Source organism: Hoyosella levis (genome assembly GCF_026008515.1).
Classification (GTDB): domain Bacteria; phylum Actinomycetota; class Actinomycetes; order Mycobacteriales; family Mycobacteriaceae; genus Lolliginicoccus; species Lolliginicoccus levis.
Genome location: NZ_BQYM01000005.1, coordinates 115,343 through 173,013 on the forward strand (window position 1 = coordinate 115,343; position 57,671 = coordinate 173,013).

General features: G+C 68.5%; 36 protein-coding genes (2 of these 36 running past the window's edge). 26 read left to right on the forward strand and 10 right to left on the reverse strand.

Annotated elements, in window-relative coordinates; all coding sequences use genetic code 11:
* From clpB to QC765_RS07240, 11 genes are all read left to right on the forward strand, one after another.
* Window positions 1–1,351, forward strand: the 3' portion of a protein-coding gene (gene clpB / locus QC765_RS07190; protein WP_278313754.1) for an ATP-dependent chaperone ClpB. 1,208 nt of this gene lie to the left of the window's left edge; the window shows 1,351 of its 2,559 coding nt (coding positions 1,209–2,559); its start codon lies beyond the left edge, outside the window; the stop codon is at window positions 1,349–1,351.
* 144 nt (window positions 1,352–1,495) lie between these two features.
* Window positions 1,496–2,164: a TtfA family protein gene (locus tag QC765_RS07195; protein ID WP_278313755.1), complete on the forward strand. Its 669-nt coding sequence runs from the start codon at window positions 1,496–1,498 to the stop codon at window positions 2,162–2,164.
* 128 nt (window positions 2,165–2,292) lie between these two features.
* Complete coding sequence (gene pyrE / locus QC765_RS07200) at window positions 2,293–2,856, forward strand: orotate phosphoribosyltransferase (protein WP_278313756.1); 564 nt, start codon at window positions 2,293–2,295, stop codon at window positions 2,854–2,856.
* Window positions 2,857–3,274: 418 nt separating this feature from the next.
* Window positions 3,275–25,312 (forward strand): non-ribosomal peptide synthase/polyketide synthase, encoded by a 22,038-nt coding sequence (locus tag QC765_RS07205; protein ID WP_278313757.1) that lies wholly within the window; start codon window positions 3,275–3,277, stop codon window positions 25,310–25,312.
* A gap of 112 nt (window positions 25,313–25,424) precedes the next feature.
* Window positions 25,425–26,255, forward strand: coding sequence for a crotonase/enoyl-CoA hydratase family protein (locus tag QC765_RS07210; RefSeq protein WP_278313758.1), 831 nt, complete (start codon window positions 25,425–25,427; stop codon window positions 26,253–26,255).
* Between the two features lie 5 nt (window positions 26,256–26,260).
* On the forward strand, window positions 26,261–26,785 hold the full coding sequence (locus QC765_RS07215; RefSeq protein ID WP_278313759.1) for a MarR family winged helix-turn-helix transcriptional regulator: 525 nt from the start codon (window positions 26,261–26,263) through the stop codon (window positions 26,783–26,785).
* 59 nt (window positions 26,786–26,844) lie between these two features.
* Complete coding sequence (locus tag QC765_RS07220; RefSeq protein ID WP_278313760.1) at window positions 26,845–27,420, forward strand: hypothetical protein; 576 nt, start codon at window positions 26,845–26,847, stop codon at window positions 27,418–27,420.
* A gap of 189 nt (window positions 27,421–27,609) precedes the next feature.
* Window positions 27,610–28,191 carry a copper chaperone PCu(A)C gene (locus QC765_RS07225; RefSeq protein WP_278313761.1) on the forward strand — a complete coding sequence of 194 codons (582 nt, stop codon included), beginning with the start codon at window positions 27,610–27,612 and terminating at the stop codon, window positions 28,189–28,191.
* Window positions 28,181–29,401: a Dyp-type peroxidase gene (locus QC765_RS07230; protein WP_278313762.1), complete on the forward strand. Its 1,221-nt coding sequence runs from the start codon at window positions 28,181–28,183 to the stop codon at window positions 29,399–29,401. Before QC765_RS07225 ends, QC765_RS07230 begins: the two co-directional genes overlap by 11 nt.
* 55 nt (window positions 29,402–29,456) lie before the next feature.
* Window positions 29,457–30,197: a DsbA family protein gene (locus tag QC765_RS07235; protein ID WP_278313763.1), complete on the forward strand. Its 741-nt coding sequence runs from the start codon at window positions 29,457–29,459 to the stop codon at window positions 30,195–30,197.
* Window positions 30,181–30,777, forward strand: coding sequence for a vitamin K epoxide reductase family protein (locus QC765_RS07240; RefSeq protein WP_278313764.1), 597 nt, complete (start codon window positions 30,181–30,183; stop codon window positions 30,775–30,777). The genes QC765_RS07235 and QC765_RS07240 overlap by 17 nt, the downstream gene beginning before the upstream one ends.
* 141 nt (window positions 30,778–30,918) lie before the next feature.
* On the opposite strand, the gene QC765_RS07245 is transcribed toward QC765_RS07240, so the two are convergent.
* Window positions 30,919–32,214, reverse strand: a complete 1,296-nt coding sequence (locus QC765_RS07245; protein ID WP_278313765.1) for a YibE/F family protein — start codon at window positions 32,212–32,214, stop codon at window positions 30,919–30,921.
* A 46-nt stretch (window positions 32,215–32,260) separates the two neighbouring features.
* Here QC765_RS07245 and QC765_RS07250 point away from each other — a divergent pair, with 46 nt between their 5' ends.
* Both QC765_RS07250 and QC765_RS07255 read left to right on the forward strand, forming a co-directional pair.
* Complete coding sequence (locus QC765_RS07250) at window positions 32,261–34,645, forward strand: glycerol-3-phosphate 1-O-acyltransferase (RefSeq protein WP_373876702.1); 2,385 nt, start codon at window positions 32,261–32,263, stop codon at window positions 34,643–34,645.
* 1 nt (window position 34,646) lies between these two features.
* On the forward strand, window positions 34,647–36,059 hold the full coding sequence (locus QC765_RS07255) for an HAD-IB family hydrolase (RefSeq protein WP_278313767.1): 1,413 nt from the start codon (window positions 34,647–34,649) through the stop codon (window positions 36,057–36,059).
* Between the two features lie 32 nt (window positions 36,060–36,091).
* On the opposite strand, the gene QC765_RS07260 is transcribed toward QC765_RS07255, so the two are convergent.
* Window positions 36,092–36,571: an alpha-isopropylmalate synthase regulatory domain-containing protein gene (locus tag QC765_RS07260; protein ID WP_278313768.1), complete on the reverse strand. Its 480-nt coding sequence runs from the start codon at window positions 36,569–36,571 to the stop codon at window positions 36,092–36,094.
* Between the two features lie 252 nt (window positions 36,572–36,823).
* Here QC765_RS07260 and QC765_RS07265 point away from each other — a divergent pair, with 252 nt between their 5' ends.
* From QC765_RS07265 to fbaA, 3 genes are all read left to right on the forward strand, one after another.
* Window positions 36,824–37,498: a TrmH family RNA methyltransferase gene (locus tag QC765_RS07265; protein ID WP_278313849.1), complete on the forward strand. Its 675-nt coding sequence runs from the start codon at window positions 36,824–36,826 to the stop codon at window positions 37,496–37,498.
* A 43-nt stretch (window positions 37,499–37,541) separates the two neighbouring features.
* A complete protein-coding gene (locus tag QC765_RS07270) occupies window positions 37,542–38,639 on the forward strand; it encodes a glycoside hydrolase family 76 protein (protein WP_278313769.1) in 1,098 nt (365 codons plus the stop codon).
* Window positions 38,640–38,753: 114 nt separating this feature from the next.
* Window positions 38,754–39,788: a class II fructose-bisphosphate aldolase gene (fbaA, locus tag QC765_RS07275; protein WP_278313770.1), complete on the forward strand. Its 1,035-nt coding sequence runs from the start codon at window positions 38,754–38,756 to the stop codon at window positions 39,786–39,788.
* A gap of 163 nt (window positions 39,789–39,951) precedes the next feature.
* On the opposite strand, the gene QC765_RS07280 is transcribed toward fbaA, so the two are convergent.
* Window positions 39,952–40,779, reverse strand: a complete 828-nt coding sequence (locus QC765_RS07280) for an SDR family oxidoreductase (RefSeq protein WP_278313771.1) — start codon at window positions 40,777–40,779, stop codon at window positions 39,952–39,954.
* Window positions 40,776–41,243, reverse strand: coding sequence for a PaaI family thioesterase (locus tag QC765_RS07285; RefSeq protein WP_278313772.1), 468 nt, complete (start codon window positions 41,241–41,243; stop codon window positions 40,776–40,778). Before QC765_RS07285 ends, QC765_RS07280 begins: the two co-directional genes overlap by 4 nt.
* Window positions 41,244–41,338: 95 nt before the next feature.
* On the opposite strand from QC765_RS07285, the gene QC765_RS07290 reads away from it, so the two are divergent.
* Complete coding sequence (locus tag QC765_RS07290; protein WP_278313773.1) at window positions 41,339–41,947, forward strand: TetR/AcrR family transcriptional regulator; 609 nt, start codon at window positions 41,339–41,341, stop codon at window positions 41,945–41,947.
* A gap of 194 nt (window positions 41,948–42,141) precedes the next feature.
* Here the strand turns inward: QC765_RS07290 and QC765_RS07295 are convergent, their stop codons facing one another.
* Entirely contained in the window at window positions 42,142–42,801 is a 660-nt protein-coding gene (locus QC765_RS07295; protein ID WP_278313775.1) for a TetR/AcrR family transcriptional regulator, read from the reverse strand.
* A gap of 95 nt (window positions 42,802–42,896) precedes the next feature.
* On the opposite strand from QC765_RS07295, the gene QC765_RS07300 reads away from it, so the two are divergent.
* The 4 genes from QC765_RS07300 (at window position 42,897) to QC765_RS07315 (ending at window position 47,559) form a co-directional block, all read left to right on the forward strand.
* The gene (locus QC765_RS07300) at window positions 42,897–44,903 is read left to right on the forward strand and encodes a CocE/NonD family hydrolase (RefSeq protein ID WP_278313776.1); all 2,007 of its coding nucleotides are present in this window, start codon (window positions 42,897–42,899) and stop codon (window positions 44,901–44,903) included.
* Window positions 44,904–44,950: 47 nt separating this feature from the next.
* Complete coding sequence (locus QC765_RS07305; RefSeq protein WP_278313777.1) at window positions 44,951–45,367, forward strand: DUF3151 domain-containing protein; 417 nt, start codon at window positions 44,951–44,953, stop codon at window positions 45,365–45,367.
* Window positions 45,300–46,532 (forward strand): FUSC family protein, encoded by a 1,233-nt coding sequence (locus QC765_RS07310; protein ID WP_278313778.1) that lies wholly within the window; start codon window positions 45,300–45,302, stop codon window positions 46,530–46,532. The genes QC765_RS07305 and QC765_RS07310 overlap by 68 nt, the downstream gene beginning before the upstream one ends.
* 109 nt (window positions 46,533–46,641) lie before the next feature.
* Window positions 46,642–47,559: a cation diffusion facilitator family transporter gene (locus tag QC765_RS07315; protein ID WP_278313779.1), complete on the forward strand. Its 918-nt coding sequence runs from the start codon at window positions 46,642–46,644 to the stop codon at window positions 47,557–47,559.
* A gap of 156 nt (window positions 47,560–47,715) precedes the next feature.
* Here QC765_RS07315 and QC765_RS07320 read toward each other — a convergent pair whose 3' ends face one another.
* A complete protein-coding gene (locus QC765_RS07320) occupies window positions 47,716–48,369 on the reverse strand; it encodes a hypothetical protein (protein ID WP_278313780.1) in 654 nt (217 codons plus the stop codon).
* A gap of 116 nt (window positions 48,370–48,485) precedes the next feature.
* Here QC765_RS07320 and QC765_RS07325 point away from each other — a divergent pair, with 116 nt between their 5' ends.
* Together QC765_RS07325 and QC765_RS07330 are read left to right on the forward strand one after the other, a co-directional pair.
* Window positions 48,486–49,775 (forward strand): adenylosuccinate synthase, encoded by a 1,290-nt coding sequence (locus QC765_RS07325; RefSeq protein WP_278313782.1) that lies wholly within the window; start codon window positions 48,486–48,488, stop codon window positions 49,773–49,775.
* Window positions 49,776–49,783: 8 nt separating this feature from the next.
* Entirely contained in the window at window positions 49,784–50,695 is a 912-nt protein-coding gene (locus QC765_RS07330) for a ribonuclease Z (RefSeq protein WP_278313783.1), read from the forward strand.
* A gap of 6 nt (window positions 50,696–50,701) precedes the next feature.
* On the opposite strand, the gene QC765_RS07335 is transcribed toward QC765_RS07330, so the two are convergent.
* Window positions 50,702–51,673 (reverse strand): COX15/CtaA family protein, encoded by a 972-nt coding sequence (locus tag QC765_RS07335; RefSeq protein ID WP_278313784.1) that lies wholly within the window; start codon window positions 51,671–51,673, stop codon window positions 50,702–50,704.
* Window positions 51,674–51,882: 209 nt separating this feature from the next.
* Here QC765_RS07335 and QC765_RS07340 point away from each other — a divergent pair, with 209 nt between their 5' ends.
* From QC765_RS07340 to QC765_RS07350, 3 genes are read left to right on the forward strand one after another with little or no spacing between them, the layout of a single operon-like run.
* Window positions 51,883–52,890 carry an AurF N-oxygenase family protein gene (locus tag QC765_RS07340; RefSeq protein WP_278313785.1) on the forward strand — a complete coding sequence of 336 codons (1,008 nt, stop codon included), beginning with the start codon at window positions 51,883–51,885 and terminating at the stop codon, window positions 52,888–52,890.
* A gap of 7 nt (window positions 52,891–52,897) precedes the next feature.
* Window positions 52,898–54,412, forward strand: a complete 1,515-nt coding sequence (locus tag QC765_RS07345; RefSeq protein WP_278313786.1) for an FAD-dependent oxidoreductase — start codon at window positions 52,898–52,900, stop codon at window positions 54,410–54,412.
* 32 nt (window positions 54,413–54,444) lie between these two features.
* A complete protein-coding gene (locus tag QC765_RS07350) occupies window positions 54,445–55,149 on the forward strand; it encodes a haloacid dehalogenase type II (RefSeq protein WP_278313787.1) in 705 nt (234 codons plus the stop codon).
* Here the strand turns inward: QC765_RS07350 and QC765_RS07355 are convergent.
* From QC765_RS07355 to QC765_RS07365, 3 genes are all read right to left on the reverse strand, one after another.
* Window positions 55,146–55,592 carry a hypothetical protein gene (locus QC765_RS07355; RefSeq protein WP_278313788.1) on the reverse strand — a complete coding sequence of 149 codons (447 nt, stop codon included), beginning with the start codon at window positions 55,590–55,592 and terminating at the stop codon, window positions 55,146–55,148. The two genes, QC765_RS07350 and QC765_RS07355, sit on opposite strands and share 4 nt — an antisense overlap.
* Before the next feature lie 8 nt (window positions 55,593–55,600).
* Window positions 55,601–56,530 carry a DUF368 domain-containing protein gene (locus QC765_RS07360; protein ID WP_278313789.1) on the reverse strand — a complete coding sequence of 310 codons (930 nt, stop codon included), beginning with the start codon at window positions 56,528–56,530 and terminating at the stop codon, window positions 55,601–55,603.
* An 82-nt stretch (window positions 56,531–56,612) separates the two neighbouring features.
* Window positions 56,613–57,671, reverse strand: the 3' portion of a protein-coding gene (locus QC765_RS07365) for a beta-propeller fold lactonase family protein (protein ID WP_278313790.1). The gene runs 216 nt beyond the window's last position; the window shows 1,059 of its 1,275 coding nt (coding positions 217–1,275); its start codon lies beyond the right edge, outside the window; the stop codon is at window positions 56,613–56,615.

The window sequence follows — 57,671 nt, forward strand, 5'->3', positions numbered from 1 at the left end:
CATGGAGATCGACTCGCGCCCGGTGGAGATCGACGAGATCGAGCGGATCGTGCGACGCCTCGAGATCGAGGAGATGGCACTGGCGAAGGAGACGGACGAGGCCAGCAAGGAACGACTCGGCAAGCTGCGCCAGGAGCTCGCCGACGGTCGCGAGAAGCTCTCCGGCCTGACCGCCCGCTGGCAGCACGAGAAGAACGCCATCGACTCGGTCCGCGAGATCAAGGAGCAGCTCGAGAACCTGCGGGGCGAGTCCGAGCGCGCCGAGCGCGACGGCGACCTCGGCAAGGCTGCGGAGCTGCGCTACGGCCGGATACCGGAGCTGGAGAAGAAGCTCGACGCCGCCGAGCAGGCTAGCCACGACAGCGGATCCACGGACTCGCACGTCATGCTCAAGGAGGAGGTCGGCCCCGATGATGTCGCCGACGTCGTCTCGGCCTGGACCGGCATTCCAGCCGGCCGCATGATGGAGGGCGAGACAGCGAAGCTGCTCCGCATGGAGGACGAGCTGAGCCGTCGCGTCGTCGGGCAGGACCAGGCCGTCCAGGCGGTCTCCGATGCGGTTCGCCGGGCCCGCGCGGGCATCGCCGACCCGAACCGGCCCACCGGATCCTTCATGTTCCTCGGCCCCACGGGCGTCGGCAAGACCGAGCTGGCCAAGGCGCTCGCGGAGTTCCTGTTCGACGACGATCGCGCGATGGTGCGCATCGACATGAGCGAGTACTCCGAGAAGCACTCCGTGGCCAGGCTGGTCGGCGCGCCCCCCGGCTACGTGGGCTACGAATCGGGAGGCCAGCTCACCGAGTCGGTCCGCCGCCGTCCCTACACCGTGATCCTGTTCGACGAGATCGAGAAGGCCCACCCGGATGTGTTCGACATCCTCCTGCAGGTCCTCGATGATGGCCGCCTGACCGATGGCCAGGGGCGCACCGTGGACTTCCGCAACGCCATCCTCATCCTCACTTCCAATCTTGGTGCGGGAGGCGGCGCGGAGCAGGTCATGGCGGCCGTCCGGTCAGCGTTCAAGCCGGAATTCCTCAACCGGCTCGACGACATCGTGGTCTTCCACGCGCTCGGGCGCGAGCAGCTCGAGTCGATCGTGCAGATCCAGCTCGGCGTGCTCCAGGAACGGTTGCGGCAGCGCCGCCTCGAGCTCGCTGTCTCGACTGGCGCGCGCGAGTGGCTAGCAGCACGTGGCTACGACCCGGCCTACGGTGCCCGGCCGCTGCGCCGGCTCATCCAGCAATCGATCGGGGACCAGCTCGCCAAGCTGGTGCTTGCCGGCGATGTTCGCGATGGCGATACCGTGCCGGTCAACGTGAGCGCGGATGGTGATGCCCTGGTGCTGGGCTGAGCGCTTGACGATGCCCGGAGGGGGCGCTGCGGGGCGACCGCGGCGCCCCCTCCAGGTTCCTGAATATCGGATTGGCAGCGAAAGCATCTCGACGTGGGTGTTTGCACGGTGCTCCCGCCCCAGGGAGCGACTAGCATCTCGTCAATGGCTGTGGTGTGGTTTCTACTTGGAATCGCGGCCCTCGTGGGGGCCGTTGTCTTGCTGCGCATCGACAGTCGTCGGCGCGCCTGGCGGAGGAAGATCCGCAGTATCTGGGGCGCCCGGCGAGGTCTCGAGTTCATGCGCAAGGTGCCGCGGATCGCGGCGCAGTGGCAGCATGGAATGATCGGTCGCCACTCCCTGGTCGATGGCGGCAACGTCGTGCGGGGAGTCCCGCGCCTCGCGGTCGAGGGCGTGGGGGAGCAAGTCCTGTTCGATCTGGAGGACTCGGCGACGATCTTCGCCGTGCGTGCGCAGCACGTCTCCGCGATCGTGTTCGAGGCCGCGCGGACGGACCCCGAAGGCCGCCCCGCGAGCGCAGCGCTCACCAGCGCCTGCCCGGGAACATCGGCGGCCGCGACCGTGGGGGAGTGGACGATCTTCTCCGACGACGTGGAAGCGGCGCGACGGACCGCCGACATGCGCCTCGTGGCATTCCTGGACATCGTGCCGGACTTCGTGGACGTGATCTGGGCCGAGGGCGAGTGGGTCCTCGCTAGCTTCCCGCAGGACACGAGCTGGGCGGAATGGGACGACGTCGAGGGGATCCTGCACCAGTTCGCGCGACTGATGCGCGTGCTTCCCCCCGCTCACCGCGAGCGTGCGTATAGCTAGCCATCCGGCTCATCCCGCTGGTGCTGCCGGGCACGGACCAATGCGGCAACGGGTCCGTGCCCGAGGGCATTTGCGGCTGCCGTGGCGGTAGGCAATAGTGGCATCGAACGCTCGAGGAAAGGATCACGATGGCTGTCGATGCGCGAGCCCGGGAGATGCTTGCCGCGCTCATCCGTGACCACGCGGTGGTCCACGGCAAGGTGACCTTGTCCTCGGGGCGCGAGGCGGACTACTACATCGATCTCCGCAGGGTGACGCTGCATCATGAGGCGGCGCCGCTGATCGGCGTGCTGCTGCGGGAGCTGACCGCGGACTGGGACTTCGCCGCGGCAGGTGGCCTCACGCTCGGCGCGGATCCGGTAGCGGCGGCCCTCATGCATGCGCCGGGGCGGCCGATCGATAGCTTCGTCGTGCGCAAGGCCGCCAAGGCGCATGGCATGCAGCGGCAGATCGAGGGCCCCGACGTGGCAGGACAGCGGGTGCTCGTGGTGGAGGACACCACCACGACGGGGAACAGCCCGCTCACGGCGGTAGCCGCGCTGCGCGAGGCCGGGGCGGAGATCGCAGGCGTCGCCACGATCGTTGACCGGGACACCGGCGCGCGGGAGGTCATCGAGGAGCAGGGGCTCGCGTACCGCTCGCTGTTCTCCCTCGAGGAGATCATCGGTGCTGGGTGGCAGGCATCACCCTAGCCGCGGGCGGGGCTGCTCCGAATACACGGCAAGGGTTGTCAGTGAAATGGCGGACAAGGCTTCCTGGGGATTTCCGAACAGGGTCCCCGGATGGCTACAGTTCGCCTGGTACCTGCTATCGGGCGAGGTGATCCGTGGGGCCGCGCGAGTGCCGCAGTGCGTCTGTCAGGGGCGTTGAGTAGCCTGGAGAGACTGCGATCCCAAGCGGTGCGCGCCACCCACGGTGGTGCTCGTTCGGTTATTGGGAAACATGCAGCACACCGCCCATATCCTTGCAACTATTGACGAGATGTGCCGAAGGCGAAGAAGAGGACTTGCAGTTGAAGGCCGCGTTGCGGATTGAACGAGTTGTACGCCGTGCGCACGGGGGAGTGCGTCACGGTGATTCCGTATTCGTAGAGTCTCTAGGGGGTTGGACGTGGCGCTGACAGGTGGTTCGAAGGACGATTGGCTGCGCTGGCTGTCCCCGCACAACGACTCTTTCGAGCCGTTCCCGCTCTCGCAGGCGCAGTACGGAATGTGGTTCGCGCAGCAGTTCGATCCCGAGGTCCCTGTTGTTATCGCCCAGTACATGGACTTCAACGGCGAGGTTGATGTCCAGTTGCTCGAGCGCAGCATTGACCAGGCCCGGTGCGAGATCGGCTCCGGCGCGCTGAAGATCATCCTCGATGAAAATGGCGATCCCCTGCAGTGCATCGACGAGGGCGATCACCGCTACATCGACTATCACGATTTCCGGGGAGAGCCGGATCCGTTCGCTGCCGCGCTTGCCTGGATGCACGACGAGTACAGCACTCCGATCGATCTCTTGAAGGGTCCGCTGGGCAATAGCGCGTTCCTGCAGGTCGAGGACCACCGGTATCTCTGGTACGGGCGCATTCATCACATCGCCCTCGATGGCTTTGCCGCAGGGCGCTGGGTCTCCCGATCAGCAGAGCTGTATACCTGCGCGGTCGAGGGCACCGAGCCTCCGGCGCCGAGGTTCGCCTCGCTGCGCTCGCTCTACGAGGCAGATGTGCAGTACCGGAACTCCAGCCGGTACGCCATCGACCGCGACTTCTGGATCGAGCGGCTGAGCGGCTGGGGCGTCATCTCCAGCCTGGTCGAGGGAACCGCCCAGGCCGTCCCCCGCACCAAGCTCGAGACCGCCCCGATCAGCCCCGAGATGGCGGAGCGGCTCGAGAACTCGGACCAGTCCTTCGGCGTATCCGCCGCGCTCGTGCTGATCAGCGCGTTCGCCCTCTACCTCTCGCGCGCGACGGGCGAGCGCGATGTGACCGTGAGCACCACCATGCTCGGCCGAATCAACCGCCAGCAGCGCGAATCCGGTGGAACGTTCGCCAATATCGTTCCCCTGCGCGTCACCATTGATTCCAGCAGCACCCTCGAAGACTTGTTCAAGATCGTGTTCCGGGAGCAGATCGGCGCCCTCAAGCACCAGCGGTTCAGCGTCGAGCAGATCCGCCACGAGATCGGCCTTGGCGACTCGGAGCGCCGGCTCCTCGGCCCGATCGTCAACCCGATGCTGTTCGACCAGAACATCACCTTCGGCGATGTCAGCGGCGAGTTCAATATTCTCACCTCCGGCCCTGTCGAGGACCTCCTCGTCAACATCTACCCCCGCGGGCGCACCGGGCGCACCCATGTCGACTTCCGCGCGAACCCGGGCCTCTACTCCGATGAGCTGCTCGCCGAGCAGCACGGCCGGTTCATGGCCTTCCTCGAGGACTTCCTCTCCTCGGCACCCGAGCGATCGCTCGACGACATCCACCCCGAATCCGTCGAGCTCGGCCGGTCCATGCAGCAACGGCGTGATGCCGAGAAGTACTGGAGCCGCGCCCTCGATGGCCTGCCCGAGGCCCTCGACGTGCCCGGAGCACAGGCAGGCAAGGACCCCAGCACCGCGCTGCTCGGGCTCGCGATCACGGCCGAGCAGCTCCAGAGTGCCGCCCGTGAGCGTGGACAGGATGCCGAGCATGTGCTGATGGCCGCGGTAGCGGCGACCCTGGCCCGGCTGACCGGAGAGCCAGACATCGCGATCACCATTGCTGCCCCCGAGGGCAATCCAGCGGTGGTCCGGCTCGCGGTCGACACCGCGCGATCGTTCGACGAGCTCGCGGAGCACGCCCACGCGCGCGCGACCGAAGCGCTCGAGCATGCCACGCTCGATGCGGCCAGCTTCACCAAGGCCGTCGGCGCCACACACGTCCCGGGTCATGTCGCCCTCGCCGTGCGCACCACCGAATCGCCCGCCGCGGCTGCACCTGTGGCCGAGCTCGCGGCCGGGATCGCGATCGTGCTCGACCTCGCTGGCGCCGAGCCGGCGCTCACCGTCACCGCCCCCGGAAACAGCGACGCCGTGCGGGATATCGCCGACCGGATCGATACGGTACTCGCTCGGTGCCTGGCCGCGCCGGGCAAGGCCGTGGGCGATCACTCCTTGCTTGTCCAGGGAGAGAACGAGCTGCTCGTCCCTGTGGAGGGGCCTGCATCGAGCACCACGCGCAGCCTCGGACAACTCTTTACCGACGTCGCGGCCGCCAACAGCGACGTGCTCGCCATCATCGCCGAGGGCCAGTCCCTCACCTATCGCGAGCTCGACGCGCGCGCCAACCAGATCGCTCGCTACCTCATCGCCACGGGCGGCCCGCGCGCGGAGCAACTTGTCGCGCTCGGCATCTCGCGCTCCACGGAATCGATCCTCAGCACCTGGGGCATCACCAAGACCGGCGCGGGCTTCGTTCCCGTCGACCCGAACTATCCGAGGGATCGTGTCGAGCACATGCTCGACGATTCCGGTGTCGTCATCGGCGTCACCGTGGCTGCCCAGCGGGGGAGCCTGCCCGACACCATCGATTGGGTGGTGCTCGACGACCCAGCCGTGAGCGCCGCCATCGACGAGTATCCCAGTGCGCCGCTCGCGCCCACGGAGCTCAAGGCACCGGTCCGGCTCGACAACGTCGCCTATGTCATCTACACCTCGGGCTCGACGGGCAAGCCCAAGGGCGTCACCGTCACCCACCACGGCCTCGAGAGCTACGCGGCCGAGGAGCGGGAGAGGTTCGACATCACGCCCGGCTCGCGAGCCCTGGCCTTCTCCTCGCCCAGCTTCGACGCCTCGCTGCACGAGATCCTCTTCAGCCTTGGCAACGGCGTCACCATGGTCCTCATCCCCACCACCGTCTATGGCGGCGATGACCTGCGGGACCTGCTGATCAAGCATCAGGTCACCCATGCCTTCATCACGCCGCTCGCGCTCGCCTCCGTCGAGCCCCACGGGATCGAAGCCCTGCGGATGATCGCCGTCGGTGGCGAGGCGCTGCCCCGCGACCTGCTGCAGACGTGGTCGCGCGGCCGGGTATTCCACAACGTCTACGGCCCCACCGAGACGACGATCGTCACCGCGATCAGCGAGCCGCTGCAGCCTGACGACCCCATCTCCATCGGTGGCCCTATCCGCGGCACCCGCATGGTGATCCTCGACAACCGGCTCCAGCCCGTTCCCATGGGCGTGCCCGGCGAGCTCTACATCACCGGCCTCGGTCTCGCCCGCGGCTACCACGAGCGCTTTGACCTCACCTCCAGCCGGTTCGTCGCCGATCCCTACGGCCCGGCCGGGGCCCGCATGTACCGAAGCGGCGACCTCGCCCAGTGGGCACGAGCGCCCCGCACCGGCAACCTCACCGTCGAGTACGTGGGTCGCTCCGACTTCCAGGTCAAGGTGCGTGGTTTCCGCATCGAGCTCGGTGAGATCGACACGGTCCTCGCCAATCACCCCAAGGTCGATTTCGCCGCCACGCTCGGCGTGCCCGGCCCCAACGGCGAGACCGCGCTCGTGGCCTACATCAAGACCGAGGACGGCCAGGATCCCACCACCGAGGAGCTGCAGGATTACCTCGGTGAGTTCCTGCCCAAGCACATGGTGCCGTCGCTGATCATCCCGGTCAGCGAGATCCCCCTCACTCCCGTCGGCAAGCTCGACCGCAAGGCGCTGCCCGAGCCTGACTTCACCGGCACCGGGCGCGGCTCCGCCTTTGCCGCGCCGACCAACCCCGTCGAGGAGATCATCGGCGCGATCTTCGCCGAGCTCCTCGGTATCGAGGCCACCGGCATCGACGACAGCTTCTTCGACCTCGGCGGCAACTCGCTGGTCGCCACCCGGGCCGTGGCCCGCATCAATGCCGCGCTCGGATCGAGCATCAGCGTGCGCGACCTGTTCGAGGCCACCACCACCCGCGAGCTCGCCCACCGTGCCGAAGGTGGCCAGGCAGCGGCGCGGCGGCTTCCCCTCGTGCCGCAGGAACGGCCCGAGCGCATCCCGCTCTCGCTGGCGCAGCAGCGCATGTGGTTCATCAACCAGTTCAACACCGCATCACCGGCCTACAACGTGCCCATGGCCGTCGCCATGACCGGGGCGCTCGATCTCGGGGCAGTGCAGCAGGCCGTCCTCGACCTGCTCGACCGGCATGAATCGCTGCGCACGATCTTCCCCGCCAGCGAGGACGGCGCCCATCAGGTCATCCTGCCCACCGGATCGGTGAGCCCCGACCTCGCGCCCCAGCCCGTAGCGACCGATGCCGAGCTCGCGGCCGCCGTCACGAGCATGGCTACCGAGGGCTTCGACGTCACTCGCGAGATCCCCGTCCGCGCCGCCCTGTACCAGCGCGACGAGACGCACCACACGCTCGTCTTCGTGCTTCATCACATCGCTTCCGACGGCTTCTCCCTCAAGCCACTCGCCACCGACTTCATGCGCGCCTACACCAGCCGCGCGGCCGGAGCCGAGCCTGATTGGAAGCCACTCGGGGTCCAGTACGCCGACTACGCGATCTGGCAGCGCGAATACCTCGGCGACGAGAACGACCCGGACAGTGTTCTCGCCGAGCAGATGGACTACTGGAAGACGGCCCTGGCCGGCACGCCCGACTTGCTCGAGCTGCCTACCGACCGGCCCCGGCCCGCCGTGCAATCGCTGCGCGGGGCCGACTACTCCTTCACCGTGCCCGCCGATGTCCACAAGCAGCTCCGTGCCCTCGCCAAGGACAATGGCGCCACCCTGTTCATGGTCATCCATGCCGCGCTCGCCGCTCTTCTCGCGCGGCTCGCCGACACCGACGACGTCACCATCGGGACCCCCGTCGCAGGGCGTGGCGAGGCCGCGCTCGATGAGCTGATCGGCATGTTCGTCAATACCCTCGTGCTGCGCACCGCGGTCCACGACGAGGAACCGTTCACGACGCTGCTCGAGCGCGCCAGGACCACCGATATCGGCGCGTTCAGCCAGGCCGACGTCCCTTTCGAGGGACTCGTCGAGTCGCTCAAGCCGCAGCGCTCCACCGCGCACGCGCCGCTCTTCCAGGTCATGCTGGAGTTCCAGAACCTCGGGGAGGCACACGTCCAGCTGCCCGGCCTCGATATCGCCGTCCAGCCCCTCGGCACCTCCACGGCCAAGTTCGACATGCAGGTCATCCTCGCCGAGAAGTTCGACGACGAAGGCTCCCCGGCCGACCTCGAGGCCACGATCACCTATGCCACCGACCTGTTCGCGGCCACGAGCATCGCCCGGCTCGCCGACCAGTTCCGGGGCGTCCTGCGCAGCATCGCCGCCGACCCCACCGCGCCGCTCGGCGCGATCGAGCTCACCACCAGCGCTGAGCGCGACCACCTCGTGCGGATGCTCAACGACACCGCGGCACCCATTTCCCACGAGACCCTGGCGGGAATGTTCGCCGAGCAGGTCGCGCGGACCCCCGATGCCGTCGCCATCGAGTTCGACGGCCTCGCCCTCACCTACCGTGAGCTCGACGAGCGGTCGAACCAGCTCGCCCGCTACCTCATCACGCTCGGCGCCGGGCCCGATACCCACGTCGCCCTGGCCATGCGCCGCTCCCTCGAGCTGCTTGTCAGCATGTACGCGGTGATGAAGTCCGGTGCCGCCTACGTCCCGCTCGACCCCGACAGCCCCGCAGAGCGCAACGAGTACGTCCTTGGCATGGCCGCGCCCATCGGTGCCCTCGCGGTCGATGCCGCGGACTTGCCAGCAGGCTCCGCGGTGCCCGCGATTATTTTGGGAGAAGTCTCTCTCGAGGAGTACTCCGCCGATCCCATCACCGATGCGGACCGCCCCAGTCCCTTGCGCGCCGACAACCCGGCGTACGTCATCTTCACCTCCGGCTCCACCGGCCGCCCCAAGGGCGTGTCCGTGCCGCACCGCGGCATCGTCAACCGGCTCGCCTGGATGCAGCACGAGTACCAGCTCACCGCCTCGGACACCGTCCTGCAGAAGACGCCGTACACCTTCGACGTCTCGGTCTGGGAGTTCTTCTGGCCCTTGCAGACCGGTGCGCGGCTGATCATCGCCAAGCCCGACGGGCACGGCGACCCCGGCTACCTCGCTGGCCTCATCGGAGGCTCCGGCGTCACCGTGATGCACTTCGTGCCCTCGATGCTCGCGACGTTCGCTTCCTCGCTCGGCGCCGAGCAGCGGGACAAGCTGGCCACGCTACGTGCTGTGTTCTGCAGCGGCGAGGCACTGCCACCCGCCGTGGTCGAGGACTTCCGCGCCCTCAGCGATGCGCGGATCCACAACCTCTACGGCCCCACCGAAGCCTCCGTCGACGTCACCTACCACGAGTACGCCGAGTCCGACGCCGTGTCCGTGCCCATCGGTGCGCCCGTGTGGAACACCCAGGTGTACGTGCTCGACCGCAACTTGCGGCCCACCCCTGTCGGCGTGCCCGGGGAGCTCTACCTCGCCGGCGCCCAGCTCGCCCGCGGCTATGTCCAGCGCGGTGACCTCACCGCTGACAGGTTCGTCGCCAGCCCCTTTGGCGCTGCTGGCTCGCGCATGTACCGCACCGGCGACCTCGTGCGCTGGCGCGCTAGCGCGGACGGCACCACCGAGATCGACTACATCGGTCGCACCGACTTCCAGGTCAAGCTCCGCGGCCTGCGCATCGAGCTGCCCGAGATTGAGTCCGTCCTGCTCTCCGACGCGGCGGTCGCGCAGGCAGTCGTCGTCGTCCATCGCGACGAGCACACCGGTGACCGGCTCATCGCCTACCTCGTCGCCGCGCCCGGCCGCAGCATCGACACCGATGCCCTGCTCGAGCATGCCGCGCAGGAACTGCCCGCGTACATGGTGCCCGCCCAGGTGGTCATCCTCGACTCCTTCCCCCTCGGCAGCACCGGCAAGCTCGACCGCAAGGCGCTGCCCGTGCCCGATTTTGTTGCCTCGAGCGCCGAGCACGTGGCCCCGCGCAATGCCATCGAGGAAGTCATCGCCTCGATCTTCGCCGACCTCCTCGGCACCGACAGGGTGAGCGTCCACGACAGCTTCTTCGACATCGGCGGCAACTCCCTCATCGCCGCCCGCCTCGTCGCCCGCGTCAACAACGCGCTCGATGCCAGCATCGGGGTGCGCGATCTGTTCGACGCCCCCACCGTCGCCACCCTCGCGATCCGCGCCGAGTCCGCGCTCGGCCGCGAGCGCCCGCCACTGGATAGCGTCGAGCGGCCCAGCCCGATCCCGCTCTCGCTCGCCCAGCAGCGCATGTGGTTCATCAACCAGCTCGACAAGACCAGCGCCGCCTACAACTCCCCGATGCCCGTGCGGCTCACCGGCCCGCTCGATATCACCGCGCTCGAGCAGGCCCTCCGCGACGTCGTCGAGCGTCACGAGACGCTGCGCACCCGATACCCCGAGGGCATCGATGGCGCCACCCAGGAGATCCTCGGCACCGACGACGTTGCCATCCCGCTCGTGGCCGAGGACGTCGCCGGTGAGGCAGGCCTGCACCAGCACGCTGCCGAGTTCGCGTTCACCGGGTTCGACGTCGCCAGCGACGTGCCCCTGCGCGCGCGGCTGTTCCGTCTCGCCCCCGAGGAGCACGTCCTGCTCGTGGTGATCCACCACATCTCCTCCGACGGGTTCTCCCTCGCCCCGCTCGCCCGCGATGTCGTCGTCGCCTACACCGCCCGAGCGCGCGGCCTCGCCCCCGATTGGGCGCCGCTGCCCGTGCAGTACGCGGACTTCGCCGTCTGGCAGCGGCAGGTCCTCGGCGACGAGAACGACCCCGCCTCCCTGCTCAACGAGCAGCTCGATTACTGGCGCAGCACCCTCGCGGGGCTTCCCGACGTGCTCGAGCTGCCCACCGATCGGCCACGGCCGCCCAAGCAGTCCCTGCGCGGCGCCGTCGAGGAATTCGACATCAGCGCCGAGCTGCACCAGCGCATCCTCGAGCTCGCGCGCGCGCACAACGCCAGCGTCTTCATGGTGATGCACGCCGCCATCGCGCTGCTGCTGACCAAGCTCTCCGGCACGCAGGACATCGCCGTTGGCACACCCATCGCCGGGCGTGGCGAGCCGGAGCTCGACGACATCGTCGGCATGTTCGTCAACACCCTGGTGCTGCGCACCGAGGTGGATCTCGACGCCACCTTCGTCGACCTCATCCACCAGGCCCGCGCCGCCGACCTCGGCGCGTTCGGCCGCTCCGACGTGCCCTTCGAGCGAGTCGTTGAGGCCTTGAGCCCGCAGCGCTCCGAGGCGCACTCGCCGCTGTTCCAGGTGATGCTGGAGTTCCAGAACAACGAGAAGCCCCGCCTCGACCTGCCCGACCTCTCGGTCGAGGCCGTCGATATCCCCATCGATATCGCCAACTTCGACCTGCAGTTCATCCTCTCGGAGCGCTACGAATCCGGTGCCAGCGGCATCACCGCCGGCCTGCGCTACGCCACGGATCTCTTCGATGCCGGCACCGTCCGCGGCTTCGCCCGGCGGCTGCTCCTGCTGCTCGAGAACGCCACCGCGCGCCCCACCGCGCCGGTCAGCCGCATCGACATCCTCGACGCCGACGAGCGCGCCGAGATCACGACCATCAACGGTGGCCCCGGCAACCGTGCCGAGGTGCTTCCGGAGCTGCTCACCATGGGCATCCGCGACCAGGACGCGCCCGCCGTGATCGACGGTGACCGGCACATCACCTACCGCGAGCTCGATGAGCTGTCCAACCGCATCGCGCGCATCCTCATCGAGGAAGGCGTCACCACCGAGAAGTTCGTGGCCCTCGGCTACGCCCGCTCCATCGAGTGGCTCGTCTCCCTCTGGTCGGTCACCAAGGCCGGTGGCGCGTTCGTGCCCGTGGACCCCACCTATCCGCGCGACCGCATCGAGCACATGCTCACCGACTCCGGGGCTGTCGCGGGCCTCAGCGTCGAGGCAAACCGCGAATCCCTGCCCCCGCTCGTGCCGTGGCTGTTCCTCGACGATCCCGCCTTCGAGGAGCGCGTCGCGCGCACCTCGGCCGCGCCGATCACCGATGCGGACCGCAACGCCCCGATCCTGCTCGAGAACTCCGCCTACCTCATCTACACCTCCGGCTCCACCGGCAAGCCCAAGGGCGTGGTGATCTCTCATCGCGGGCTTGACAACTTCACTCCCGCGATGGTGGCGCACCCCTCGGTCACCCAGCACTCGCGAGTCCTGTCGTTCGCCTCGCCGAGCTTTGACGCCTCGCTCCTCGAGGTGCTGATGGCCTTCGGCGCGGGCGCTGCCATCGTGATCGTGCCCCCGCATGTCTACGGCGGCGACGAGCTCACTGCTGTCATCCGCGACCACCAAGTCACCCACGGGTTCATCACGCCGCTCGGCCTCGCCTCGGTCGACCGGTCACAGGTCGACCACTTCGAGTTCGTCGTTGTCGGTGGCGAGGCGGTGCCGCCGGAGCTCGTCAACGAGTGGGCGCACGGCCGCAAGATGTACAACGGCTACGGGCCCACCGAGGCCACGATCGTCGCCACCCTCAGCGATCCCATGCAGCCCGGCCAGCCCGTGCGCATCGGCCGCCTGTTCAATGGCGTCACCGCCGTCGTGCTCGACACCCGCCTGCAGCCTGTCCCCAAGGGTGTCGCCGGCGAGCTGTATGTCTCCGGACTCGGCCTCGGTCGTGGCTACCACCAGCGGTTCGGGCTCACCTCCGACCGGTTCGTCGCCAACCCCTATGGCGAGCCAGGGGAGCGCATGTACCGCACCGGTGACGTGGTCCGGTGGGTCGATGACTACCAGCTCGAGTACCTCGGGCGCTCCGACTTCCAGGTCAAGGTGCGTGGCTTCCGTATCGAGCTTGGCGAGATCGACTCCGCGCTGCTGAGCCACCCGAGCATCGACTTCTCGGTGACGCTCGGTCGCACCAGCCCCTCCGGCGCCACCGCGCTCGTGTCCTACGTCCGTGCGGCTGCTGGGCACGAGGTGGACACCGCGGAGCTCATCGAGCACGTCGCCGGGTTCCTGCCCGCCTACATGGTGCCGTCCGTGATCATGGTGATCGAGGAGATCCCGCTCGCGGTCACGGGCAAACTGGACCGCAAGGCCCTGCCTGATCCGGACTTCACCCTCACCGCCACCGAGTACCGGGCACCCACCAACCCGATCGAGGAGACCGTCGCTGGCATCTTTGCCGACGTCCTCGCCATCGACCGGATCAGCATCGACGACAACTTCTTCGATGTCGGCGGAAACTCGCTGATCGCCACCCGTGTTGCTGCCCGCGTCAATGCCGCGCTCGGCATCCGCATCGGCGTGCGCGAATTGTTCGACGCCCCGACCGTCGCTGGGCTGGCTGCCATCATCTCCGAGCGTGCCAGCGAGGCGACCGATCGGCCCGCGCTCGTTCCCCAGCCACGCCCCGAGCGGATCCCGCTCTCCTCGGCGCAGCAGCGCATGTGGTTCATCAACCAGTTCGACACGGAGTCGGCCGCCTACAACGTGCCCATGGCCATCCGGCTCAGCGGAACGCTCGACCTGCCGTTGCTCAACACCGCCATCCGCGATGTGATCGCGCGGCACGAGTCGCTGCGGACGGTCTTCCCGAGCATCGACGATGAGCCCGTGCAGGTCATCCTGCCTCCCGCGCAGGTGTCGCTCGACCTCGAGCCCGTCGACACCGCGCCCAGCGAGCTCATCGCGACGATCGAGGCATTCGTCGGGCAGGGCTTCGACGTGACCACGGCCGTGCCGATCCGGGCGCGGTTGCTCAGGCTCGCCGAGGACGAGCATGTCCTCGTGCTCGTCGTCCACCACATCTCCGCGGACGGCTTCTCCATGGCGCCGCTCGCCACCGACGTGATGATCGCCTACCACTCCCGGCTGCACGGCGACGAGCCTGCCTGGAAGCCGCTCGACGTGCAGTACGCCGACTTCGCGCTGTGGCAGCGCGACCTGCTCGGCGAGGAATCCGACCCCGGGTCGGTGCTCTCCCGCGAGCTCGGCTACTGGAAGAAGGCCCTCGCCGGGCTGCCCGATGTCGTGGAGCTGCCCACCGACCGGCCCCGCCCGGTCAACGCTTCCCTGCGCGGTGGCCTCGTGCGGTTCCCGATCGATGCTGGCACCCACCAGGCGCTCGCTGATCTTGCCCGCGCGCATGGCGCCACCATGTTCATGGTGATGCACGCCGCCCTCGCGGTGCTCGTATCCCGGCTGTCCGGCGAGGACGACCTCGCCATCGGTACCCCCGTGGCAGGCCGCGGCGAGGAAGCCCTCGACGGCGTCATCGGCATGTTCGTCAATACGCTCGTGCTGCGCACCGAGATCGACCAGAACGCGGCGTTCGCGGACCTGCTCACCGAGGTCAAGAACACCGACCTCGGGGCGTTCACCAACACCGATGTCGCGTTCGAGCGGCTCGTCGAGATCCTGCGGCCCGACCGTTCCACCTCGCACTCGCCATTGTTCCAGGTGCTCATCGAGTTCCAGAACAACCCCGAGGCGCGGCTCGAGCTGCCCGGCCTGACCATCGAGCCGGTGATGTTCGAGGACCACATCTCCAAGTTCGACCTGCAGCTGTCGCTGCGGGAGAGCATCACCGAGGATGGCTCGCACGCCGGTATCGACGCCGGCTTCATCTACGCCACCGACTTGTTCGACGAGGACACCATCGACGTCTTCGCGAAGAGGTTCCAGAGCATCCTCACGGCGATCGTGGACGACCCCACGGTGCCCGTCGGTGACATCGCCCTGCTCAGCGACACCGAGCAGCACACCATGCTTACCGCCTGGAACCATCCGGGCACGATCGTCCCCGAGCGCACGCTCGCCGACGCCTTTGCCCGCGCTGCCGAGAGCTTCCCGGGCCGCGTCGCCGCCGTGTCCGAGATCGACGGCCACCGCATCGAGCTCACCTACCAGGAGCTCGATGAGCGCTCCAACCAGCTTGCCCGGCGCCTCATCGCGGCCGGTGCGGGCCCCGAGACGCTCGTCGGCGTAGCGGTCCCGCGCGACGCCAGCCTGGTCATCGCGCTGCTCGCGGTGATCAAGTCCGGCGCCGCCTACCTGCCCGTCGATACCACCTACCCGGCCGATCGCCTCGAGTTCATGCTCACCGACGGCGCGCCCGTCGCGATCATCACCACGAGCACCGATCAGCACCTTCTGCCCGCCACCGGCAGCGAGCTCCTGCTGCTCGACGATGAGGCACCCGCCCACAGCTCAGCGCCGATCACCGATAGCGACAGGATCGCCCCGCTCGGCTGGGACAACACTGCCTACGTCATCTACACCTCCGGCTCCACCGGCAAGCCCAAGGGCGTGACCGTGCCGCACCGCACGGTCCTCACCCTCTTCGCGAACACCCAGGCCAGCTTCGGGTTTGATGAGAATGACGTGTGGACGATGTTCCACTCCTACGCGTTCGACTTCTCCGTCTGGGAGCTGTGGGGACCGCTGCTCCACGGTGGAACCCTTGTGGTCGTCGATTACTTCACCGCCCGCAGCCCCGAGCAGTTCCACGCGCTGCTGCGCCGCGAGCACGTGACGGTGCTCAATCAGACACCGTCCGCGTTCTACCAGCTCGCCGAGGTCGACCGGCAGGCAGGCACGAGCGACGAGCTCGCGCTGCGCTACATCATCTTCGGCGGCGAGGCACTCGACCTCGCCCAGCTCGACCGCTGGTACGACCGCCACGCCGACGACGCGCCACGCCTGGTCAACATGTATGGCATCACCGAGACCACGGTGCACGTCACCTACCTCGAGCTCGACCGCGAGTTCGCCGCAAGCGCCGCGGCGTCGGTCATCGGCCAGGCGCTGCCCGGCCTGCGCATCACTGTGCTCGATGCGCGGCTGCGCCCCGTGCCGCCCGGCACCATCGGCGAGATGTACGTCTCCGGGCCGCAGCTCTCCCGTGGCTATCTCGGCCGCCCCGACCTCACCGCGGGACGCTTCATCGCCGACCCCCACGGCGAGCCCGGCACCCTGATGTACCGCTCCGGCGATCTCGCGCGCTGGAACAAGCATGGCCAGCTCGAGTACCTCGGCCGCTCCGACTTCCAGGTGCAGCTGCGCGGCTTCCGCATCGAGCTCGGCGAGATCGAGGCAGCGCTCCTGCGCTACCCGGGCATCGCCCAGTCCGCCGTATTGCTGCGCACCGACAACGGTCCGGGCTCGGAGCGGCTCGTCGGGTACGTGGTGCCCGAGGCCGGGCAACAGCCCGAGCCGCAAGCGATCCTCGATGCCCTCGCTGACTCGCTCGCCGCGCACATGCTTCCCGCGACGGTGCTCGTCGTCGACGAGTTCCCGCTCACCGCCAACGGCAAGCTCGATCGCCGTGCCCTGCCCGCGCCAGACTTCTCCGCCCTCGTCACTGAGGGACGCGCCCCGTCCACCCCGGTGGAGGAGAAGCTCGCCGAGGTGTTCGCGCAGGTGCTCGGCCTCGACACCGTGGGCGTGGACGACTCGTTCTTCGCGCTCGGTGGTGACTCGATCATGTCGATCCAGCTCGTCACCCGCGCCAAGGCCGCTGGACTCCAGCTCAGGCCACGCGATGTGTTCAACCTGCGCACCGTGGCCGCGCTCGCCAGCGCGGCCGTGCTCACCGAGGACGAGGAAGCCGTCACCCTCACCGAGCTCCCCGGCGGCGGGATCGGGCCGATGCCGCTGACCCCCATCATGGAATGGATGCTCGAGCGCGGCGGCGGCTACAACCGCTACTCGCAGTGCGCCCTGCTGACCCTGCCTCCCGGCATCGATCGCGAGGGCATCGCTGCGACGCTGCAAGCCGTCATCGACCACCATGACCTGCTGCGCGCCCGCCTCGATGGGCACGAGCTGATCGTGGCCGAGCCCGGCACCATCCACGCTGACGACCTGATCGACCGGGTCGAGGTCGGCGCCGAGCCCGGCAGCGACGCGTTCACCGAGGCCGCCGAGGCCGCGCTCGATGCCGCTGCGGACAAGCTCGACCCCACTGCGGGCGTCATGCTGCGCGCCGCCTGGATCGCGCCCCGATCTGGCGGCACCGGACGCATCGTCCTCGCCATTCACCACATCGCTGTTGACGGTGTGACCTGGCGGTTCCTCGTTCCCGACCTCGCCACGGCCTGGAACCAGATCGCCAACGGGCAGCCCGTGCAGCTCGATGCCAGCACCACGTCGTTCCGGCGCTGGGCCCACGGGCTGGCCGAGAACGCCCCGGCCCGCCACGCCGAGCTCGATACGTGGCGCCAGTTCCTCGACGGCACCGAGCCCCACCTTGGTTCGCGGGCCTTTGATCCCGCCATTGACACCAACGGCACCGTCGAGCGCATCGACGTCTCGGTGCCCAGCACGGTCACCGATGCCCTGCTGACCAGGGTGCCCGAGGCATTCCACGGCGGTGTCAACGATGGCTTGCTCGCCGCGCTGGTCCTCGCGCTCGCGCGCTGGCGCGGCGCCACCACGCCGCTGGTGGGCCTCGAGGGCCACGGCCGCGAGGAGAACGCCGTCCCCGGCGCCGACCTCGGCCGCACCCTCGGCTGGTTCACCACCATTATCCCGATCAGGCTCGACGCGAGCGGGATCGACCTCGACGACGCGTTGGCGGGCGGTGCCGCCATGGGCACGCTCATCAAGAACGTCAAGGAGCTGCTGCGCTCGCTGCCCGACAACGGCATCGGATTTGGCCAGCTGCGCTACCTGTCGCCGGAGACGGCCGATGAGCTGCGCCCGATCAGTCGTCCACAGGTCAGCTTCAACTACCTGGGTCGCTTCACCACCGGCGAGCTCACTGACGAGCTGCGCGCCCTCGGCTGGCTGCCCGTTGGCGAGAACGAGGACACGACCAACCTCGCGGCCCGCCAGAACGATGACATGGCGGCGATGGCGGTGCTCGATATCAACACCGTCACCGAGGCCACCGCGGACGGCCCCGTGCTGCGCGGCACCATCGGTTTCCCCACCGGACTGCTGACTGCCGAGGAGGCGCGCGAGTTCGGCGCACTGTGGACCGAGGCGCTCACGGCGATCGCCACCCACGTCTCCCGCACCAACGCGGGTGGATTCACGCCCACCGACCTCGACCTGGTGCGCCTCGACCAGGCCTCGATCGATCGGCTGGAGAAGCAGTACCCCAGCCTGGCCGACGTGTGGCCGCTCTCGCCGCTGCAATCAGGCCTGCTGTTCCACGCGGTGCTCGCCGAGCAGACCGTCGACGCCTACATGGTCCAGCTGGTCCTGCACCTGCGTGGCGTTGTCGATGAGGACCGCATGCGACGCACCGTGCAGGCCTTGCTGGGCCGCCACGCCAACCTGCGCGTCGCCTACGCGGCGGACAATGCCGGGCAGGCGGTGCAACTGGTGCTCGACGATATCGAGGCACCCTTCACCGTGGTGGATCTCTCCGCGGCCGACGACCAGGAAGCCGCGCTCACCGAGGTGCTGCGCGCTGATCACCAGCGCCAGTTCCACATGGGCACCGCTCCGCTGATCCGCTTCATGCTGGTCGATCTTGGTGCGGGCGAGTACCGGTTCGTCATCACCAACCATCACATCCTGCTCGATGGCTGGTCCACGCCACTGCTGCTCACCGACCTCATCGGCCTCTACATCCTCGATGGCGACCCATCGGCGCTGCCGCCCGTCCGCTCCTACCGCGACTACCTCGCGTTCGTGTCCGCCACCGATCCGCGGGAATCGCTTGCCGCGTGGGTAGAGGCATTCGCCGGCGTCGAGGAGCCCACCACGATCGTGCCGCTCGACCGGTCCCGGCAGCATGACGCTGGTTCTCGCGAGACGATCATCGACTTCACCGAGGCCGAGTCCGAGCGCTTCACCACCCTCGCCCGCGATCTCGGCATCACCCTCAACACGATCGTGCAGACCGCCTGGGGCATCATCCTCGGCGCGCTCAGCTCGCGCGATGACGTCGTGTTCGGCACCACCGTCTCGGGACGGCCGCCGCAGATCCCGGGCATCGAGAAGATGATCGGCCTGTTCATCAACACCCTCCCCGTGCGGGTGACCCTCGATCCGGCGGAGTCGCTCACCGATCTGCTCAAGCGGGTGCAGTCCGAGCAGGCCAACCTGCTCGACCACCACTACGTGCAGCTCGCCGATATCCAGCGCGAGGTCGGCGCCGGTGCCACCTTCGACACCCTCGCCGTGTTCGAGTCCTACCCCGTCGACACGGCCGGCGCCACCGAGGAGACCGACCTCGGCGGCATGCGCATCGTCGGGTTCGATGGCGTGGATGCCGCTCACTACCCGGTCACCCTCGTCGCCTACACCGACGATGCCCTGCACCTGAAGCTCAAGTACTTCCCCGATCTGGTGGACGACACCACTCTCGACGGCATCAAGCAGCGGCTCGCGGCAGTGATGCACCAGCTCCTCGACGAGCCCGCCACCCGCTACGCCCAGCTCGATGTGCTTACCGCCGCCGAGCGGCAGCGGTACGTTCCGGTCAGCGGGGCGCCCGGCCAGACCACCCGGACCCTCGCGCGGCTCCTCGGTGATGCCGCCGCGGCCGACCCCGAGCGGATCGCGATCATCGACGGAGACCGCGAGATCACCTACCGCGAGCTCGACGAGCGCTCCAACCAGCTCGCCCGCCTGCTGCTCGCTCGCGGTGCTCGCCCCGAGGAGTTCGTGGCGCTCGGCATCTCCCGCTCCATCGAATCGATCCTCGGGATCTGGGCCGTCACCAAGACCGGTGCCGCCTACGTGCCCGTCGACCCGACCTATCCGCGCGACCGCGTCGAGCACATGCTGACCGACTCCGGTGCCAGGACCGGGCTCACCACCAGCAACCGCATCGACGTGCTCCCGGACGATGTGCCCTGGCTCGTCCTCGACGATGCGCGCACGATCGCGGAGATCGACCAGTACCCGGCCACGCCGATCATCGCGGACGAGCTGCACGGCCCCGTTCATCTCGATTCGGCGGCGTACATCATCTACACCTCCGGCTCCACGGGAACGCCCAAGGGAGTGCTCGCCACCCACCGTGGCCTCGAGAACTTCGCCACCGTCGCCCGCGAGCACTTCCGCACCACCCCCGATTCGCGCGTGATGCACGTCTCGTCACCGAGCTTCGACGCCTCGGTGCTCGAGCTGCTCCAGGCTTTCGGCAGCGCCGCGACCATGGTGATCGTGCCGCCGGAGACCTACGGCGGCGAGGAGCTCGCGCGGATCCTCGCGGCCAAGCACGTCACGCACGGCTTCATCACGCCCCTCGCGCTCGGCTCCATGGACCCCGCGGACCTGCCCGGTTTGCAGGACATCTCCGTCGGCGGCGAGGCAGTGCCCTCCGCCCTCGTGGAGGACTGGGCACCAGGCCGGCGCCTGTACAACGGCTACGGGCCCACCGAGACCACCATCATGGTGCTGCTCGGGAAGCCCATGCCCGCCGAGGGCCCAGTACGGCTCGGCGGCCCTATCCGCGGCACCGACGCAGTGGTGCTCGACGCGCGGCTGCAGCCGGTGCCAGTAGGCGCCGCCGGCGAGCTGTACGTCACCGGGCTTGGCCTGACCCGCGGCTACCACGAGCGGCGCGGGCTGACCGCCGAGCGATTCATCGCCAACCCCCACGGCGAGCCCGGCACGCGCCTGTACCGCACCGGCGACGTGGTCCGCTGGGCCCCGTGCGATGATGGCACGCTCGAGCTCGACTACGTGGGCCGCTCCGACTTCCAGGTCAAGGTGCGCGGCTTCCGCATCGAGCTCGGCGAGATCGACGCCGTCCTGGGCAACCATCCCACCGTCAATGTGGCCATCACCGTCGGCCACACGCGGCCCAACGGGCAGACCATGCTCGTCTCGTATGTCTCGCCGCGCGATGGAGCGACCATCGACACCGCAGCGCTCACCGTGCACCTGGGCGAATCCCTGCCCTCGCACATGGTTCCGTCGCTGATCATCCCGGTCACCGCGATGCCGCGCACCCCGGTCGGCAAGATCGACCGCAAGGCGCTGCCCGAGCCAGACCTCTCGTCGCTGGCGATCGAGTACGTCGCGCCGCGCAACGTCATCGAGGAAGCCATCGCCGGGGTATTCGCCGACGTGCTCGCGGAGGAACGCGTCAGCGTGCTCGCGAACTTCTTCGACCTCGGCGGCAACTCGCTGATCGCCACCCGGGTGATCGCCCGCGTCAATGACGCGCTCGGCACGGCCCTCGGCGTGCGGGAGCTATTCGATGCGCCCACCGTCGAGTCCCTCGCCCTGCGCGTCGAGCAGGCGGGCGCGCCCGAGCTCGCGGCCGTGCCCCTCGAGCGGCGCGAGCGTCCCGCGCACATCCCGGTTTCGCTCGCGCAGCAGCGCATGTGGTTCATCAACCAGTTCGATACCACCTCGCCGGCCTACAACGTGCCGCTCGCGGTGCGGCTCACCGGCACGCTCGACGTCGATGCCTTCACGCAGGCGCTGCGCGACGTCATCGACCGCCATGAGGCATTGCGCACTGTGTTCCCGCGCACCGACGCCGGTCCCTCGCAGGTGATCCTCCCCGCCGAGGACGTGGTGGACGGCCTCGTGCCGCAGGACATGCCCAGCGAGGCGACCCTGCGCGATCGCATCATCCGCCTCGCCGGACAGGGCTTCGACGTGCAGGCCGAGGTCCCGCTGCGGGCCCGGTTGTTCCGGCTCTCGCCGACCGAGCATGTGCTGCTCGTCGTCGTGCACCACATCTCCGCCGATGGGTTCTCCATGATGCCGCTCGCCCGCGACATCATGGTGGCCTACCACGCGCGGCGCGCTGGTGCCGAGCCCGGCTGGAAGCCCCTCGACGTTCAGTACGCCGACTACACCCTGTGGCAGCGCGAGGTGCTCGGCGATGACACCGACCCCGGCAGCCTCGCCGGGCGGCAGATCGACTTCTGGAAGCGCACCCTCGCGGGCGTCCCCGACGTGCTCGAGCTGCCCACCGACCGGCCCCGGCCCGCCCAGCAGACCCTGCGCGGCGCCGATGCCCGGTTCACCATCCCCGCGGCGCTGCACAGCAGGATCGATGCGCTCGCCAAGCGCAACGGCGCGACCACGTTCATGGTGCTGCACTCCGCGCTCGCGGTGCTGCTCGCCAGGCTCTCCGGCAGCGAGGACATCCCCATCGGCACGCCCGTCGCCGGACGTGGCGCGGCCGCGCTCGACGACCTCGTCGGCATGTTCGTCAACACGCTGGTGCTGCGCACCCCTGTACCCGCGGGCGCGAGCTTCGCCGAGGTGCTCGCCACCGCGAAGGACGCCGACCTCGCCGCGTTCAGCAATGCCGATGTGCCGTTCGAGCGCCTCGTGGAAGTGCTCAAGCCGGAACGCTCCACCGCGCACTCGCCACTGTTCCAGGCGACCATCGAGTTCCAGAACATCGGTGCTCCCGGAATGGATCTCGACGGCATCCGTGTCGAGCCGCTCGAGTTCCCCACGGTCGTCGCGAAGTACGATCTCGAGCTGATCCTCAGCGGCGACGGCAGTGGAAAGGGCGATCTCGAAGCGGCATTCACCTACGCCACCGACTTGTTCGACCCCGAAACGGTGCAGCAGCTCACCGAGCGGTTCCTGCGCATCCTCGACGAGGCCGTGCGGGATCCTGCCCGGCCCATCGGTGATATCGCCATCCTCGATTCCTTCGAGCAGGAACGCTTCGTGCCGGTCCACGGCCCCGCCGGCCTCGAGCCCGAGCTGCTGCCCGGGATCCTGGCTCGCGCCGCGGCGCATGATCCCGGCAACATTGGCCTCGAGCTAGGGGATGCCTCGCTCACCTACCGGCAGCTCGACGAGCAGTCCACCAGGCTTGCCCGGCATCTCATCACCCTCGGCGCGGGTCCGGAGACAGTCGTCGCGCTCGGCATGGCCCGCTCCATCGAATCCGTGCTGTCCGTGTGGGCGGTGGCCAAGACCGGTGCCGCGTTCGTGCCCGTGGATCCGAGCTACCCGGCCGATCGCATCGCGCACATGCTCACCGACTCGGCCGCCGTCGCGGGAATCACCGTTGCCGCGCACCGGGCCGCGCTGCCTGGTCTCGTGGAATGGGTCGAGCTCGACGACGCCGCGACGCAGGAACGCATCGCGGCCCTGCCTGCCACGCCGATCACCGACGCTGATCGGCTGCAGGACCTGCGCCTGCACAACCCGGCGTACTTGATCTACACCTCCGGCTCCACCGGCAAGCCCAAGGGCGTTGCCGTTACCCATGCCGGACTCGCCAGCCTCGCCGCGGAGGAGCACGATCACCTCGGCGTCGAGCCGGGATCGCGCGTGCTGCACTCGGCGTCCCCGAGCTTCGACGCGTCCGTGTTCGAGATGCTCATGGCGTATGGATCCGCCGCGACCCTCGTGGTCGCGCCGCCCAGCGTCTTCGGCGGCGGCGACATGGCGGAACTGCTCCGGAGCAAGCGGATCACGCACGCCTTCTTCACCCCGGCCGTGCTGGCCTCGGTGGAGGACGACGGCGTGGACGATCTCCGTTCCATCCTGGTTGCTGGCGATGTGTGCCCGCCCGAGCTGGTGGCCCGCTGGGCGCCGGGACGCTCCATGGTCAACGCCTACGGCCCCACCGAGACCACCATCATGAGCAGCATCACCGCGCCCATGAAGGCGGGGGAGCCCGTCACCATCGGTGCCACTACCCGCGGTTTCACCGCGATGGTGCTCGATGGGCGGCTGCAGCCCGTGCCGCCGGGCGTGGCAGGGGAGCTGTACCTGTCCGGGCCCGCGCTCGCGCGCGGCTACCAGGGCCGGTCGCGACTGACCTCGGAGCGCTTCGTTGCTAATCCGTTCGGGGGCCCGGGGGAGCGGATGTACCGCACCGGTGACGTGGTGCGCTGGATCGACCGCGCCACCGAGCCCGAGCTCGAGTTCGTCGGCCGCTCCGACTTCCAGGTCAAGATCCGTGGCCTGCGCATCGAGCTCGGCGAGATCGACACCGCGCTCGCCAGCCACTCCAAGGTCAGCTTCGCCACCACAACTGGCTACCAGCGGGAGACCGGTGACACGATCCTCGTCTCCTACGTTCGCCTCCACGACGGCGACACCGCGACCCCGGAGGAACTAGGCGCTTACATCAGGGAGTTCCTGCCCGGATACATGGTGCCGTCGGTGATCGTGCTGCTCGACGAGGTACCGCTGACCCCGGTCGGCAAGCTCGACCGCAAGGCACTGCCCGCGCCGGACCTCGACGCGTTCCGCAAGGAATACGTGGCCCCGCGCAACGATGACGAGCGCATCGTTGCCGATGTATTCGCGAGCTTGCTCGGCATCGAGCAGGTCAGCGTGCATGACAGCTTCTTCGACCTCGGGGGCAACTCGCTGAGCGTCACACAGGTCGTGGCCGCGCTCGAGAAGGAGACCGGGCGCGCGCTGCGCCTGCAAGCGGTGTTCCTCAACCCCACGCCCGCTGGCCTCGCCGAGCGGCTGCAGCGCCCCGACGAAGCACCGAGCGAGCTGGCCGGGCAACTCCTTGCTCCCGTGATCCGGCTGCGCCCGCACGGCCGCAAGGAGCCACTGTTCTGCGTGCACCCAGGCGTGGGCCTGTCCTGGGCCTACACGGCGCTTACCGCGCATGTCCCGGAGGACCGTCCGGTGTTCGGCCTGCAGCTGCCATCCCTGACCGGGGCCAGCCCGGCAGAATCGATCAGCGAGCTGGCGGCGGACTACGTACGACACATCCGTGACATCCAGCCCCAGGGGCCGTATCACCTGCTCGGCTGGTCCCTCGGCGGTGTGATCGCCCAGGAGATGGCCGTGCAGCTCCGCGCCGCCGGGCAGGACGTCGCGACCGTGGCCCTGCTCGATAGCTTCGTCGTCACCGAGACCGAGGTGCCGACGATGGCGGAGCTCGTGGGCAGCTTCGGCGTCGTCGACGGCGTGCGCGAGGACCTCGACTACGAGGATGCGGCACGGCTCGTCGACGAGGGGATCGGGCAGCCCACCGGGCTCACCGCCACCCACATGGAGCGCATCCACCGCGGGTTCGAGGACGCGGCGCGCATCATGGCCGACCACGAGCCCTCGGTCCTCGATGCCGACGTGCAGTTCTTCGCTGCCCGCGGCACCACCGACCCATCCGGCACGCTGCGCACCTCGGATGAATGGCGACCACTGACCAGCGGCGCGTTCCACGTCCATGACGTGCCGGTCAAGCACCAGCAGATGGTCGATCCGGACGCGATCGCGGTGATCGGGCCGATCCTCGCCCGCCATCTCGACGACCACTGACCGGAGAGCTGCCAGCGAGCCTCGCTGCTCGCTGGCAGCTCTCCGCCGATGGCTTGCTGGCAGCTCGCCGCCGATGATGCGGTGGCAGCGGGACCAGGCATGCTCGACTAGCATGGGCAAAATGGCGCAGACCAGCATCACGTACCGCATCGAGGGCCCGGTGGCGCACGTCGCGCTGGCCCGTCCCGACAAGCTCAATGGCCTTACCCTCGACATGCTCGCCGAGCTCGTCGAGGTTGCCGGCAAGATCAAGAAGGACCGCTCCGTGCGCGCGGTGATCCTCAGCGGCGAGGGCGGCTCCTTCTGCGCCGGACTGGACTTCCCGTCCGCGACCAAGGAGCCCAAGCGCATCGCCAAGTACTTCGTGCCGGTGCCGTCGTTCGTGCCGCTGCCGGGCCGGGGGACCAACATGTTCCAGCGGGCCTGCTGGGCATGGCGGGAGCTGCCCGTGCCAGTGATCGCCGCGATCCACGGCCATTGCTACGGCGGTGGCCTGCAGCTCGCGCTCGCTGCCGACTTCCGCTTCGCCGCGCCCGATGCCGAGCTGTCCGTCCTCGAGGCGAAGTGGGGCATCATCCCCGACATGACCGGCACGGCGACACTGCGCGAGCTCGTCGGCATCGATGTCGCCAAGCTGCTCACGATGACCGGAAAGACGCTCTCCGGCGCGGAAGCAGGCGATCTGGGCCTGGTCACCGAGGTACATGAAGAACCCGCCGCGGCCGCCCAGCAGCTCGTGGACGTCCTGGTGCAGCAATCACCGGATGCCGTCGCGGGCGCCAAGAAGATCTTCAATGCTGCCTGGTCCGGCTCGCCGGAGCGTGCCTTCGCCGCCGAGCGCCGCACCCAGCTGCGACTGCTCACCGGCGAGAACAGCAAGATCGCGCGCAAGGCACGCATGAAGGGACAGCAGCCCGAGTACCGGCCGCGGAAGCTCTACTGACCGCCGTGACCAGCGAAGCTCTGGAAACGGAGGGCCTCGGTGCAACTGCCAGCGGCGACCAGGCGCGGGCAGCAGGCGGTGACGCGGCCAGCGATGCGCTCGAGCTGGTGATCGCCGTGCACCGGCTCGTCCGCAGCCTGCGCCGCGCCTCCTCCAACCGGGGCTACTCGTCGACGCAGCTCGTGGTGCTCACCTATCTCAAGGACGTCGGTTCTGCTCGGATCGGCGAGATCGCCGCGTATGTGCCGTGCTCGCAGCCCACCGCGACCACGGTTGTCAACGGCTTGCAGGACTCGGGCCTCGTCGATCGGGTTCCCGATGAAGCTGATCGGCGCGCCACGCTGGTCACGATCACCAAGCTGGGTCTCGCTGCGGTGCGCGCGGTGGCCGAGAGCCGCGCCTCGGCCCTGTCCCGGCGCCTTGACACGCTCGATGATCATTCGCGCGACCTGGTGCGCGAGCTCATTCCACTGCTGACCGCGCTCGCGGACGCGCCCGGGGAGGATCAGCCCGGCGAAGGCTCGCCCTAGGGCCGAGCCAGCGGGACCGAGGCGGGCAGGAACCGGCCTCTCCCAGCTATCGTGGAGGCATGCCGACGATCATGCTGCACCGCCTCCGTGGTGTTGCTGTCGGCGCGGTCACGATCGCGGTGGCCATTGCTGCGCACGGTGCGGCCGGGGGAGGGTTCCCGACAGGGTCGGGCCTGGTGATCCTGCTGCTCGTGGGCGCGGCAACGGGCGGCGCGGCAACGGGCATGCGAACCACGCCAGCCGCCCGGACCGCATATCGTTCCTTGCTGCCGATCCTCGCTGTCGGCCAGGTCGCTTCCCACGCGGTGCTCTCCGCGGTTCTCGATCAGCACGGGGCCGCGCATCACCAGAATCTCGCAGCGGGCTCGCTGGCAGCGCACGGCGAGTCACTGCCGATGGTGCTTGCCCACGCGGTAGCGATCGTGGTCGCGGCCATGCTGATCCAATCTGGCGAGCGTGGCTGCGCGTGCCTCTCCGGTCTTGTCGCCCAGGTGATCGCGCTCCTCGCGCTCACCACGCCGGTAGCGGTGCCCGAGGTGGCCGGTGCCGTGGCGCAGGATCCGCCGCGCCTGTGTCCCCGGCTGATCACCGCAGGTCTGTCGTCGCGCGGCCCTCCAGTGGGGGCATTCCAGTAGCAGAGGGACCGTTCCTTCCGGGCGGTTCCCGTTCCGCGCGGCGCAACGGATGGCGACGCGCGGCCATCCCATCGTGCTCCGTGCCCCGGCGATCCTGGTGGCCCTGCGCCCGAGCTGGCACAGCGCCCGAGCTGGCACAGCGGGCCGGCGTCAGGGCGCGCGGAGCCGTCGAGAACCTGGAGTGTTCCCATGAAGACCACGCGTGCATTCCGCATGCTTGCGATCCTGCCCGTCGCCGGAATTGTGCTGGCCGCGGGTTGCTCGAATGATCCCTCGCCCGGAGCGGCTCCGGCAAGCGACCAAGCCAGCACGGTGACGGTCACCGACGCCTGGGTGCGCACCGCCGAGAGCGGCATGGTGCCTGCGTTCGCGCAGCTCACCAACACCAGTGACCAGAAGGCCAGGCTCGCCAGCGTCCAGTCGGGCGCGAGCGGGTCTACAGAGATCCATGAGGTCGTCACCCTCGATGGCGCGCCGGTGATGCGCGAGAAGGACGGCGGCCTCGTGATCGATCCGGGTGCCAGCTATCGCCTCGAGCCCGGCGCGGACCACATCATGCTGATGGGGCTGCTCGATTCCATCGATCCCGGCGAGGATGTTCCCATCACGCTGCGCTTCGCCGATGGCACAAGCCAGGAGGTCGCCTTCACCGGGCGGGATTTCGCGGGCGGCGCCGAGGACTACATGCCGGGCATGGAGGGCGAGCGATCCGACACGGATGAGCGCTCGGGCATGCAGCACGACATGGGCGAGATGGACGATGAGTACTGAGGCCCGCGCATCAGGCATCTCCCGCCGCCGCCTGCTCGGCTCGAGCGCGGTGGCGGCGGGAGCCGCGGGGCTCGGCTGGGGCGGCCGCTCACTGGTGGACCCGTCTGCCGCGAGCGCGCTGCCGGCGGGGCAGCAGATGGTGCCGTTTTATGGCGCCCACCAGGCCGGCATCACCACGCCGCCACAGGCCCACGCCACGTTTGTGGCATTCGACCTCCAGCCCGGACTGGACCGAAGCTCGATCATCGGGCTGCTCAAGGCATGGACCCAGGATGCGGCCCGGCTCGCCGGAGGCCGACCGGGGCTAGCGGACTCGGAGCCCGAGCTCGCTGAGGCGCCATCGCGCTTGACCATCACGATCGGGCTCGGGCCCGCGGTCTTCGACGTGGCGGGGGTCGCGGACCAGCGGCCACCGTCGATCGCCCCGCTGCCACCGTTCCCCATCGACGAGCTCGACCCGCGCTACAGCGACGGAGACCTGCTTCTCCAGGTGTGCAGCGACGATCCGCTCGCGGTGGCGCACGCGGTCCGCATCCTTGCCCGCAGCGTCCGATCACTGGCGACGGTTCGCTGGACGCAGCGCGGGTTCCGCGACGCACGCGGCTCCCACGCCGAGGGGCACACGATGCGCAACCTCATGGGCCAGGTCGATGGCACCAACAACCCGAAGCCACGCGAGCCAGGCTTCGAGCAGGTGCTCTGGCACGACGATCCGGCCTATCCGTGGCTGCGCGGCGGCACGTCGATGGTGGTGCGGCGCATCGCCATGGATCTCGACACCTGGGACGAGCTCGGACGGCGCGACCGGGAGCTCTCGATCGGCCGCACCCTCGGCTCCGGGGCGCCGCTCACCGGCACGCGGGAGCACGATCCGCCCGACTTCGGGGCGACGGACCAGTTCGGGATCCCGATCATTCCGCCGTCCTCGCACATCGCGCGGGCCCGTGCCCAGGCGCCCGAGGAGGTGTTCCTGCGCCGCGGCTACAACTACGACGACCCGCCCGAACCAGGCAGGACAAGCAACAGCGGGTTGATCTTCGCTACCTTCCAAGCAGACATCGTGAAGCAGTTCCTGCCCGTGCAGCGGCGCATCGCCGAGTTCGATGTGCTCAACGAATGGACCACCCCGGTCGGGTCGGCCGTGTTCGCCATCCCGCCCGGATGCGAGCCCGGCGACTACATCGGCCGTCCACTGCTCGAGGGAGCCTGATGACCAGCCACCAACCCCTTGCCCGACACGGCGCGAGCCGGAGAGAAGGAGAATCATGAGCAACCGTCCATCCCGTGGGCTGATCACCCAGCAGAAGGCGCGCGACCAGCGGCGCGCGATGCTCCGGCGCACCGCGATCACTGCCCTGATCATTGTTGTCGTCGTGGGCGCGGTGATCTTCATCATCTCGCAGCGCACTGACGACAGCACCGAGGCGACCATCAACACCGAGGTCGTGGAGCCCTCGGGCACGGCGATCACCGACGACGCCGGGATCGCGTTCGGCCCCGAGGACGCCGAGGTCACCGTCGCGGTCTACGAGGACTTCCTGTGCCCGGTCTGCAAGCAGTTCGAGGACCTCTCCGGCGAGACCCTGCGCGATCTCGCTTCCTCCGGCGAGGCGAGGGTGGTCTACCACCCGATCGCCATCCTTGACCGGCTCTCCTCCACGGCTTACTCGAGCCGTGCCGCCTCGGCCGCGTTCTGTGTCGCCGAGCACGGCAGCGACCAGTGGCTCGACTGGCAGCTCGAGATGTACGCCCAGCAGCCGGCGGAAGGCGGAGCGGGCCTGCCCAACGACGAGATCGCCGACATGGCCGCTTCAGCGGGCGCGGACTCGCCCGAGCTGCAGCAATGCATCGCGGACGCTACCTACCAGGGCTATGCGCTCCAGGCCACTGACGATGCTCTCGCTGCAGGCGTTCAAGGCACCCCGACCGTGATGATCAACGGGGAACCGGCGGAGAACCTCACCCCCGAGGGCTTGCGCGAGGCCGTGGATGCTGCCCGCGGCTGACATTCCTCGCAAGGATCCCCGCGAGACCCGGGCGGCAACGGGAAGGGCGCTGCTCGTCCTGGGGCTGCTCGGTCTCGCGGCCGCATTCGTGCTCGCCGTCGAGCGGGTGATGCTGCTCGCCGATCCCGACTACATCCCCTCCTGCAGCCTCAACCCGGTGCTGTCGTGCGGGTCCGTCATGACGACCGAGCAAGCGCAGGTGCTGGGGTTCCCGAACCCCTTCATCGGGGTCGTGGCATTCACCGTCGTGGTCACCACTGCGGTGGTCGTCCTCACCGGTGCAGCCTTGCCACGCTGGTACTGGTCGGGTCTCGCGATCGGCTGCGTGCTCGGCCTCGTGTTCGTGCACTGGCTGATCTACCAGAGCCTCTACAGCATCAACGCGTTGTGCCCGTATTGCATGGTGGTGTGGGCGGTGCAGCTGCCGCTCACGATCATCGCGGTGGGCAAGGCCTGGCCACCAGGCAGGCTGGCCGCGGCGGTGGCGCCGTGGCGCTGGCACATCCTGGTGATCTGGTACGTCATCGTGCTAGCGCTCATCGCTGAGCGGTTCTGGTACTACTGGTCGACGCTGCTGTAGGTGGTGGGGGCGAGCGGCCCGGTCGCCGCCGCAAACGCGATAGAAGCCGCGGGAATCCCCAGGCGGTTTCTATCGCGTTTGGCGGTTTCCCGTGTTTTTGCCGCTGGAGGGCGCGGAGGCACCCCAACCAGCCACCGCGCGCTACTCCGCGGCGTATCCCGGCGGCCGGGCGAGCAGCACCGCGATCGCGCTGGTCAGCGGGACTGAAAGGGCTAGAGCGATACCGCCGACGAAGGAGCGCGAGAGCTCGATCGCCACGATCTCGCCGGTGACCACATCCGAGAGGGAGCGGCCCGCGACGGAGAACAGCAGCAGGAGCGGCAGCGCGCTGCCGGCGTAGGCGAGCACGAGCGTGTAAACGGTGGAGGCGATGTGGTCGCGGCCCACCCGCATGGTGCCGGTGAACACTTGCGCGCGGGTGGCGGTCGGTTCGAGCCGGGCGAGCTCGAACGCGGTCGCGGCCTGGGTGATCGTGACGTCGTTGAGCACGCCGAGCGAGCCGATGATGAATCCCGCGAGCAGCAGACCACTGATGCTGATCTGCCCGAGATACACCTGGATGTTGGTGTTGTCCTCCTCGGAGAGGCCCGTGAGGCTGGCTGTCTCGATGACGAGCCAGGACAGGAATGCCGCGATCAGCAGCGAGGCGAGCGTCCCGAGCAGCGCCGAGCTGGTGCGCAGGTTCACCCCGTGGGCGAGGTAGAGGGCGGCGTAGAGGATCAGCGCGCCGCCGACGATGGCGACGGGAACGGCGGGCTTGCCGTCGAGCAACGCGGGCAGCATGAAGTACACCAGGATGACGAACGCGACGGCGATGCCGAGCAGCGCGCGCAGGCCGCGCCAGCGGGCCACGGCGATGACGGTGAGGGCGAACGCGGCGGCGAACAGGCCGAGGGGCAGGCCTCGCTCGTAGTCATAGAAGTTGTAGCGCGTTGTCTCGGTGACATCGATGCCTCGTTCGAGGCGGATCTCCTCGCCCGCTGCGAGATCGGGCTGCCCTGGTCCCGGCGCGAGCTCGAGGAGCGTGTTATTGCCCTCGTTGGGCCCGGAGTCGATGCGCACGATGCTGCGGGAGCACTGGTAGGACTCGTTGGTCGGTGGGATGGGATCGCCGCTGAACACCATGCCCGCCGAGGGTGATCCGCAGGCCCCGGTGGTGGTGTCGAGGACGGTGCCGGCCTCGGTGCTCACCGCTCCGCCGGCGGCGCTCTGCAGCGGCAGTGGCACCTCGAACTTCTGCTGCCCGGGCCACAGGATGGCGGCGCCGATCACGGTCAGCATGCCGAGCACGATGAGCGTGGCGACAACGATGCGCGCGGCGAGCGGGCCGAGCGGCGGGGGGCTGCCATCGTGCCCGTGCGAATGGCCGTGGCCGGTGGCACCGGCGAACGGGTCGGTGCCCTTCTTGCTCCCGCGTGGCTGGTTGCTGCTGTTCACGGTTGTCACCCTAGTTCGCCCACGGCGGCGGCACGGATTAAGCACAATGAAAGCCGTGGATGAAGCGGCAGCGGGGCAAGAATCGTCCGGACCTGTGGTGTTCCTCGCTGATGCCCGCACGAAGGTGGAGCGGGATCTCATCGCGGAGTGGCTCGACGCGGGACATGCCGATGACTTCGCGACGGGGGCGGGGGAGCGGCCGTCCCGGCTGCTGCTCGATTCGATGCGCATCGCGGGCGCGCTGTCGGGCCGGGCTGATGATCCGCTGGTGGTTCCAGTGCGGGTGACGTGGCTGCCGCCCGAGCGGGATGGCAATCGCAGCGCCCGCTGGGCGGATGTGCTGACGCTGAACAATCCGCGCAACCCCAATGCGCTGGCGCAGCGGCGGATCGTGCGGGATTCGCCAGAGCGGGCCCAGGTGGTCGTGGGTGCTCCGGCACGGTTGAGCGCGCTGCGGCAGCGGCATCGCCGCGAGGTGGGCGATTCGAGCCCTGATTCGCTGGCGCGCTACATCCATCGCTCCGCGGTGGTGGCGCTGGAGCGGGCGGAGCGGACGGTCACCGGTGACCGGTACAAGGTGCCGCGGCTGGTCGTCGAGCAGATCATGGACTCGGTGGGTTTCCGGGCCCGCCTGCGGGACCTCGCGCGTGACAACGACATCGAGCAGGCCGAGGCGGTGCGCCGCGCGCGCTCCTGCTTGAAGGAGCTCGTGGCCGTGCAGAGCAAGGTGGCGACGGACTTGTTCGCGCAGACGATGCGTCCCTTGCATTCGTCGGCCTGGTCGGTGCACGCGGGGGCGGGCCAGCTCGATGGGCTGCGCGCGCTCAACCGGCGCTTCCCGATCGTCTTCCTTCCGTCGCATCGGTCCTACGCCGATGCCCTGGTGTTCAATGACTTCCTGGCGCGCAATGATTTTCCGCGCAATCACATCATGGGCGGGGCGAACCTGGCCTTCTGGCCGGTGGGGCCGCTCGCCCGGCGCGCGGGGACGGTGTTCATCCGGCGCAGCTTCGGCGACGACGAGATCTACAAGGCCTGCGTGGAGGAGTACTTCGCGTACTTGCTGGCCAAGCGATTCAACCTCGAGTGGTACTTCGAGGGTGGCCGCTCGCGCACCGGGAAGCTGCGCGCACCGCGCTACGGGCTGCTGAACTACGTCGCGGAGGCATTGCGCGCGCGCCGCGTCCCCGACGTGATGATCGTGCCGGTATCGATCGCCTACGAGCGGCTCCATGAGCTCGAAGCGATCGCCGAGGAGCAGCGCGGCGGAAAGAAGAAGGCGGAGGGCCTGGCCTGGCTGGCGAAGTACGCGAAGGCGCAGCGCCTGCTTGCCGGCAATGTCTATATCCGGCTGGGGGAGCCGCTATCGATGAAGGAGCGGCTCGAGGCGGCGGGCGATCCCCTGGGCGCGACCGATAGCGAGAACGATGCGGCCGACGGTGGGGATCTGGCATCCCGGCAGCGTGGAGCGCTGCAGAAGCTGGCGTTCGAGGTAGCGGTGGGCATCAACCGCGTCACCCCGATCACGGCGAACGCGCTGGTGACGCTAGCCCTGCTCGGGGTGCGGGATCGGTCGCTCACGGTGGGCGAGATCACGGCGGCGATCGGCCCGGTCCTGCGCTATATCGAGCAGCGTGGTGTGCCGACGGGCAACGTGGCGCTGCTGCGTTCCACGTCCGGGCTGCGCGCGGTGCTCGCGGATCTCACCACGGCCGGGGTGGTCACGACCTATGCCGACGGCGAGGAGCCGGTGTACTCGATCGAGCCGGGGCAGCATCTCGTCGCCGCGTTCTACCGCAACAGCGGCATCCATTGGTTCGTCAACCGAGCCATCGTGGAGCTCGCGATCCTCGACGCAGCGGAGGCAGGCTTCGTCGATCCGATCCGGCAGGGCTGGAAGTACGCCAACGTCCTGCGCAACCTGCTGAAGTTCGAGTTCTTCTTCCCGGACCGTGACACCTTCGAGGTCGAGCTGCGCGAGGAGATCACCTTGATCGATCCGCGGTGGAACGAGCGGCAGCCCGCCGTCGATGAGCTTGCGGCAGCGCTGGAGGGGACGGGCTTCATCATGGCGCACCGCGTGCTGCGTTCGTTCTTCGACGCGCAGCTCGTGGTGGCCGAGCGCCTGGCGGCCCGCTCGGCGCCGGGCCTGGATGATCGTGACGCGTTCGTCGACGAGTGCGTGCGGGTCGGGCAGCAAATGATGCTGCAGGGCCGCTTGCATGGCCCCGAATCGGTATCGACGGAGCTGTTCGCTACCGCGCTGAAGCTCGCGACCAACCTCGGGCTGATCTCCCAGGCAGAGGATGCCGACGTCGGGGTGCGCCGCGCCGAGCTAGCTGGCACGCTGGCCACAGCGGTCACACGCATCCGGCTCGCGGAGGCGCTGGATCCGTCCAATAGAAAGGCTTTGCCCGGTGGATATTCGTGAGATGAGTGATCAGGTCCGATCAGGGCCCGGCGGCGCGCAGATCGGTGCATTCCTCGACTTCACGGGCACCATCCTGCAGGGCTACTCGCCACTGCGCCCCATGCAGGTCAAGACGAACACCGATGACGACCAGGATCGCGACGTCTCCCTGGACCTGATGAAGACCCTGCGTGCCTCCAAGGCGCCGCAGTTCGTCGAGGACATGGTCACCAACGTCTATCCGAGCTGGCGCGGCAAGTCCGAGGAGGACATCGCGCGCGTGGCAGGGCGCCTGTTCGAGAGGCACGTGGCGGGACGGCTGTTCCCCGAGGCATGGCAGCTCATCCAGGCGCATCGCGACAAGGGGCACACGGTGGTGATCGTGACCTCGGGGCCGCGATTCATCGCTGATGCTGCCGCTGCGGCGCTGGGCGCGCAGTTCGTGCTGGCCACGGAGCTGGAGAAGCGCGACGGGGTGCTCACCGGGCTGGTGGACGGACCGGTGCTGTGGCGGCGCGCCAAGGCACGAGCGGTGCGGGACTTCGCGGAGCGGGAAGGCATTGATCCCGCGGCGAGCTACGGGTACTCGCATGGCAGCGAGGACATCGAGGTGCTCTCCGCGGTAGGCAATCCGGTGGCGGTCAACCCTGATCGGGCCCTCGCTGGCATCGCGGGCCAGCAGGACTGGCCGGTGCTGCGGTTCGCGCCCCGTGGATCGGCCGGCCCGTTGCAGGTGGGTCGCACCCTGGTGGGCTATGGCGGCTTCTTTGGCGCGGTCGGCGCGGGGCTCGCCAAGGGCGCGATCAAGCGCGATCATCGGCTGGGCGTGGATACGGCCATCGGCAACAGCGCGGACGTGGCCCTGCGCATCGGGGGCGTGCACGTGAATCTCACGGGCGTGGACAACGTGTGGTCGCACCGGCCGGCGGTGTTCATCTTCAATCATCAGAGCCAGGCGGACGTGCTGATCCTCAGCAAGGTGCTGCGCGGCGGCTTCACGGGCATCACCAAGAAGGAGATGGCCACGAGCAAGCTGTTCGGGGGAGTGCTGCGCATCGCGGACGCCGTCTTCGTTGATAGGGCTGATTCGGCGAGCGCGCGGGATGCCCTGCGACCGGTGGCGGACACACTGCGCGGCGGGCTGTCAGTGGTGATCGCGCCCGAGGGCACCCGATCGCTGACCCCTGGAGTGGGTGCGTTCAAGAAGGGCGCGTTCCATATCGCCCAGCAGGCCGAGGTGCCGATCGTGCCGGTCATCATCCGCAATGCCGGGGAACTCATGTGGAAGCACGGCCGGGTGCTGCGCAGCGGGACCGTGGACGTGATCGTCGAGAAGCCCATCGACGTGTCCGGCTGGAAGCCCGAGGAATTCAGCGACCGCATCGCCGAGGTGCGGGGGATGTATGCCCGCTACCTGGAGAACTGGCCGCACTAGTATTCCCGCCAGCAGGACCGGCCGCCTGGTTCCTACAGGCGGTTCGCGGCGGCAATGACCGCGCGCAGGGACGACTCGACCGGATCCGCGGCGATGGCCATCCCCCAGGCCTGAAGCTCGTCGCGCTCGGCGAGGAGGAACGTGGCGGTGCGGTCCCCGATGGGGCGCTGGTGGAGGCCGTGGATCTCGATATTGCATCCGAGGTCATACAGCATGCCGGTGAGAGCGCCGATCGGGCCGGAGGACATCGCGGTCATGGTGTGCGACTCGCCGTCCTTGCGGATCGTTGCCTCGAAGACCGTCTTTCCGGAGCCGATCTGGTGGAGGTTGAAATGATCGAGCCGGAAATGCCCGCTGCGGGGCGAGTAGATCTGGTCGAACATGTCCCAGGACATCGATCCCGCCTCGCCGCGCAGGCCTGCCGGGAGCGACACGCCAAAGCGATGCTCGAAAGGATCCAGCTGAGCGGCATGGGAAGATGTTCCCGCGGAGTCGCGATGCATGAGATTCATCAGAAGGCTTTCTAGGACGAGGCGAAACGGACTGGCGCGACGACACCCCGCAGCGAGGTGCCTGTCCAGTACTAGGCCTCGCTGCGGCTGCTTACTGCGCGCCCCCGCCTCATAGTGATCAAATCTACCCGCGTGGACCGGGTGTGACAACCAATACCGGCTTGCCGGATTGCCAACGACGGGCAAACTTGGCACGGTGAGCACGTGAAAACCGGCCAGGATGCGCCCGATCCGCTCGTCTCCGATCCGCCTATGACCAGCAGTGATTCCAGCGAGCATGCGCCGGGGCCCACGGAATGGGGCGCACAGGTAGGGGTCGGTCCGTGGGCCACCACCCATGGCCTGCCGCTGCCCACCGGCGACCACTTTGATCCGGACCTGCTCCGCGAGGGCGACACCCGCAATGTCGTCGATGCCTACCGCTATTGGCGCCGCGAGGCGATCATCGCGGACATCGATGCACGCCGGCATTCGCTGCATGTCGCCATCGAGAACTTCGCCAACGACTCCAATATCGGCACCGTCGTGCGCACTGCCAACGCGTTCGCTGCCGCGGCCGTGCACATCGTGGGCCGTCGTCGCTGGAACCGGCGGGGAGCCATGGTCACCGACCGCTACCAGCACATCCACCACCACGCCACCGTGCAGGACGTCATCAACTACGCCGAGCGGGCCGGATTGACCGTCGTCGCGGTGGACAACACGCCCGGGTCGGTGCCGCTCGAGACGGCCCGGCTGCCTCGTCATTGCCTGCTTCTCTTCGGCCAGGAAGGGCCGGGCGTCAGCGAGGAAGCCCGTGCGACCGCGTCGATGACGGTCTCCATCGCGCAGTTCGGCTCCACACGCAGCATCAACGCCGGGGTCGCGGCAGGGATCGCCATGCACGCCTGGGTCCGCCAGCACGCTGATCTCGACGCATCCTGGTGATTTCGCGTCGCGCCCCGCGCGGGTACGGGGCAGGATAGGAGTCATGGGCATGTGGGCACGGCGCGCGGACCAGGCGGAGAACGCCATCATGGGGCGGCACCTCCAGCCGCTCTGGCTGCTGCCCGGGACCGCGCTGGGCGTCATCTCCTGGCCCCCCACCATGCGTGATCGCATGTTCGTGCGCTGGCACTACTGGTGGCAGGCCCATCTGCTCGATTGCATGGTCGATGCCGCGATGCGCGCCCCCACGCCGGACCGGCGGCGACACATCCGGGCGCTGTGCCGCACGCACCGGATCCGCAATGCCGGCCGCTGGACCAATGACTACTACGACGACATGGCCTGGCTCGGCCTCGCGCTGGAGCGAGCGGGGCGGCTCGATGGCGTCTCGCGCGAGACCGCCGCGATCGACACTCTCGCCGAGGAGTTGTACGAAGCCTGGGATCACGAGTCCGGCGGTGGCATTCCCTGGCGCAAGAAGGACGACTTCTTCAATACCCCGGCCAACGGTCCCGCCGCGATCTTGCTCGCGCGCCTCGGCAAGATCAACCGGGCGGAGGAGACCTTGGACTGGGTCCATGCCAGGCTCCGCGACCCCGAGCGCGGCCTCATCTACGACGGCGTGCGTGGCGACGGCCGCTTCCTCACCAATATCTACACCTACTGCCAGGGCGTCGTCCTTGGCGCCGAGACGGAGCTCGCCCTGCGGGCCGGCGATCCCCGGCATGCCGAACGCGTCCGCGAGCTCGTCTCGGCCGTTTCGCAGCATCTCGCGCCGCGCGGCGTGATCAAGACCTCCGGCGGTGGAGATGGGGGCCTCTTCCCGGGAATCCTCGCCCGCTACCTGGCTTTTGTCGCCACTCGGCTGCCGTTGACCAGCGAGGCCAACCAGCAGGCCCGGCGCCTCGCCCGCGGCATCGTGCTGCGCTCCGCCGAGGCGGCCTGGCGCAATCACCTCGACGCGCCCGCAGGTCCCCTGTTCGGCGCGAACTGGGCCGTGCCCGCCACCTTCCCCGACGCGCGCAGCACGCCCTCGAAGAAGCGCAACGGGGCGGTGCGCGCGTCCGCCGTGCCCGAGCGGGATCTCTCCGTGCAGCTAGCCGGATGGATGCTGCTCGAGGCGGCCGCCGCATGCGAATAGCCGCACACGGCCAGGATGGTCGTGGCGCGCGCGACCGCACCGGCGCTAGTTGACATACTGGAAGCGCGCGATAATAGCGACTGTCCGCGATCGAACCTGATTTGGAGGGCCCTGATGCCAATCGCCACCCCCGAGGCATATGCCGAAATGCTCGACCGCGCGAAGGCTGGCGCCTACGCGTTCCCCGCGATCAACTGCACCTCGTCGGAGACGATCAATGCGGCCATCAGGGGCTTCGCCGAGGCCGGTAGCGACGGCATCATCCAGTTCTCCACCGGAGGATCCGAGTTCGCCTCTGGCCAGACCGTCAAGGACATGGTCACTGGAGCGACCGCGCTCGCCGAGTTCGCGCACATCGTCGCCGCCAAGCACGACGTCACCATCGCGCTGCACACCGACCACTGCCCCAAGGACAAGCTCGACGGCTTCGTCCGGCCGCTTCTCGCTATATCCCAGGAGCGCGTCAACGCGGGCCGCGCCCCCTTGTTCCACTCGCACATGTGGGACGGCTCGGCGATCCCCATCGAGGAGAACCTCCGGATCGCGCAGGAACTGCTCGAGCTGTCCAAGGCCGCCCAGATCATCCTCGAGGTGGAGATCGGCGTCGTCGGCGGCGAGGAGGACGGCGTGGAGAACGAGATCAATGACAAGCTCTACACCTCCGCGGCGGACTTCGAGATGACCATCGACGCGCTCGGTGGTGGCGAGAAGGGCCGCTACATGCTCGCCGCGACCTTTGGCAACGTGCACGGCGTGTACAAGCCCGGCAACGTCAAGCTGCGCCCCGAGGTCCTCAAGGAAGGCCAGGAGGTCGCCGCCCGCAAGCTCGGGCTCGCCGGCGACGCCAAGCCCTTCGACCTCGTCTTCCACGGCGGCTCCGGATCGCTCAAGTCCGAGATCGAGGACTCCCTCAACTACGGCGTCGTCAAGATGAACGTCGACACCGACACCCAGTACGCCTTCACCCGGCCCGTTGCTGACCACTTCTTCAAGAACTACGACGGCGTCCTCAAGATCGACGGCGAGGTCGGCAACAAGAAGGTCTACGATCCCCGCAGCTACCTCAAGCAGGCCGAGGCAGCCATGGCGCAGCGCATCGTCGAGTCCTGCACCGACCTGCATTCGATCGGCAAGTCCATCAGCGCGTAAGGCTTTGCTGGGCCGCCTTGAGCCGCAAACGCGATAGAAGCTGCAGGAATCCCTGGTCGGCTTCTATCGCGTTTAGCAGTTTCCCGTGCTTTTTCCGCCGGAGCGGCCGCGCAGCCGTGTGAGCAGCCGCGAGGCCGCGCCGCTGCATCCAGATCCCGCGGGCCTACTTGTCGAGGTAGAGGTCGAGCGCGACGCCCTCGGATGGCCCGTACGGCGTGAGATCGGTGATGCCGTGCGCGGCGAGAACGTCCACATCGATCAATGCGCGCCCCGAGTTCCCGGCCGCGCTGCTGCTCAGGATGAGGATGGCCGCGTCCGCCATGATCTCGGGCTTTCGCGAGACCTCGGCCTGCTTGTCGCCCATGAGCATCTCGGTCGCGGCGGTCGCGATGACCGACTCCGGCCAGAGGCAGTTCGCGGCGATCCCGTCCGGCTCGAGCTCAGCGGCGATGCCGAGGGTCAGGAGCGTCATGCCGTACTTGGCGAGCGTGTAGGGAGGGAAGGCGCCGAGCCATTTGGGGGAGAGGTTCAAGGGCGGCGAGAGCGAGAGCACGTGGGGATTGCTGGACTTTCTCAGGTGCGGGATCGCTGCGCGGGTGAGGAGGAACGTGCCCCGTTGCTGGATCGATTGCATCAGGTCGAACTGCTTCGGCGATGTTGCTTCCGTGCCGGTCAGCGAGATCGCGCTGGCGTTGTTGACCACGACATCGACCCCGCCGAACTCGCGCACGGCCTGATCGATGGCATTGTTCACCGACTCCTCGTCGCGCACATCGCCGACGACCCCGAGCGCTTGCCCGCCTGCGGCACGGATCTGCTCCGCCGCGGTATGCACGGTGCCCTCGAGGCGCGGGTGCGGCTTGTCGGTCTTCGCGAGCATGACCACGTTGGCGCCAAGGCGTCCTGCGGCGATCCCGATCGCGAGACCTATCCCGCGGCTGCCGCCGCTCATGACGATCGTCTTTCCTGCTAGCTCGTGCTGCTCGCTCATGCCCAGCTCCTGACCTGGCACTCGCCGCTCATCGTGGCCACGATCTCGCCGCTGGTATCGGTGATCTCGACGGCGAGCGGCCAGGACGCGCGGCCTTGGGCAGCGACGTCAGCGCGCATTCGTTCCAGCGTCGTCGTGTCGAGCTCCGCGGTCGCGAGGACATCGGTGCGCGCTGGGCGGAGGTAGTCGATGGCCAGGTGCTTCACCGTGGGGTAGTAAGCGGCGATATCGAAGCTCGGCGCCACCAGGACTCCTGCGAGCAGTTCGCCCGCGCAGAACAATGAACCGGCGTACATGGCGCCAAAGTGGTTGGCATTTCCCTCGAGCGGAAGCCCGCTGACCGCGCGGCCCTCGCGGAGCTCCACCACCTCGATCCCGAGACGGGTCACTGCGGGAATGGCCTGCTGGATAAAGGTATTGATGATCGACGTCGCCTGGGGCTGATCGGTATCGAACGGGGGCACGGGAGATCCTCTCGCCAGTCCTTACCGATCGGGTGATCGGTTTCTTGTCACGGTAGCTTCCCGGTCAGCTGATCGGCAAGGGCTAGAGTATTCGCGTGACCTCGACTAGTGCCCGTACCCAGCGGCAACGTAGCGCCGAGATGCGCGCGCGGCTGATCGACGCGACCATCGACTGTCTGCGCCAAGGCGGCTACGGCTATGCCACGACCAGGAACATCGCGGCGAATGCCGAGGTCTCGCTCGGTGCCCTGGCGCACCAGTTCCCGGGCCGCATCGCGCTCATTGCTGCCGCGATCGACGAGGTCGGGCGCCGCTGCGTCGACGAGCTAGCGCGTCTCGTCCAGAGCATTCCCGCCGAGGATCCCGGCCGACCGGGCGAGCTGCTCGATGCCGCCTGGGCGATCTTCGATAGTGATCTCTTCGTGGTCTGGATCAAGGTGTGGACAGCGGCGGCGGAGAACGAGGAGCTCTATGCAGCACTGGCTCCTGTGGAGAGGAAGCTCTCCAGGGCGATCGCGGCGACGGTTGACCAGCTCATCCCGGTCGGAATGCCAGTCGACCGGTGGAAGGCGCGCAGCAGCGTGGTACTAGCCGCGCTGCGGGGAGTGGCGTTCGCCAACGCGCTGGAACCGCGGGATTCCACCACGGCCGACAGATGGCCGATCATCAGGGCGGAGCTGCTGGTCCTGGTCCAGTCCCCGTGACGGCGTGACGGGTGTAGCTGCAGGGTGCCGCCGAAGTGTGCGGCGTGACGGGTGCCCGTCGCCGCAAACGCGATAGAAGCTGCGGAAATCCCCAGGTCGGCTTCTATCGCGTTCGACGGTTTCCGGTGCTTTTGCCGGTGGCGCGCTCCGGCGGGCACTGTCCTGCTCGCGCCCGCACCGCGCGGGGGCAACTGCTAGTCGATGCCGAGGTGCTGGGCGAGGTCGAGCATGAGCTGGAGGGTCTCGTGGTCGAGCTTCTGGTCAGCGCGGATATTCCGGTAGCGGGCCTCGCCGCCGAAGAGGGAGAGGGTGAGCACGAGCAGCGCGCGGCGCTGGCCCTCGTGCAGGTGGGCGAGGGCGGGCAGGGAGTTCGCCGCGGCCTGGATCGCTTCGGTGTAGCGATGAAAGGTGGGGCTGACGCGGTCGCGGAGCTGGGTGTCGGTGCGAGCATTGACGAGCAGCTCGTCCCACACGGCGCTGTAGGGGGCGCGGGCGATGGCGCGCTGCGCTTCGAGCAGCGTGGCGGCATCGACGGGGGCGGGGCTGCTCTCGAGGATGCGGAGGAACTCGCGGACCTGCCGGGCGCCTACTTCCTCGGCGGCGTCGACGATCACGTCGAGGCGAGTGGGGAAGTGGCGGAACAGTGCGCCCTGGGAGACGCCGGCGCGGGTGACGATCTCCTGGATCGTGGTGCGCGCGTACCCAACCTCGGCGATGGCGTCGATCGTGGCGTCGAGGATCGCGGTGATGGTGGCGTGCTTGCGCTCGGCCTGGGTTCGCCGTGGCCGGGTGGGCCCAGGAGCGGGATGTCCGGCGTCTGGATGCCCAGCGTCGGGGCGGGTGCGTGCTGCCACGTGCTTGATCGTATCTGGCGCATCCTCCTATCAAAGAAAGAAAGCAGATGCTATCTTCCTAGGTGATCCACGCCATCCTCTCCAAGGAATGCCTTGTGCCTCACACCTCACGGGCCGCGACGCTGAGCGCTGCTCTGCTCCTGTCGGCCACGCTCCTCCTCCCGCTTGGCATCCCCGGCGGCACGGCGCTCGCTGCGCCTGGCGTGCCCATCGACGGCGGCCAGCACGCGCAGCAATGGGCCACCGCATCGCCCGAGCATCCGGGAATCGCGGTCACCGAGGATGTCGAGATCCCGATGAGCGACGGCACCATTCTCCGCGCCACCGTCTACCGCCCCGCCGACGCCGCGGGCAACCCGATCGCCGAGCCGCTGCCGACGCTGCTCAACCTCACCCCCTACACGCGGCTCGTCGACACCCTCGTCGACGCCGTCACCGAGCATCCCGAGCTGCGCCCCCTGCTCGATTCCGTGATCGCTGACGCGAGCCTGTGGGACGCTCCGCTCGACGGCCTGCACGAGCTCGCCCAGGTGATCCCGGGCGGCGGCGCGCGGCTCCTGGGGGTCAACCGCGACCTCATCCGCAGCGGATACGTGCAGGTGATCGCGGATGTGCGCGGGACTGGCTACTCGCAAGGAACATGGCAGGTGCTCCAGGGCCGCGAGCAGCAGGACACCCTGGAGATCCTCGACTGGGCCAGCAACCAGGACTGGTCCAACGGCGATACCGCCATGGCGGGGATCTCCTACTCCGCCATCAACAGCCTGCAGGCCGCGGCGCTCCAGCCGCCGTCGCTGAAGGCCGTCTTCGCCGTCGAGCCCGCCGAGGATCTCGCCCATGACATCGTCATGACCGGCGGTGCCGGAGGCGTGGGCTTCATGCCGCTGTGGATCGCGCTCGTCAACGGCCTCAAGTTCCTGCCTTCCCTCGACGCGCTGCTATCCGGGCAGTTCGACCCAGTCTGGCTCGCTGACCGCTTCGCCGACCCCCTGGTGATGGGGCCCGAGCTCGTCGAGGCAGCCTTCCTCGCTACGGGGCCCGCCGCCCACGATGGCCCGTTCTACGCCGGCATCAACCCCGCCATCGAGAACATCACCGTGCCCACCTTCGTCGTCGGTGCCTACCACGACATCTTCTCCCGTGGCCAGGCCCGCATCTTCGAGCGGCTCCAGCTGCCCGCTGCGCGCAAGAAGCTCCTGATGGGGCAGAACTACCACATCAATCCCGGCTACCGCACCGGCGGGCCGGGGCAGCCACCCGCGCTCGACACTCTCGAGAGCGCCTGGTTCGACCGATGGGTTCGAGGGGTGCCCAACGGGATCGAGAACTACGGACCGATCATCTCCGATCAAATGGGTGGCGGCTGGACCGCCACCACCGCGCTGCCCCGGCCCGGCTCCCAGCCGCGCAAGCTCTACCTCGACGCCGCGGCAAGCGGCACCGCCCCGCACGCCGTGCATGACGGCAGCCTCGGCGACAAGCCCTCGGGCCCCGCCCGGCTCAGCATCGGCCCCGGCGTGCAGAATGCCTGCTCCCGCGACGCCGCCCTCGGCACTGCGGGCCTCCTCGCGATCCTCGGCGCGCGATGCACCCGCGACAGCCGCACCGCCGAGACCGAGGCGCTCACCTTCACCAGCGAGCCATTCAGTGCCGCCACCAGCGTGTCCGGACCGATGAACCTTCGGCTCGTCACCACCACGGATCTGCCCGAGGGCATGTGGCATGTCACCGTCCAGGATGTCGCGCCCGACGGCACCTCCACCACGCTCACGAGCGGCGGGCTCCTTTCCTCCCGGAGAGCTGTCGACCCAGCGCGCAGCACGGCCACTGCGGCAGGCGACTACCTCGACGCGGTGCACCCGCTCACCCGCGAGTCCATCCAGCCCGTGATCCCCGGCGAGCGCACCGTCCTCGATATCGACCTGCGCCACACCGATGCGCTCCTCAAGGCCGGCCACCGGATGCGGGTCACCGTCGCCGCCGGCAACCCCGTGCGATACCTGCCGCTGATTCCCAGCCTCGCGGCGACGGGCCTGCAGCCGCAGCACATCGAGCTCGATCCCGCTACGCCCAGCTGGCTGCTGCTCACCACCACCGGCTAGCGGGCACGCACGTTCGCGCGGCGGCGCATCAGGACTAGCATGGCCGCATGACGTCTTTTGGTGATCTCATGGGCCCACAGCCCGTCCTCCTGCCCGGCGACGAGGAAGCGGAATCGGAGCTGCTCAACCACGCCGACCCTGAGCAGGTCGCGGCCAAGTACCCAGCGGCATCGATCGCCTGGGCAGCGCTGGCCGAGCGCGCGCTCGACAATGACCAGTTCGTCACCGCCTACGCGTTCGCCCGCACCGGCTACCACCGCGGGCTCGATCAGTTGCGCCGCCACGGCTGGAAGGGCTTCGGCCCGGTGCCGTGGAGCCATGAGGGCAACCAGGGCTTCCTGCGCGCCGTTGGAGCGCTCGCGCGCGCCGCCAAGGGCATCCGCGAGGATGCGGAGCATGCCCGCTGCCTGGACCTGCTCGAGGATTGCGATCCCCGCGCGGCGCACGAACTTGGTCTCGGCTAGGCGCATCGACGCATTCCTGCGGCAGCTCGCGCACGATCTCTCGGCGCGGCTGCCGCAGCCTATTCGCGATCCTGTACGACGGCTGGTGCTCTCGACCATCCCGATCATCCAGTGCGCCACCGCCGCGGGCCTGGCCTGGTGGATCGCCAAGGACGTGGTCGGAAACCCGCAGCCGTTCTTCGCTCCCATAGCGGCGGTCGTCTCCCTCGGGCTGACGCTGGCGACCCGCGTGCGGCGCGTGTTCGAGCTGCTCGCCGGGGTATCGGTGGGCATTGGTGTGGGAACGTTGCTGATCGCGATGATCGGCACCGGTCCCTGGCAGATCGCGATGGTCGTCGGCCTCGCCATGGCCGTGGCAGTGCTCGTCGATGGCGGCCCCGTCATCACGATGCAGGCCGCCACCTCCGGCGTGCTGGTAGCCACCCTGCTGCCGCCTGGCGACGATGCGGGCCTGAGCCGGGTGATCGATGCGCTCATCGGCGGGGCCGTCGGAGTCCTGGTGGTGGCGATGCTACCGACGCATCCCGTGCGGCGGGCCAGGCGGGACGCGGGGGCGATCCTTGCCGAGGTGGCGGCTGTGCTGCGGCAGGTCGCGCGCGGCCTCGATGCGGGCGATGCGAGCGTGATCGAGGTGGCGCTGCGACGGGCCCGGGCAACGCAACCAGGCATCGATCAGTTGCGCTCGGACCTCAAGGGTGGCCGCGATATCAGCAGGCTCGCCCCGGTGTATTGGGCGTCCCGTTCCCGGCTCGACAGGCTGGCCGAGACGGCCGACCCCATTGATGCAGCGGTGCGCAACACGAGGGTGCTGGCCCGGCGCGCGCTGACCCTGGTGCTCGACGGCGAGCGGCTCGATCCCGCGCTGGTCGATCTCGTGCGGGAGCTCGCGGTCGCTGCCGATGTTGTGCGGCAAATGGTGCTGGCGGATCCGGGGGACAAGCCGGACGAGGCAGAGGCCGCGCGGCGCCTGCGGACCGTGGCGCGGCGGGCGAGGTTCGAGCTGGTATCGGGGCGAGGATTGTCCTCCGGCGTCGTGCTCGCCCAGGTGCGCTCGATCCTGGTGGACCTGTTCCAGGTGAGCGGGCTGAAGCGAGTGTCGGCGCTAGCGACGCTGCCGCCGACGGTGGAGCATCCCGCGGTGCCGCCGGAGGACGAGGAGGCGTAGGCCGGGTCATTCCGCGTGGCCGACCTCACTCAAGCATTGAACAATACATGCGTATGTGTGCATACTTGGGAACGTCGAGCGAAACCAGAGCGAACCCCGAGGAGGCACCATGGGCGCGGGACACGGCCACGGGCATGGCATCGAACCAGGCGAGAAGCCCACCCGGGCACGCATCAATCGCATGCTCATCGGGCTCGCCATCATCGTCGCCTTCCTCATCCTCGAGGTCGTTGTCGGCATCCTGATCGGCTCGCTGGCGCTGCTCGCCGACGCCGGCCACATGGCCACCGACGTCATCGCGCTCCTCATGGGCATCGCCGCGCTCATCCTCGCCCATCGCGGCAGCCGCAACCCCCGCCGCACCTTCGGCTGGCACCGCGCCGAGGTGCTCACCGCGATCATCAACGCCACGCTGCTGCTCGGCATCTCCGCCTACATCCTCATCGAGGCCATCGAGCGCATGAGCGCGCCGCCCGAGGTCCCCGGTCTCCCGATGATCCTCGTCGCCCTCGCCGGCCTTGCCGCGAACATCGTGGTGCTCCTCATCATCCGCGGGGGATCCCGCGAGTCGCTCGCGATGAAGGGTGCCTACATGGAGGTCCTCGCGGACGCCGTGAGCAGCATCGGAGTGCTCATCGCCGGCGTGCTCACCCTAGCGTTCGGCTGGACCCGCGCGGATGCTGTCGCCGGTGTCCTCATCTCGATCTGGATCGTTCCCCGCGCGCTCAAGCTCGCCGGGCAAGCACTGCGCATTCTCACCCAGGCTTCGCCCGCCGAGGTCGATGTCGCCCGGGTCGATGCGGATCTCTCGGCGATCCCCGGCGTGGAGGACGTGCATGACCTGCACATCTGGAGCCTGACCACCGGCATGGACGTCGTTACTGTCCACCTGACCACCAGCGCGGACAACCAGGAGATCCTGCGGCAGGCGAAGAATGCCCTTGCCGCGCACGGGCTCGATCACGCCACCATCCAGATCGACTCCCCGGAGGAGAAGCGCCACTGCGAGCACACCGTCACGTGGTGACGAGGGAGCACACCGTCACGTGGTGACTCGCTCGAGGCGGGGCGGTTCCGTGCGGTGCGGTACGGCGCCGCAGAAGCCTATGAGACTCAACGAAATCGGCTTGGTTCCGGGGGAATAGTTGAGTCTCATAGGCCTTTGCCGATCCGCGTGACGCGATCAATCGCGCACGCACACCAATCGCCAGTTCTCGGTATGCCGGTAGAACGTGGAGCGGGTGATCACCCGCGGATGGTCCACGCCGTCACGGCTGAGCGCGATCTCGCGGGCGCCCGTCTGGATGGCTCGCCCTTCCAGCCAGCGCCTGCTTGGTAGCCGGCCGAGCAGCGTGGCCCGCACTCCCGGCAAGCGGCGCGAGGGCCTGATCTCGATTCCCCGCGCTGGGCCGCGGAACAAGCGCGAGTCATCCACGTAGGCCTCGCCGAAGAGTTCCTCGCCCGCGGGGCCCCGCATGATCGCCGAGCCCACGAGCGCGGTTCCCGTGTCGTCCCGGATCAGCGGGAATGGCTGGGCGGAGCCGTCGAGGGCAAGCCGGGTTGCTGACCGGCCGGTGGGCAGCCGGTAGACGCGGGTGGCGCGGGAGGCCCCGGTGGGCACGAGCGCGACATCCACATGGAGCCGGTCCTTGCGCATCAACCGGGTGACAACGGCCGCGAGCAAGGCATCGGTGCCCACCACGATCACGCGCCGCGCATCCTTTGTGGCACTGTCGATCTCGGCCCGGTCGGTGGGGCTGCCGAGCGTGATCCCGGGGAGGTGGCGCAATGCCGCGGGGACCGTGGAGCCCTGGAGTGTGAGGACAACGGTGGTCATCGCGGCCTCCTGGGATAAGGTGGTCATCTGGTTGCGTGCGAGTTCTGACCTTATCGCCTCGTTGCCATGCGGCGTGGCCACGCCCGCAGCCAGAACCACAACACAGGAGTGAGGGAATGCCGGCAATCGTCCTGATCGGTGCCCAATGGGGCGACGAGGGTAAGGGCAAAGCAACGGACCTGCTCGGCGGACGGGTCCACTGGGTGGTCCGCTACCAGGGAGGCAACAACGCGGGGCACACGGTCGTCCTGCCCAACGGGGACCACTTCGCGCTGCACCTCATCCCGTCAGGGATCCTCACCCCCGAGGTCACCAACGTCATCGGCAATGGTGTCGTGGTGGATCCGGCGGTGCTGCTCGACGAGCTCTCCGGCCTCGAGGATCGCGGCGTTGATACGTCACGGCTGCTGATCTCGGCCGATGCGCACCTGCTGATGCCCTACCACGTGGCCATCGACAAGGTGACCGAGCGCTTCCTCGGCAACCGCAAGATCGGTACCACGGGTCGCGGCATCGGGCCGTGCTACCAGGACAAGATCGCGCGCGTGGGCGTGCGGGCCCAGGATGTGCTCGACGAGAGCATCCTGCGCCGCAAGGTCGAGGCCGCGCTCGAGGTGAAGAACCAGATCCTCACCAAGATCTACAACCGCCGCGCGCTTGATGCGGATCAGATCGTCGACGGCGTGCTCGAGCAGGCCGAGGGGTTCAAGCATCGCATCGCTGACACCGGCCTGCTGCTCGGCAACGCTCTCGACCGCGATGAGGTCGTGCTGCTCGAGGGCTCGCAGGGCACCATGCTCGATGTCGATCACGGCACCTATCCGTTCGTCACCTCGTCCAACCCGACCGCGGGTGGCGCCTCGGTGGGCTCCGGCGTGGGCCCGACGAGGATCACCACCGTCCTGGGAATCCTCAAGGCCTACACCACTCGTGTCGGTTCAGGTCCATTCCCCACGGAGCTCTTCGATGAGCAGGGCGCCTACCTCGCGAAGCAGGGTGGCGAGGTCGGGGTCACGACGGGGCGCGCGCGCCGCTGCGGCTGGTTCGACGCCGTTATCGCCCGGTATGCCACCCGTGTCAACGGCATCACCGACTACTTCCTCACCAAGCTCGATGTGCTCTCGGGGCTCGAGACCGTGCCGATCTGCGTGGGCTACGAGATCGACGGCAAGCGCGTCGATGAAATGCCGATGACGCAGACCGACATCCACCACGCGAAGCCGGTTTTCGAGGAGATGCCCGGCTGGTGGGAGGACATCTCCGAGGCCCGCACATTCGAGGAGCTGCCGAAGAACGCCCGCGACTACGTGCTGCGGCTCGAGGAGCTCTCGGGGGCGCATGTCTCCTGCATCGGTGTCGGCCCGGGCCGCGAGCAGACCATCGTGCGCCGCGACATCCTCGCCTGAGCAGGGCATTGTCCCCGCGCGAGCTCGTGATCCTCGGGACGGCCAGTGCTGTCCCCACGCGCCAGCGCAACCACAATGGGTACTTCGTGCGCTGGGGCCGGTCGGGCATCCTCCTCGACCCCGGCGAGGGCACCCAGCGGCAGATGTCGCACGCGGGCATCTCCGCGCATGACATCAACCAGGTGTGCATCACGCACTTCCACGGTGACCATTGCCTCGGCCTGCCGGGCATCATCCAGCGCATCGCGCGCGATGGCGTGCCGCACGAGGTGATGGTGGCCTACCCCGCGGCGGGGGAGCAGTACTACCAGCGCCTGCGGTGGGCGAGCGAGTTCCACCCCACGGAGATGATCCGGCCGCATCCGCTCGACGGTCCCGAGCCGCCCACGTTCGGTGATCCGCGGACGACGGCTTTGCCGCTGCTGCACAGCATCCCGGTCTACGGCTATCGCATCGCCGAGCCCGATAGCGTGCACATGCATGCCGAGGAGCTCGCCGCGATCGGGGTGGCCGGGCCGCGGGTCGGGCAGCTCAAGCAGCAGGGGCACCTCCAGCTCGATTCCGGACGCATCATCGAGCTAGCGGACTACTCCACCCCGCGACGGGGCGCCTCCCTGGCCTTCGTGATGGACACCGGCTGGTGCGACAATGCCATCGCTCTGGCGCGCGGCGTGGACACCCTCGTCATCGAGGCCACGTTCCTGTCCGCCGAGGAGCACATCGCGGCACGATACCGGCATCTCACCGCGCGGCAGGCTGGTCGCATCGCGTCGCTCGCGGGGGCGCGCAGGCTCGTGCTCACGCATTTTTCCCAGCGCTACGGGCTCGGTGCCATGCAGGCCTTCGAGGACGAGGCGCGGAACGAGTTCGACGGGCCGATCCACATCGCGCGCGATCTCGACGTCATCGCGCTGGACTAGCGGCGCTCAGGAATCGTCCGACTCCCGTGCTGATCTGCGCTCGCGCTCGCGGTTGGCGAACGCGGCCCGCTGGATCTCCGTGGTGTCCTCGGCGCTCGAGCCGAGCGCGCCGGCCACGGTTCCCATCGAGGTGGACAGCCACGCGAGCTTCGCGTAGTCCGCTAGCGATGCCGGTTCGCCCAGCGTGGTGCCGAAGTACTCCCAGGAAATGACGACGAGAGCGCCGATCATCGTAGCGATGTAGAGGCCCACATACATCAGGCTGACGCCCAGGCCCACGGTGAGCACGGTGGCGAGGTTGTAGACCGCGGCATGGGTGTGCTTGCCGCGGGAGCCAGGGGGATCCCAGAGCCGGTTGTAGGCGATGAGCCAGAGGGTCATCGCGACGATCGACATGGCGGTGATCAGGGTGAGCCTGGCGGGGTGGAGCGCGGTAGCCATCATCCAGATGCTGGAGAAGAAGATGCCGAAGGCGGCGGTCGCGGCCGCTGCGGCCATCGCGCTCGACAAGCTGGGAACCAGCCTCCACGGGCGGTTCACGCGGATCATTCCGAGCAGCACCCGTGGCCAGCGGGGGGCGCGTGCTCCGAAAGCGGTCCGCTGGCCCTCGGTCCCGGTCTGGAGGACTGTTGAAATGGCATCGGCAACCTTGCTCGCGTGCCTGGTGGCTCCTAGCCCGGGCAGGGAGATCAGTGCGGCGTCGGCACGGGATTCGATATCGATCGCGATGGGGCCGTTCTTGCCGAGGCGGGGCAGTTCGGTGACCCCGATGACGATGTCGGGCGCGTTGCCCTCGCCGGTCTCCGACGCGGTGCTGCTGAGGATGATCTCGCCGTCCTTGTCGAGGGGGAGCGAGCGGGTCGAGATCGTGATGTCGTAGTTCTCTGCCTCGAGCTGCTTCAAGGCCTCGTGAGAGGACCGGGTGGCAAGGCCTGGTTCTGCGAGTACCAGGACTCGCTTCGGATTGGTCGGGCTCATGCCCATGAAGCTACCCAAAACCAGGAGCGCCAAGCATGTAGTGATGCGCGCCATAGGGCCTTCGCGATGCATCTGGCCTGGTGAGCGTTGTTACCAGATTGTGCCCACATCAATTGTGCCAATGAACATTGACATGTTTGCCTGGGCGGCTTACCGTCAGAAGCGTCTCAAGTGAGACATGATGACCAAGATACTCTAAAGGGGTAATCATGACGCTTTCCATCGACGAAGCTGTGAAAGCCAGCCAGTACACCGACCTCCTCACTACCCTCTCCGAGGGGTCCACGCGCAAGCACTTCGACCCCTACGAGGACATCGCCTGGGACTCCGACGAGTATGCCGTCATCGCCGACGACCCCCGCTGGATCCTCCCCAAGGCCGATCCGCTCGGCCGCCATCCCTGGTACCTCGCGCAGCCCCGCGAGAAGCAGATCGCCATGGGCATGTGGCGCCAGGCCAACATCATGAAGGTCGGCCTTCACTTCGAGAACGTCCTTATCCGCGGCATCATGCACTACGCGTTCATGCTGGATAACGGCAACCCGGAGTTCCGCTACGTCACCCACGAGGCGGGCGAGGAATGCAACCACACCCTGATGTTCCAGGAAGGCGTCAACCGTATCGGCGCGGACGTCCCCGGCATGACCGGCCTGCTCCGCAAGCTCGTGCCGCTCGTCGGCATAGCCGTGCGCATCTACCCCGAGTGGTTCTTCACCTTCGTCCTCGGTGGCGAGGAGCCCATCGACCACGTGCAGAAATCGATCCTGCGCGCGGGCGGCGAGCTCCACCCCATGCTCGAGCGGGTCATGCAGATCCACGTGGCCGAGGAGGCCCGGCACATCTCGTTCGCGCACCAGTACCTCCTGCGCAACGTGCCCGCCCTCAACCCCGTCAAGAAGCACCTGCTCTCGGTGCTCTTCCCGGTCACGATGCGCTGGATGTGCGACATCATCGTCATCCCGCCGCAGCAGTTCGTAGACCGCTTCGAGATCCCCCGCTCCGTCATCAAGGAGCTCTACTGGGAGTCTCCGGAATCGAAGGAGACCCTGCGCGACATCTTCGGTGACGTGCGCGCCCTCGCCCGCGACGCCGGCCTGATGACCCCCGTGGCGAAGGCAGTCTGGAAGCTGTGCGGCATCGCCGGGCGGCCCACCCGCTACCGCAGCGAGCCCACCTCGGACCAAGCGATGGTCGCGAGCCTCACCCGGGCAGCGTGATCCGCGCATGCCCCATGTCGTCACGCAAGCGTGCTGCGCGGACGCGTCCTGCGTCTTCGCCTGCCCCGTCAACTGCATCCATCCCAGCCCCGACGAGCCCGACTTCCTCACGGCCGAGATGCTCCATATCGACCCGGAGTCCTGCGTCGACTGCGGGGCCTGCGTGGATGCCTGCCCGGTGGACGCCATCGTGCCCCACCGCAAGCTCGAGCCGCACCAGAAGGAGTTCGAGGAGATCAACGCGGCCTTCTACCAGCAGCCCCGGCCCCGAACCCCGCTCGCGCTGATCCCCATCTCGCCACGCAAGCAACCTTCGCCCGACCCGTTGCGCGTCGCCATCGTCGGCTCGGGGCCCGCCGCGATGTACGCCGCCGACGAGTTGCTCAAGCAGCGCGATGTGGCCGTCACCATGCTCGAGCGGCTTGCCCGCCCCTATGGCCTTGCCCGATACGGCGTCGCTCCCGACCATGAGGCAACCCGCAAGGTCGCGGACCTGTTCGACATCATCAGCGCGGACCGGAGGCTCGAGCAACGCTTCGGCGCGGAGCTTGGCACCAGCATCACGGATGCGGAGCTCCATGACTCCCATCACGCGGTGATCTACGCGACCGGCGCCTCCTCGGACCGCAGGCTCGGGATCCCCGGCGAGGACCTGCCGGGCAGCGTGGCCGCCACCGACTTCGTTGCTTGGTACAACGGCCACCCCGACCACGCTGACCGCGACTTCCCCCTCGACCACGAGCGGGTCGTCATCGTCGGCAACGGCAACGTCGCCCTAGACATGGCGCGCATCCTCACCACTGACCCCGACAAGCTCGCCCGCACGAGCATCGCGCCGCACGCTCTCGAGGCACTGCGATCCAGCGCTGTGCGCGAGGTCGTCATCCTCGGGCGCCGCGGGCCAGCGCAGGCCGCCTACACTCTGCCCGAGCTGCTCGGCCTCGCGCGAAAGCACCCCGCTCGCCTCGTCATCGACAAGCAGGAGCTCCACATCGATGCGGCCACCGAGCTGCAGCGCAACAACGGAACGCTCGCGTCGGCCACCGAGCGCAAGCTCGAGATCGCCGAGGAGATCGCGCTCACCGTGCAGGATCCCGGACCGGAGGAGCGTCGCATCGTGCTGCGCTACCTGACCGCGCCGCAAGCGATCAATGGTGGCGAGCGGGTCACTAGCATCACCGCCGAGCGCAACGCTCTCATCGAGCAGGAGGGGCGGGTCATGGCCGTCGGCACCGGCCACACCGAGGCCATCAGCACCGGTCTGGTCATCCGCTCGGTCGGCTACCGCGGGAGCGCGCTGCCCGGCGTGCCCTTCGATGAAGCGCGTGGAATCATCCCCAACATCGAGGGTCGCGTCACCGAGACCAACGGAACGCCCCGGCGTGGCACCTATGTCACCGGCTGGATCAAGCGCGGGCCATCCGGGTTCATCGGCACCAACAAGACCTGCGCGAAGGAAACCGTTGACAACCTGATCGAGGATTACAACAACGGGATTCTCCACGGAGCAGTGCGCCGCTAGCCCCGTCCGCGCTGCCGTGATTGAGTTGCTGCATGATCACTGCTGTCCTGTTCGACGTCCAAGGCACTGCCACGGACTTCCACACCACCGTCACCGAGGCATGCGGCTCGGTACTGGGCGCTGCGCCCACGGAGGCTGGCTGGGGCGGATTCGTCAATGCGTGGCGGGCCCTGTACTTCGAGGCGCTCACCGATCTCGCGGGGCACGACGGCGACTGGATCAGTGTCCACTCGGTCTATCGGACGGCTCTCGACGAGTTGCTGCACGAGCATCGGCTCGAGGCGACCGACGACCAGCGGGAGCAGCTCGCGCGCTCCTGGCAGCGGCTCGAGCCGTGGCCCGATGTCATCGACGGCGTGCGTGCCCTCAATGAGCACGCCATCACCGCCACGCTCTCCAATGCGGACGTTTCCGCGGTGGTGGGCATCGCCCGGCATTCACGGATCCCGTGGACAGTGCTCCTCGCGGCGGAGATGTTCGGCACCTTCAAGCCCGACCCGCGGGTGTACCTCGGGGCTGCCCGCTACCTGGGCGTGCCACCGCGCGAGATCCTCATGGTGGCAAGCCACAAGTACGATCTCCACGCCGCGCGATCGCTCGGGTTCCGCACCGCCTTCGTGGCACGGCCTGATGAACATGGGCCGGGCGCGGAGGTGGATGTCGCGCCGGAGGCGGTGTTCGACGCCAACGTCACGAGCTTTGGCGAGCTAGCGGACTGGGTGGCGAGCAACCGCTAGAACAGGTGATCATGCTCGTTCCCGCCATTGCCGTGGCGCCGGGGCAGGCAGGGCTGGGAGATCCCTGCCGAGATCAGCGAGAACGCGATAGTGACCGTGACGACGACCAGCAGCTCGATAAGGGTGAGCGCGGTGACATTGCCCGCGCGGGCGGTAGCGAGCGCGGAGAGCGCCACTCCGGTACCGATGAGGACGGTCGCGGCCACCGCAGCGGTGTAGCGCCGCCGCCATGCGAAGCCGGTGGGGGAGGGGCGCCGGGATTCGAGCCGCAGCGCGAGCGTCGCTCCCACGGTCGCGAATGCCCCGGCCCCCAGCCCGATGGCCATGCCCAGCGGGATCGCCGTCGCCCATTCACCCAGCCCGGACCCGCGCATGGCGATGCCGCCGATGACGCCCGCGACCGCATGAACGGCGAGCAGGCAGAGCGCGAGTCGGGATGTCATGCGGATCGTCAGGCGTCGGCGCGAGTAGTCGTGGCCTCGACTCGTGGCTTCTCGTAGCGGCGCGCGATGATCATGATCGCGAGGACAGTGATCGCGCCAATGGCCATGAGGGCGAAGGTGATAGGAACATCACCGCTGGGCGCGAGGAGCTCCCGGCTATCGGTCTGCCAGGGCCACAGGGCGCGGAGCGAACCGAGCAGCAGGCCCGTCATCACCACCATGGTCAGGTGGTGGTAGTGCTCGAGCAGCCACTGGAGGAGCTTGACGAACACGGAGAGCCCGAGGAAGGCGCCAAGAGCGAAGTAGAAGATGTAGCCGAGATCGCCGTCGTTCACCGCATCGAGGGTGGTGGTGTAGAGGCCCATGGCGAGCAGCATGAACGAGCCGGAGACGCCCGGCAGCACGAGCGCATTGATGGCGATGGCCGCGGCGCCCATGATGATCAGCGGGCTCGGGTCGGACGCGCTGCCCTCCGGGAAGCCGGTGAGGAAGAACGCGGCTACAGCGGCGGCGAGCGCGACGACATAGTTCATGGCGCTCCAGCGCCGACCGGTGTGGGTATAGGGCACCCAGATGGAGGCGAGCACGAGACCGAAGAAGACGGCGAAGGATCGTTGCGGATGCTCCTCGACGAGGGGCGCGAGGATTCTCGCGGCGATCAGCAGCATCGCGACCATGCCGGCGAGCACGGCGATGATCATGATCCAGTCGACCTTGCGCAGCTCGGCCATGGCACGTCCTGGCCCCTGGCCGCGGGGGATGTCCGAGACGGCGAGGCGGAGCCCGCTCACGGTATGCCCCGCGGAGAGGATCAACCGGTCATACAGGCCGGTGATGAGAGCGACCGTGCCGCCGCTGACTCCGGGGATCACCTCGGCGGTGCCCATGAGGCCGCCGCGGACAACGTTGAGCACATGCGTGCTAGGAGCATTCGCCATGTGTAATAGGGTAAGCGGCCCGGCAGGGGATCAGCGTGTGATCCGCATTGCACGGGCCGCGTCGCTTCCGAGCGGGGCGACCCTATCCGGTGACGGCGGCGAGGCCGGTAGGGGTGTTGCCGAGCCGCGCGGAGACGATCTCCTCCGAAGCGAGGTCAACGGCGTGGATCGTGTCGCTGCTGGGATCACTCACGTAGGCGGTGCCGCCCTGGACGTGCAGCATGGGCAGCGGGTCCTTCCAGGACTCGGGAGCCTCCCAGGAGTCGATGACGGGGATGGCGCGGATCAGCTCGCCGGTCGCGGGGTCGAGCACGTGGATCGCGCCGTCCGTGCCGAGGACCAGCGCATGGCCATCGGCGTCGCGGGCGAGGGAGCGCGAGGTGTATTCGGTACCGAGCTCAACGGTGCGGATGCTCATGCTGGCGGTATCGACGAGCGCGACAGTGGTGAGGGGCCCGTTCTCGGTCTCGCGATAGTCGGTGAGCACGATGGGGGAGCTGTCCTGGCCCGCGGCGGTGCCGATGCGACCTGGCTCGGTGGGACTGGGGATCTTGGCAAAGGCGCCGTCGCGGTGGACCAGCACGCCGTCCTGGCAGCCCACGAGAAAGGCTTCCTGCGCCGCAGTGGCCTCGCCGTGCACGCCGGGGCAGTTCTCGTCGCGGTAGAGCTCGGTGCCGTCGGGAGCCTGGGCGAGGAGCCCGGTGCGCTGCTCGGAGTCGCCGATGCTGATGATGCGCTCGCCCGAGGACAGCTCGATGGCCACGCCGTGGTGTGCCTCGGGCGCGGAGTACTCGAGGGTGGCGGGAGCATCCTTGCCGAGGTCGGTTGCCGCGAGGGACCGGATCCCGCCGCTGGCGTCGTCGAACAGGATGATCCGCCCTGCGTGGGTGACCACGTGGGCGGGCTTGCCCGCGTCGAACGATGTCTCGATCAGCCGCGGCTCGCTGGTGTAGTAGTGGCCGTGGTCGCCGTGGCCGTCGGTCCAGGTGCCCAGGTCGAGGACGCGGAACTGGTCAGCGGTGGAAACGATGGCATGGCGCCCATCGCCGGCTGGCTTGATGGCCGCGAGATCGTCGATGGTGATGGTGCCGACAGTCTCCAGCGTGGTGGCATCGAGCACGGTGACGCCGGTGGGGCTCGC

Excerpts from the sequence above, each read along its gene's own strand:
- QC765_RS07195 (WP_278313755.1), top strand. The coding sequence starts at position 1,496 with ATGGCTGTGGTGTGGTTTCTACTTGGAATCGCGGCCCTCGTGGGGGCC.
- pyrE (WP_278313756.1), top strand. The coding sequence starts at position 2,293 with ATGGCTGTCGATGCGCGAGCCCGGGAGATGCTTGCCGCGCTCATCCGT.
- QC765_RS07210 (WP_278313758.1), top strand. The coding sequence starts at position 25,425 with ATGGGCAAAATGGCGCAGACCAGCATCACGTACCGCATCGAGGGCCCG.
- QC765_RS07220 (WP_278313760.1), top strand. The coding sequence starts at position 26,845 with ATGCCGACGATCATGCTGCACCGCCTCCGTGGTGTTGCTGTCGGCGCG.
- QC765_RS07225 (WP_278313761.1), top strand. The coding sequence starts at position 27,610 with ATGAAGACCACGCGTGCATTCCGCATGCTTGCGATCCTGCCCGTCGCC.
- QC765_RS07230 (WP_278313762.1), top strand. The coding sequence starts at position 28,181 with ATGAGTACTGAGGCCCGCGCATCAGGCATCTCCCGCCGCCGCCTGCTC.
- QC765_RS07235 (WP_278313763.1), top strand. The coding sequence starts at position 29,457 with ATGAGCAACCGTCCATCCCGTGGGCTGATCACCCAGCAGAAGGCGCGC.
- QC765_RS07240 (WP_278313764.1), top strand. The coding sequence starts at position 30,181 with ATGCTGCCCGCGGCTGACATTCCTCGCAAGGATCCCCGCGAGACCCGG.
- QC765_RS07250 (WP_373876702.1), top strand. The coding sequence starts at position 32,261 with ATGAAAGCCGTGGATGAAGCGGCAGCGGGGCAAGAATCGTCCGGACCT.
- QC765_RS07255 (WP_278313767.1), top strand. The coding sequence starts at position 34,647 with ATGAGTGATCAGGTCCGATCAGGGCCCGGCGGCGCGCAGATCGGTGCA.
- QC765_RS07260 (WP_278313768.1), bottom strand. The coding sequence starts at position 36,571 with ATGAATCTCATGCATCGCGACTCCGCGGGAACATCTTCCCATGCCGCT.
- QC765_RS07265 (WP_278313849.1), top strand. The coding sequence starts at position 36,824 with ATGACCAGCAGTGATTCCAGCGAGCATGCGCCGGGGCCCACGGAATGG.
- QC765_RS07270 (WP_278313769.1), top strand. The coding sequence starts at position 37,542 with ATGGGCATGTGGGCACGGCGCGCGGACCAGGCGGAGAACGCCATCATG.
- fbaA (WP_278313770.1), top strand. The coding sequence starts at position 38,754 with ATGCCAATCGCCACCCCCGAGGCATATGCCGAAATGCTCGACCGCGCG.
- QC765_RS07280 (WP_278313771.1), bottom strand. The coding sequence starts at position 40,779 with ATGAGCGAGCAGCACGAGCTAGCAGGAAAGACGATCGTCATGAGCGGC.
- QC765_RS07305 (WP_278313777.1), top strand. The coding sequence starts at position 44,951 with ATGACGTCTTTTGGTGATCTCATGGGCCCACAGCCCGTCCTCCTGCCC.
- QC765_RS07310 (WP_278313778.1), top strand. The coding sequence starts at position 45,300 with ATGCCCGCTGCCTGGACCTGCTCGAGGATTGCGATCCCCGCGCGGCGC.
- QC765_RS07315 (WP_278313779.1), top strand. The coding sequence starts at position 46,642 with ATGGGCGCGGGACACGGCCACGGGCATGGCATCGAACCAGGCGAGAAG.
- QC765_RS07320 (WP_278313780.1), bottom strand. The coding sequence starts at position 48,369 with ATGACCACCGTTGTCCTCACACTCCAGGGCTCCACGGTCCCCGCGGCA.
- QC765_RS07325 (WP_278313782.1), top strand. The coding sequence starts at position 48,486 with ATGCCGGCAATCGTCCTGATCGGTGCCCAATGGGGCGACGAGGGTAAG.
- QC765_RS07335 (WP_278313784.1), bottom strand. The coding sequence starts at position 51,673 with ATGAGCCCGACCAATCCGAAGCGAGTCCTGGTACTCGCAGAACCAGGC.
- QC765_RS07340 (WP_278313785.1), top strand. The coding sequence starts at position 51,883 with ATGACGCTTTCCATCGACGAAGCTGTGAAAGCCAGCCAGTACACCGAC.
- QC765_RS07345 (WP_278313786.1), top strand. The coding sequence starts at position 52,898 with ATGCCCCATGTCGTCACGCAAGCGTGCTGCGCGGACGCGTCCTGCGTC.
- QC765_RS07350 (WP_278313787.1), top strand. The coding sequence starts at position 54,445 with ATGATCACTGCTGTCCTGTTCGACGTCCAAGGCACTGCCACGGACTTC.
- QC765_RS07355 (WP_278313788.1), bottom strand. The coding sequence starts at position 55,592 with ATGACATCCCGACTCGCGCTCTGCCTGCTCGCCGTTCATGCGGTCGCG.
- QC765_RS07360 (WP_278313789.1), bottom strand. The coding sequence starts at position 56,530 with ATGGCGAATGCTCCTAGCACGCATGTGCTCAACGTTGTCCGCGGCGGC.